At 64.9% G+C, this 57171-nt stretch carries 49 protein-coding genes (1 of these 49 only partly in view); 20 read left to right on the forward strand and 29 right to left on the reverse strand.

Translation table 11 applies throughout. The features are described 5' to 3' along the window. The 3 genes in view from soxZ to soxX are tightly spaced (at most 25 nt apart) and all read right to left on the reverse strand, a layout consistent with a single transcriptional unit that may run on beyond the window. Nucleotides 1–261, reverse strand: partial view of a thiosulfate oxidation carrier complex protein SoxZ gene (soxZ, locus tag A3M7_RS0101005; RefSeq protein WP_027542238.1) — the 5' portion only. It extends 51 nt beyond the left edge of the window; only the first 261 of its 312 coding nucleotides appear in the window; its start codon is at nt 259–261; its stop codon lies beyond the left edge, outside the window. Nucleotides 262–271: 10 nt separating this feature from the next. After that, a complete protein-coding gene (soxY, locus tag A3M7_RS0101010; RefSeq protein ID WP_027542239.1) occupies nt 272–763 on the reverse strand; it encodes a thiosulfate oxidation carrier protein SoxY in 492 nt (163 codons plus the stop codon). A gap of 25 nt (nt 764–788) precedes the next feature. Next, nucleotides 789–1142 (reverse strand): sulfur oxidation c-type cytochrome SoxX, encoded by a 354-nt coding sequence (gene soxX / locus A3M7_RS0101015; protein ID WP_027542240.1) that lies wholly within the window; start codon nt 1140–1142, stop codon nt 789–791. A 261-nt stretch (nt 1143–1403) separates the two neighbouring features. On the opposite strand from soxX, the gene A3M7_RS0101020 reads away from it, so the two are divergent. After that, a complete protein-coding gene (locus A3M7_RS0101020; RefSeq protein ID WP_027542241.1) occupies nt 1404–2075 on the forward strand; it encodes a DUF938 domain-containing protein in 672 nt (223 codons plus the stop codon). 246 nt (nt 2076–2321) lie between these two features. Here the strand turns inward: A3M7_RS0101020 and A3M7_RS0101025 are convergent, their stop codons facing one another. Further along, complete coding sequence (locus tag A3M7_RS0101025; protein ID WP_027542242.1) at nt 2322–4391, reverse strand: prolyl oligopeptidase family protein; 2070 nt, start codon at nt 4389–4391, stop codon at nt 2322–2324. A gap of 198 nt (nt 4392–4589) precedes the next feature. On the opposite strand from A3M7_RS0101025, the gene A3M7_RS0101030 reads away from it, so the two are divergent. Next, nucleotides 4590–5837, forward strand: coding sequence for an MFS transporter (locus tag A3M7_RS0101030; RefSeq protein ID WP_027542243.1), 1248 nt, complete (start codon nt 4590–4592; stop codon nt 5835–5837). 216 nt (nt 5838–6053) lie between these two features. Next, nucleotides 6054–7292, forward strand: coding sequence for an MFS transporter (locus A3M7_RS0101035; protein WP_027542244.1), 1239 nt, complete (start codon nt 6054–6056; stop codon nt 7290–7292). A gap of 129 nt (nt 7293–7421) precedes the next feature. Here A3M7_RS0101035 and A3M7_RS0101040 read toward each other — a convergent pair whose 3' ends face one another. After that, the gene (locus A3M7_RS0101040) at nt 7422–7916 is read right to left on the reverse strand and encodes a VOC family protein (RefSeq protein ID WP_027542245.1); all 495 of its coding nucleotides are present in this window, start codon (nt 7914–7916) and stop codon (nt 7422–7424) included. Nucleotides 7917–8006: 90 nt separating this feature from the next. Beyond that, on the reverse strand, nt 8007–8552 hold the full coding sequence (locus A3M7_RS0101045) for a carboxymuconolactone decarboxylase family protein (RefSeq protein ID WP_027542246.1): 546 nt from the start codon (nt 8550–8552) through the stop codon (nt 8007–8009). A 137-nt stretch (nt 8553–8689) separates the two neighbouring features. Here A3M7_RS0101045 and A3M7_RS0101050 point away from each other — a divergent pair, with 137 nt between their 5' ends. Beyond that, on the forward strand, nt 8690–9889 hold the full coding sequence (locus A3M7_RS0101050) for an acyl-CoA dehydrogenase family protein (RefSeq protein WP_027542247.1): 1200 nt from the start codon (nt 8690–8692) through the stop codon (nt 9887–9889). Between the two features lie 150 nt (nt 9890–10039). Then, nucleotides 10040–11179 (forward strand): acyl-CoA dehydrogenase family protein, encoded by a 1140-nt coding sequence (locus A3M7_RS0101055; protein WP_027542248.1) that lies wholly within the window; start codon nt 10040–10042, stop codon nt 11177–11179. Between the two features lie 189 nt (nt 11180–11368). Here A3M7_RS0101055 and A3M7_RS0101060 read toward each other — a convergent pair whose 3' ends face one another. The 11 genes from A3M7_RS0101060 to A3M7_RS0101110 all read right to left on the reverse strand — a co-directional run bounded on the left by A3M7_RS0101060 (nt 11369) and on the right by A3M7_RS0101110 (nt 23996). After that, the gene (locus tag A3M7_RS0101060; protein ID WP_027542249.1) at nt 11369–12406 is read right to left on the reverse strand and encodes an amino acid ABC transporter substrate-binding protein; all 1038 of its coding nucleotides are present in this window, start codon (nt 12404–12406) and stop codon (nt 11369–11371) included. A 90-nt stretch (nt 12407–12496) separates the two neighbouring features. Next, nucleotides 12497–13090, reverse strand: coding sequence for a L,D-transpeptidase (locus A3M7_RS0101065; protein WP_027542250.1), 594 nt, complete (start codon nt 13088–13090; stop codon nt 12497–12499). Between the two features lie 373 nt (nt 13091–13463). Beyond that, nucleotides 13464–14438 carry a hypothetical protein gene (locus tag A3M7_RS0101070; protein ID WP_027542251.1) on the reverse strand — a complete coding sequence of 325 codons (975 nt, stop codon included), beginning with the start codon at nt 14436–14438 and terminating at the stop codon, nt 13464–13466. Nucleotides 14439–14506: 68 nt separating this feature from the next. After that, complete coding sequence (locus tag A3M7_RS0101075) at nt 14507–15496, reverse strand: hypothetical protein (protein WP_027542252.1); 990 nt, start codon at nt 15494–15496, stop codon at nt 14507–14509. 108 nt (nt 15497–15604) lie between these two features. Further along, nucleotides 15605–16165 carry a thioredoxin family protein gene (locus tag A3M7_RS0101080; RefSeq protein WP_027542253.1) on the reverse strand — a complete coding sequence of 187 codons (561 nt, stop codon included), beginning with the start codon at nt 16163–16165 and terminating at the stop codon, nt 15605–15607. A gap of 30 nt (nt 16166–16195) precedes the next feature. Beyond that, nucleotides 16196–16894: a cytochrome c biogenesis CcdA family protein gene (locus A3M7_RS0101085; protein ID WP_027542254.1), complete on the reverse strand. Its 699-nt coding sequence runs from the start codon at nt 16892–16894 to the stop codon at nt 16196–16198. A 526-nt stretch (nt 16895–17420) separates the two neighbouring features. Next, on the reverse strand, nt 17421–18032 hold the full coding sequence (locus tag A3M7_RS0101090) for a sigma-70 family RNA polymerase sigma factor (protein WP_027542255.1): 612 nt from the start codon (nt 18030–18032) through the stop codon (nt 17421–17423). 420 nt (nt 18033–18452) lie between these two features. Then, complete coding sequence (locus A3M7_RS0101095; RefSeq protein ID WP_027542256.1) at nt 18453–19190, reverse strand: response regulator; 738 nt, start codon at nt 19188–19190, stop codon at nt 18453–18455. Between the two features lie 10 nt (nt 19191–19200). After that, nucleotides 19201–20946 carry a DUF3369 domain-containing protein gene (locus tag A3M7_RS0101100; protein WP_027542257.1) on the reverse strand — a complete coding sequence of 582 codons (1746 nt, stop codon included), beginning with the start codon at nt 20944–20946 and terminating at the stop codon, nt 19201–19203. Continuing rightward, nucleotides 20916–22994, reverse strand: a complete 2079-nt coding sequence (locus tag A3M7_RS0101105) for a HAMP domain-containing sensor histidine kinase (protein ID WP_027542258.1) — start codon at nt 22992–22994, stop codon at nt 20916–20918. The genes A3M7_RS0101100 and A3M7_RS0101105 overlap by 31 nt, the downstream gene beginning before the upstream one ends. A gap of 6 nt (nt 22995–23000) precedes the next feature. Continuing rightward, nucleotides 23001–23996: a TRAP transporter substrate-binding protein gene (locus A3M7_RS0101110; protein ID WP_025576603.1), complete on the reverse strand. Its 996-nt coding sequence runs from the start codon at nt 23994–23996 to the stop codon at nt 23001–23003. A 187-nt stretch (nt 23997–24183) separates the two neighbouring features. Here A3M7_RS0101110 and ugpB point away from each other — a divergent pair, with 187 nt between their 5' ends. From ugpB to A3M7_RS0101170, 12 genes are all read left to right on the forward strand, one after another. Beyond that, nucleotides 24184–25524, forward strand: coding sequence for a sn-glycerol-3-phosphate ABC transporter substrate-binding protein UgpB (gene ugpB / locus A3M7_RS0101115; RefSeq protein WP_027542259.1), 1341 nt, complete (start codon nt 24184–24186; stop codon nt 25522–25524). Nucleotides 25525–25855: 331 nt separating this feature from the next. Continuing rightward, nucleotides 25856–26887, forward strand: coding sequence for a M4 family metallopeptidase (locus A3M7_RS0101120; RefSeq protein ID WP_027542260.1), 1032 nt, complete (start codon nt 25856–25858; stop codon nt 26885–26887). A gap of 26 nt (nt 26888–26913) precedes the next feature. Next, nucleotides 26914–27189 (forward strand): protealysin inhibitor emfourin, encoded by a 276-nt coding sequence (locus A3M7_RS0101125; RefSeq protein WP_156936803.1) that lies wholly within the window; start codon nt 26914–26916, stop codon nt 27187–27189. Nucleotides 27190–27285: 96 nt separating this feature from the next. Then, nucleotides 27286–28221 (forward strand): phosphotransferase, encoded by a 936-nt coding sequence (locus tag A3M7_RS0101130; RefSeq protein WP_027542262.1) that lies wholly within the window; start codon nt 27286–27288, stop codon nt 28219–28221. A gap of 504 nt (nt 28222–28725) precedes the next feature. Further along, on the forward strand, nt 28726–30348 hold the full coding sequence (locus A3M7_RS0101135) for an ABC transporter substrate-binding protein (RefSeq protein WP_027542263.1): 1623 nt from the start codon (nt 28726–28728) through the stop codon (nt 30346–30348). A 245-nt stretch (nt 30349–30593) separates the two neighbouring features. Then, nucleotides 30594–31607, forward strand: a complete 1014-nt coding sequence (locus tag A3M7_RS0101140; protein WP_027542264.1) for an ABC transporter permease — start codon at nt 30594–30596, stop codon at nt 31605–31607. 62 nt (nt 31608–31669) lie between these two features. Further along, nucleotides 31670–32569, forward strand: coding sequence for an ABC transporter permease (locus A3M7_RS0101145; protein WP_027542265.1), 900 nt, complete (start codon nt 31670–31672; stop codon nt 32567–32569). Nucleotides 32570–32699: 130 nt separating this feature from the next. Further along, on the forward strand, nt 32700–34481 hold the full coding sequence (locus A3M7_RS0101150) for an ABC transporter ATP-binding protein (protein WP_027542266.1): 1782 nt from the start codon (nt 32700–32702) through the stop codon (nt 34479–34481). A gap of 15 nt (nt 34482–34496) precedes the next feature. Continuing rightward, nucleotides 34497–34676, forward strand: coding sequence for a DUF4089 domain-containing protein (locus A3M7_RS0101155; protein ID WP_008140250.1), 180 nt, complete (start codon nt 34497–34499; stop codon nt 34674–34676). A gap of 7 nt (nt 34677–34683) precedes the next feature. After that, nucleotides 34684–36078, forward strand: a complete 1395-nt coding sequence (locus tag A3M7_RS0101160; RefSeq protein WP_027542267.1) for an AtzE family amidohydrolase — start codon at nt 34684–34686, stop codon at nt 36076–36078. A gap of 1 nt (nt 36079) precedes the next feature. Continuing rightward, nucleotides 36080–36472: an oxalurate catabolism protein HpxZ gene (gene hpxZ / locus A3M7_RS0101165; protein WP_025576623.1), complete on the forward strand. Its 393-nt coding sequence runs from the start codon at nt 36080–36082 to the stop codon at nt 36470–36472. A gap of 4 nt (nt 36473–36476) precedes the next feature. Further along, a complete protein-coding gene (locus A3M7_RS0101170) occupies nt 36477–37199 on the forward strand; it encodes a GntR family transcriptional regulator (RefSeq protein WP_025576621.1) in 723 nt (240 codons plus the stop codon). 503 nt (nt 37200–37702) lie between these two features. On the opposite strand, the gene atzF is transcribed toward A3M7_RS0101170, so the two are convergent. Continuing rightward, nucleotides 37703–39532: an allophanate hydrolase gene (gene atzF / locus A3M7_RS0101175; RefSeq protein ID WP_027542268.1), complete on the reverse strand. Its 1830-nt coding sequence runs from the start codon at nt 39530–39532 to the stop codon at nt 37703–37705. A gap of 194 nt (nt 39533–39726) precedes the next feature. After that, the gene (locus A3M7_RS0101180) at nt 39727–40242 is read right to left on the reverse strand and encodes a MarR family winged helix-turn-helix transcriptional regulator (RefSeq protein ID WP_084301467.1); all 516 of its coding nucleotides are present in this window, start codon (nt 40240–40242) and stop codon (nt 39727–39729) included. A gap of 131 nt (nt 40243–40373) precedes the next feature. On the opposite strand from A3M7_RS0101180, the gene A3M7_RS0101185 reads away from it, so the two are divergent. Further along, complete coding sequence (locus A3M7_RS0101185; RefSeq protein ID WP_027542270.1) at nt 40374–42227, forward strand: feruloyl-CoA synthase; 1854 nt, start codon at nt 40374–40376, stop codon at nt 42225–42227. A 183-nt stretch (nt 42228–42410) separates the two neighbouring features. After that, nucleotides 42411–44093, forward strand: coding sequence for a tannase/feruloyl esterase family alpha/beta hydrolase (locus tag A3M7_RS0101190; RefSeq protein WP_049823158.1), 1683 nt, complete (start codon nt 42411–42413; stop codon nt 44091–44093). Between the two features lie 255 nt (nt 44094–44348). Here the strand turns inward: A3M7_RS0101190 and A3M7_RS0101195 are convergent, their stop codons facing one another. Continuing rightward, complete coding sequence (locus A3M7_RS0101195) at nt 44349–45146, reverse strand: slipin family protein (RefSeq protein ID WP_245284184.1); 798 nt, start codon at nt 45144–45146, stop codon at nt 44349–44351. Between the two features lie 177 nt (nt 45147–45323). After that, nucleotides 45324–46589: an NAD(P)/FAD-dependent oxidoreductase gene (locus tag A3M7_RS0101200; protein WP_027542273.1), complete on the reverse strand. Its 1266-nt coding sequence runs from the start codon at nt 46587–46589 to the stop codon at nt 45324–45326. Between the two features lie 299 nt (nt 46590–46888). On the opposite strand from A3M7_RS0101200, the gene A3M7_RS0101205 reads away from it, so the two are divergent. Further along, entirely contained in the window at nt 46889–48061 is a 1173-nt protein-coding gene (locus A3M7_RS0101205) for an ABC transporter substrate-binding protein (protein ID WP_027542274.1), read from the forward strand. A 308-nt stretch (nt 48062–48369) separates the two neighbouring features. Here the strand turns inward: A3M7_RS0101205 and A3M7_RS0101210 are convergent, their stop codons facing one another. From A3M7_RS0101210 to A3M7_RS0101245, 8 genes are all read right to left on the reverse strand, one after another. Further along, a complete protein-coding gene (locus tag A3M7_RS0101210) occupies nt 48370–50241 on the reverse strand; it encodes a bifunctional sugar phosphate isomerase/epimerase/4-hydroxyphenylpyruvate dioxygenase family protein (RefSeq protein ID WP_027542275.1) in 1872 nt (623 codons plus the stop codon). Next, nucleotides 50238–50975 (reverse strand): ABC transporter ATP-binding protein, encoded by a 738-nt coding sequence (locus A3M7_RS0101215; protein WP_027542276.1) that lies wholly within the window; start codon nt 50973–50975, stop codon nt 50238–50240. Before A3M7_RS0101215 ends, A3M7_RS0101210 begins: the two co-directional genes overlap by 4 nt. An 11-nt stretch (nt 50976–50986) precedes the next feature. Next, nucleotides 50987–51730 (reverse strand): ABC transporter ATP-binding protein, encoded by a 744-nt coding sequence (locus A3M7_RS0101220; protein WP_025576614.1) that lies wholly within the window; start codon nt 51728–51730, stop codon nt 50987–50989. Next, on the reverse strand, nt 51727–52725 hold the full coding sequence (locus A3M7_RS0101225; protein WP_025576615.1) for a branched-chain amino acid ABC transporter permease: 999 nt from the start codon (nt 52723–52725) through the stop codon (nt 51727–51729). Before A3M7_RS0101225 ends, A3M7_RS0101220 begins: the two co-directional genes overlap by 4 nt. Continuing rightward, the gene (locus tag A3M7_RS0101230) at nt 52722–53597 is read right to left on the reverse strand and encodes a branched-chain amino acid ABC transporter permease (protein ID WP_027542277.1); all 876 of its coding nucleotides are present in this window, start codon (nt 53595–53597) and stop codon (nt 52722–52724) included. The genes A3M7_RS0101225 and A3M7_RS0101230 overlap by 4 nt, the downstream gene beginning before the upstream one ends. Nucleotides 53598–53780: 183 nt before the next feature. Continuing rightward, nucleotides 53781–54911: an ABC transporter substrate-binding protein gene (locus A3M7_RS0101235; protein WP_027542278.1), complete on the reverse strand. Its 1131-nt coding sequence runs from the start codon at nt 54909–54911 to the stop codon at nt 53781–53783. 60 nt (nt 54912–54971) lie between these two features. Next, nucleotides 54972–55850, reverse strand: coding sequence for a shikimate dehydrogenase (locus tag A3M7_RS0101240; protein ID WP_027542279.1), 879 nt, complete (start codon nt 55848–55850; stop codon nt 54972–54974). A 155-nt stretch (nt 55851–56005) separates the two neighbouring features. Then, on the reverse strand, nt 56006–56944 hold the full coding sequence (locus tag A3M7_RS0101245) for a LysR family transcriptional regulator (RefSeq protein ID WP_025575592.1): 939 nt from the start codon (nt 56942–56944) through the stop codon (nt 56006–56008). Nucleotides 56945–57171: the final 227 nt, after the last annotated feature.

The following is a 57171-nucleotide window of genomic DNA, read 5'->3' on the forward strand; positions in this document are numbered from 1 at the left end:
GGAGATCTTGAGGTCGTCGCCCTTCTTGGCGCCCTTGAAGCTGAACTTGACGTAGGGGTCCTTGGAGACCGCGGTGCCCCAATCGGCGACGAAGACGTCCTTGCCGTTACATTCGAACTTCAACTGCTGGATGAAATGCGCGGGGATCACCTCGCCCTTGGCGTCCTTGACCAGGCCGGTGTCCATGGGGTGCTGGATCAGCGCCTGCACCTCGGTGATGTCGCCGTTGGATGTTGCGCGGACGCGAATGCTGGATGCCATGTCGATCTCCCTAGCCGCCGCAGCCGCCGACGGTGACTTTGACTTCCTTGGTCGCGCTGTAGAGCTTGCCGTCGGCTTCCACGATCGCGGTCACGTTGGTGGTCTTGGCCATCTTCAGCCGGTTGGCGACAGCAGGCAGCGTGCCATCGGGAATCCTGTAGGACGCCGCGAGCGCGTTCGGGTTCTCGGCCACGAAGAACGAGATCGAGGTCACCTTGTCCAGCGTCGTCGTCACCGAGATCGGCACCACGCCGCCATTCTCGGCGATCTCCGGCGCATCCAGCTTGACCTTGTCGGAGGGCTCGGCGGTTTTGCCGTAGAGCGCCTTGATCGCGTCCGCTTCGTTCTTCAGCTTGAACGCCTCTTCCGGATATTTGTCGTTGGCCGCGGCGTGCGCGGGCGCCGCGCCGAACGGCAGGTTGCCGAGGCCGAGCAGCGCGACGCCGGCCGCGCCCTGAAGGATCAGGCGCCGCGTCGGATGAGGGCCGGTGGTCGTGGTCATCTGAGCTCTCCTGGCGTGCCTGAAGTCACAGGGTTTGCAGGAAATCAACGATCGCGCTGATCTCCTGGTCGGTCAAAATCCGGTTCCGGCCGAACGGCGGCATCATGGTCTGTGGATTGCGCTTGGTCTCGTCGAAGATGATCGCGACCAGCTCGTTGCGATCGGGGTATTTTGCCTTGAGGTCCTTCAGCTCCGGGCCGATCGTTCCCGGCAGGTCGCCGCCCTTGATGACGTGGCAGGTCAGGCAATTGCCCTTGCCGCGGTCGAAGGCGAGCTTCCGGCCCTCGGCCACGGCGGATTGCGCCTGCGCCGGGCTGGCGAGGCCGGCGGCGAAGGCCAGCAGGAAGAGCAGGGCAGGCGTCCGGGAAAAGGCGGTCAAGGCGTCATTCCGAGGCGTTGTGGCGATGGTCTCGATCGCGGAAATAGCAGCGTTCCAAAGCACAAAGGGCATCGCCTGACAATCAAGACTATGCACGCGGCAAAATGGAGTTAATATCTTCCGCATTGCAACCAAAGAGATTATTTGTTCGGCCGATTTGGCCCCGAGAGTAAGGTCTGTGGGTGCGGGCCGGCTGTTTCGAGGGCGTTTGGGCGCTCATCCCGTTTTCATCGTGTTCTCGTTTTTTCAAGGGGACCTCATTTGGCTGAATATGTCGTCGAATTTGGCAAGGACGGCGGACGGGTCGAGTCCGATGGGCGGCTCGATGCGCCGGCATTCCATCGCAATCACGAGCCGCTCTGGGCGGCCCTGGAAAAGCATCTTGCCGGGTGTTCCGGCAACGTGGTCGAGGTCGGCAGCGGAACCGGCCAGCACGTGGTCCATTTCGCCCGCCATACGCCCGATCTCGTCTGGTGGCCGAGCGACCTCAACCAGCGGCACGTGAAGAGCATCGAGGCCTGGCGCGTCCATTCGGGCCTGCCAAACATCCGCTCGCCGTTGCGGATCGATCTCTCCGATCCCGGCTGGTGTCCGGAGATGCGAAGCGGGCGGGGGCCGACCAACCTCGCCGCCGTGTTCTGCGCCAACGTCATCCATATCGCGCCATGGACCGTGGCCGAGGGTCTGTTCGCCGGCGCCGGCCGCTATCTGCGCGGCGACGGCAAGCTGTTCCTCTACGGCCCGTTCAAGCGCGACGGCAAGCACACCGCGCTCAGCAACGCCGTGTTCGACACCTCCTTGCGCGAAGGCAATCCCGACTGGGGCGTGCGCGACATCGGCGATGTCGAGACGCTGGCGAAAGGCGCAGGCCTTGGCCTGATCGATACGATCGAGATGCCTGCGAACAATCTCACGCTGGTGTTTTCGCGCTAAGTTGAGCTCGATGAGATCCGGACTATAGCCGGGAAAAAGGTGCGCTCCCTCCCCCCTTGCGGGGGAGGGCGGGGGAGAGGGGTAGCCCAGGAAACGGTCTATCCATCTGCAACTGTACTGCGCGCGCAAATCGAGAGAGTCCCCGTGTGAAACCCCTCTCCCTGCCCCTCCCCCGCAAGGGGGAGGGAATGAGAGAGCGGTGCCCGCCTCACGTGGTGATGGTGAGAGTTCGAAGAAGCAGCGCAATCACGCCTCGCCGTCCCGCCACCCGATCTTCTCCTGCAAGAACCGGAAGCCCAGCACCTCGAAGCCGGCGCGCTCCTTGTTGTCCTTGCCGTAGCCGTGGCCGCCAGCCGCCGGCTCATAGAACCAGGCCTCGTAGCCCATCGCCTGGAGTTTTGCCGCCATCTTGCGGGCGTGGCCGGGATGGACGCGGTCGTCGCGCCGCGTGGTGGCGATCAGGATCGGCGGATAGGGCTGGCCGGGTTTTGCGGTGTGATAGGCGGAGTAGGTCTTCAGCCACTCCCACTCCTCGGGCTTGTCAGGGTCGCCATACTCCGCGATCCAGCTCGCGCCCGCGAGCAGCTTGGTGTAGCGGCGCATGTCGATCAGCGGGATGGTGCAGAACAGCGCGCCGAAGCGCTCGGGGTATCGCACCAGCATGTTGGTGATGAGGATGCCGCCGTTCGAGCCGCCTTGCGCGGCGATGCGCTTCGCGCGTGTCACGCCGCGGCGGACGAGATCGGCGGCAACGGCGGCGAAATCGTCATGCGACAGCTTCTTGCCGGCGAGCCGGCCGGCATCGTGCCAGCGCGTGCCGAACTCGCCGCCGCCGCGCAAATTCGCCTGCACCGTGGTGCCGCCGCGCTCCAGCCAAAGCTTGCCGAGCGAGGCGTTGTAATACGGCTTCACCGCGACGGCGAAGCCGCCATAGGCGCTCATATAGACCGGTGCATCGCCGGTCTCTTTGGCCGGACCGGTCTGCACATAGGGGATGCGTTCGCCGTCGATCGAGATCGCCTCGTGCTGGGTGACCACGAGGCCGTCGGCGGTGAACGTCTTCGGCGCCTGCTTCAGCACGGTCGGGCTTGCGACGCCACGTTCGATGAGCAGCAGCGAGGGCGGGGTGAGCGGATCCTGCACGTTGGCGAGCAGGTCGCCATTGCTCTCGGAGGGATGTCGGTCGAGCGGCCAGATGTCGACGACGCCGATCTGCGGAAGGCCGCCGAGTGTGGCGGAGCTCCAGCCCGCGGCGGACGGCGTGCAGATCTCGAATTGCGGCTTGAGCTCGTCGAGGATCGACAGCACCAGCTTGCCGCCCGCCCAGAACAGGCCCTGCAATGCGCGCCGCGGGCCGGGCTCGAACAGGACCACGAAATCGCGGCTGCCGGCGATGAACGCCGAGAGCGAGATGCCGAGCACGGTGTCCGTGGCAAAGCTTCGGCCTCCGGCCGACCAGTCCTTGCGCAGCTTCATCGCGAACCAGTCGCCATGCGCCTGCATCCAGACGCCGGTCGGCAGGTCGAGCTTCGTCGTCGTGCCGGCCGCATCGCGCAGCCAGATCGCGTGATTGAAAAAGTCGATCTGATCGACGATCCAGACGCGTGGCGCTGATCCGGTGTCGTCGGCCATGCCGGAGACCGCCATGTGATCGGCTGTGGTCTCGATGATCACTTGGGCCTGATCGACAGGCTGGCCGCGACGCCACAGCCGCACCGTCCGCGCATATCCGGAGCTTGTGGCCATGCCCTCGCCATGGGCGCTTGACAGCAGCAGCGTGTCCTGATCGAGCCAGTCGACGCCGCCCTTGGCTTCCGGCAGCGTAAAGCCGTCCGCCACGAAGGCCTTCGTAGCGAGGTCGAATTCCCGCAAGGTGACGGCGTCGCTGCCGCCGCGCGACAGGCTCAGAATCGCCCGCGAGTGTCCCGGCATCGTGGCGATCCCGCTCAGCAGCCAGTCCTCGCTTTCACTCGCCGCGAGCTGGTCGATATCAAGCATGGTTTCCCATGCCGGGCTCGCTTTTCGAAACTCCGCCAGCGTCGTTCGCCGCCACAGGCCGCGCGGGTTGGTGGCGTCCTTCCAGAGATTGTGCAGGTCGTCGCCGCGCCGGCTGACATAGGGGATGTTGTCCTTCCGGTCGTAGATCGCAGCGAGGATATCGCGATCGCGCGCGAAGGCCGCTCCGCCGAACGCAGCGAGCGTCAGGCTGTTCTGCCGCTCCACGAAATCGAGCGCCTGCTTGCCTTCGATCTCCTCCAGCCACAGCCAGGGATCGTCGTCGGGAGCGCTGGGCGTGGGCCTGTCGTCGACCGTCATGAACGAAACTCCCAAAAATCGCGGCGGATAGGATTTGATCGAGCGCAAGCCGTCAAGAGCACAGCCCGCTATCATCTGCCCGATTGCGTCAGAGGCATGGCCTGCGCCCGTTTGCGCCGGTTGCCCGCCCTCCCGCGCCCCTCCATAGTGCCGGGAATCAACAAGGCTCCTCGAAGGCCCGTTGGGGCGGAAATGCCGATGCTAGACGTGACTTCAGCCAATGAGATCGCCGCCGACGCCCGCGTGCGTGCCAATGTGGTGCGCCTTGCAGCCGCGCAGGCGCTGACCGGCGCCAACTCGGCGGTCATCTTCGCCACCGGTGCGATCGTCGGCGCCACGCTCGCGCCCGACATGTCGTTCGCGACCGTGCCGATCTCGATGTATGTGGTGGGCCTTGCCGCCGGCACGCTGCCGACCGGCGCGATCTCGCGCCGCTTCGGCCGCCGCGCCGCCTTCGTCATCGGCACCGGGTTGGGCACACTCACCGGCCTGCTCGGCTCGTTCGCCATCCTGCACGGCTCGTTCGCGCTGTTTTGTGCTGCGACCTTCCTCGGCGGCCTTTACGGCGCGGTGGCGCAGTCCTATCGCTTCGCCGCCGCCGACGGTGCCAGCGCGGCCTACCGGCCGAAAGCGGTGTCCTGGGTGATGGCCGGCGGCGTGTTCGCCGGCGTGCTCGGTCCGCAGCTCGTGCAATGGACCATGGATGTCTGGCAGCCCTATCTGTTCGCCTTCAGCTTCCTGGTGCAGGCTGCGGTGGCGCTGATCGCCATGGGCATCGTCGCCGGCGTCGACATGCCGAAGCCGGCACCGGCCGATCTGCATGGCGGCCGGCCTCTGATGACGATCGTGACCCAGCCGCGCTTCATCGCGGCGGCGCTGTGCGGCGTCATCTCCTATCCCATGATGAATCTGGTGATGACCTCGGCGCCGCTCGCGATGAAGATGTGCGGCCTCAGCGTCAGCGATTCCAATTTCGGCATTCAATGGCACATCGTCGCCATGTATGGCCCGAGCTTCTTCACGGGTGCGCTGATCGCGCGTTTCGGCGCGCCGAAGATCGTCGCCGCCGGCCTGCTGCTCGAGGCCGGCGCGGCCACCATCGGTCTCTCCGGCATCACCGCCATGCACTTCTGGGCCACGCTGATCGTGCTCGGTGTCGGCTGGAATTTCTCCTTCATCGGCGCGTCCGCCCTGGTGCTGGAGACGCACCGGCCGCAGGAGCGCAACAAGGTGCAGGCCTTCAACGATTTCCTGGTGTTCGGCATGATGGCGATCGGCTCGTTCTCGTCAGGGCAATTGCTCGCCAATTACGGCTGGTCCGCGGTGAACATGGTGGTGTTTCCGCCGGTCGTGCTGGGGCTTGCCGTGCTCTCGCTGGTCTCCTGGGCGCGCCGCCGCAAGGCGCAGCTGGACGCGGCCATGGGCGAGTTCCCGGACGCGGTCTGATGGCGGGAGGCTGTCAGCAGTCTCGATACTTCGATCACCATCGAAGTGATTTTCGGGTGAGGGCTATTTAGATGTCGTCATGGCCGGGCTTGTCCCGGCCATCCACGTCTTTCAATTTCTGCCGTCATTCCGGGGCACCCGAAGGGTGAGCCCGGAATCTCGAGATTCCGGGTTCGATGCTTCGCACCGCCCCGGAATGACGGCGAGGAGCGAAGCATGCTCGACAATCCCCGCCACGCAGCTCCGATCGACGAATCCTCGCTTCGCTACGAAGGCTGGCGCATCGTCGCGGTGTGCTTCCTGCTCGCGACCTTCGGCTGGGGACTAGGCTTCTACGGCCAGAGCGTCTATGTCGCCGAGCTCCAGCGCGCGCGGGGCTGGCCGGCCTCGCTGATTTCTTCGGGCACGACGTTCTTCTATCTGTTCGGCGCACTGCTCGTCGTCTTCGTCGGCGAGGCCGTCAGAAAATACGGCCCGCGCCTCTGCCTGATCGCGGGCACGCTGGCGATGGCCGCCGCGGCAGTCGCGATCGGCGCCGTGCGCGAGCCCTGGCAGCTTTATCTCGCCAACGCCGTGCTCGCCTTCGGCTGGGCCGGCACCAGTCTCGCCATGATCACCAACACGATCAGCCTGTGGTTCGACCACAGGCGCGGCATGGCGATCAGCCTCGCGCTGAACGGCGCCAGCTTCGGCGGTATCGTCGGCGTGCCGCTGCTGGTGACCATGATCAGTCATGTCGGCTTCGCGACCGCGATGTTCGCCACATCAGGCGCCATGCTGGTGCTGCTCGTGCCGGTGATCCTGCTCGCCGTCGGCCGCCCGCCCGACCTCCATGGCTGGCATGCGGCGGCGAAAGCGAAGCCGCAATCGTCGGCACAGATCCGCGCGCATGCGCTGCGCGACGTCGGCTTCCTCACGGTGACGATCGCCTTCGCGCTCGTGCTGTTTGCGCAAGTCGGCTTCATCGTCCACCTGATCTCGTTCCTCGATCCCGTGATCGGCCGCGAGCGCGCCGCCGTGGCGGTTGCGGTGCTGACGGCAATGGCGGTGGTCGGCCGCGTGCTGTTCTCGATGGTGATTGACCGTCTCAACCAGCGCCTCGCCTCGGCGCTGTCATTCCTGAGCCAGGCGGCGGCGTTGTGCGTCGTCATCAACCTGCACAACGACTATGTGCTGATCGCGGCCTGCGCGGTGTTCGGCTTCTCGGTCGGCAACCTCATCACGCTGCCGTCGCTGATCGTGCAGCAGGAGTTCGATTCCGCCTCGTTCGGGGTGCTGATCAGCCTCAACACCGCGATCAACCAGGTGACCTACGCGTTCGGCCCCGGTGTCGTCGGCTTCCTGCGCGATTTCTCCGGCGGGTACGCGATGCCGTTCTATCTGTGCATTGCGCTGGAGGTGGTGGCTGCCGCGCTGATCATGGTGCGGGGGAAGCGCCACGCGAAGACGGCATAAAGGCGCGAAGGCGCCTCAACACACTCCGTCATTGCGAGGAGCTCTTGCGACGAAGCAATCCAGACTGTCGCCGCGGCACCAGTCTGGATTGCTTCGCTGCGCTCGCAATGACGTGGGAGAGAGCGGAGTTCACGCCTCGCGCTGCCGTAACAACGCCTCGACATCCAGCCGCTTCGTAATCATCGCAAGCTTGCCGTCCGGCCCGAACGGCCAGTGCTCCTTGGGTCGGTCCCAGTACAGCTCGACGCCGTTCTGATCGGGATCGCGCAGGTAGAGCGCCTCGCTGACGCCGTGGTCGCTGGCGCCGTCCAGCGCAATGCCGGCGGAGAGCACCCGGTGCAGCGCATCCGCCAGCGCCGGCCGCGTCGAATAGAGGATCGCGGTGTGGAAGAGCCCGGTCGTGCCGGGCGGCGGCGGCGAGCCGCCCTTGCTCTCCCAGGTGTTGAGCCCGATGTGGTGATGATAGCCGCCGGCCGAGATGAAGGCCGCGCCCGAGCCCATGCGCTGCATCAGCTCGAAGCCGAGCACGCCGCAATAGAAGCCGAGCGCGCGATCGAGGTCGGCGACCTTGAGATGGACGTGGCCGATCCGGGTGCCGGCATGGACGGCTGGGTTCTGCGACATGGGTATGCTCCGTTGATCAGCTCCACATAGGCTGCGCCCCGGGACAGTGCCACTGGCCTATCCCGAAACCCATCGTTTCCGAATAGGAAACTAAGCCAGCTCCGACACCTCGCCCTCGGGTAGCCCGAACTCGAACGTGTTCAGCGTCATCGACACCAGCGTGTAGTAGCCGCACAGCCCGATCACCTCGACGACGCCGCGCTCGCCGAGCAGCTTCACTGCCTCATCATAGAGGCCCTTCTCGACACCGTGGCCTTCATGCAGCGACTTCGCGACGTCATAGATCATCTTTCCTTTGGGATCGTCGAACTCGGGCGTGCGGCGGTCGCGGATCGCGTCGATGATCTCCGGCTTCATGCCGCCGGCAAGCGCCAGGCGCTTATGCGCATACCATTCGTAATGCGCGGTCCAGTGCCGCGCCGTCACCAGGATCGCGATCTCCGAAAGCTTGGCGGGGAATATCGTGTCGAAGCGCAGGACCTCGCCGAGCCGCGTGGCGTGGCGGGCCATGTCGGGGCTGTTGAGCCAGGCCATCATCGGCGCCGGCGGCTTGCCACGCTTGCCGGCAATCGACTCGTCATAGGTCTGCCGCTGGCTCTCGTTCATTTCGCCAGGCGAAAGAAGTGTCAGGCGCATTCTCTTTTCCTCTTTGTTTTCAAGCACCGCCGTGGCGGCGACTATAGCCGAATGCGGCTCGCGGAAGTGGTTGAATTCCACGAGGCGATGGCCCAGAGTCGCCGCCAACAAGTCGATTTTGATTGATGGAAACGACCATGAGCGACACTGAAACCGCCGATCTCGAAACATTCCGCAACGAGACGCGCGCCTGGCTGGAAGCCAATTGCCCGCCGGAGATGCGCAAGCCCGCGACCTCGGACGCTGACGTGTTCTGGGGCGGGCGCAATGCAAAATTCTCGTCCGAGCCGCAGCGCATCTGGTTCGAGCGCATGCGCGACAAGGGCTGGACCGTGCCGGACTGGCCGAAGGAATATGGCGGCGGCGGATTGAGCGCGGCCGAGCACAAGGTGCTGCGCGCGGAGATGGGACGAATCGGCGCGCGGCCACCGCTGTCCAGCTTCGGCATCTGGATGCTCGGCCCGGCGCTGCTCAAATATGGCAATGAGGCGCAGAAGAAGGAGCATCTGCCAAATATCGCAGCTGGCCTGATCCGCTGGTGCCAGGGCTATTCCGAGCCGAACGCCGGCTCGGACCTCGCTTCGCTGCAGACCCGCGCGGAGAGCGACGGCGATGATTTCGTCATCACCGGCTCGAAGATCTGGACGTCCTACGCCAACTATGCCGACTGGATCTTCTGCCTCGTCCGTACCGATCCCGCGGCGAAGAAGCACGACGGCATCAGCTTCATCCTGTTCGACATGACCTCGAAGGGCGTGACGACCAAGCCGATCCTTCTGATCTCCGGCTATTCGCCGTTCTGCGAGACCTTCTTCGACGGCGTCCGCGTGCCGAAATCGCATGTGGTCGGTACCGTCAACCGCGGCTGGGACGTCGCGAAATATCTGCTCCAGCACGAGCGCGCGATGATCTCGGGCATGGGCGAGCGCGGCGTTGGCCGTCCGCTCGGCCAGATCGCAGCCGATTCCGTCGGCACCGACGCGCAAGGCAAGCTCGATGATTCCATGCTGCGCGGGAAGATCGCGAGCTTCGATGTCGATGAGGCCGCGCTCGCCGCCTGCGCCGAGCGCGCGGTCGATCTCGCCAAGGCGGGGCAGGCGCATCCGGCGTTCTCCTCCGCGATGAAATATTACGGCACCGAGCTCAACAAGCGCCGCTACGAGATCCTGATGTCGGCCGGCGGCGTCGATGCGCTGGAATGGGAGAGCGAGCGCTCGAAGCAGGGCGCCCGCCCGCGCGCCTGGCTGCGCACCAAGGCCAACTCGATCGAAGGCGGCACCACGGAGGTGATGCTCGGCATCGTCGCCAAGCGCATCCTCGATCTGCCGGGGGCGTGAGGCGCACTCTCACCACCCGTCATTCCGGGGCGCGCAACGCGCGAGCCCGGAATCCATACTCCCGATCGTGGTTATGGATTCCGGGCCTGGCCCCTTCGGGCCATCCCGGAATGACGACGACAAGATAGATTTCGAATCGGAAGCAAGCACATGCCCCTCGTCCTCACCGAAGAACAATCGATGCTTCGCGACTCTGCGCGCGGGCTGATCAGCGACAAGGCGCCGGTGTCGCATCTGCGCCAGTTGCGCGATAGCAAGGATCCCACCGGCTTCTCCAAGGAGTTCTGGCATTCCTTCGCCGAGATGGGCTTTGCCGGCCTGCTGGTGCCGGAAGAGTTCGGCGGCTCAGGTCTCGGCTTCGTCGAGGCCGGGATCGTGATGGAGGAGATCGGCCGCACCTTGATGCCCTCGCCCTTCCTCGCCACCAGCGTGGTCGCGGCCTCGGCGCTGAACCGCGGCGGCAATGCCGCGCAGAAGTCGGAGTTCCTGCCGAAGATTTCGAACGGCTCGCTGCTGGCGACGCTCGCGATCGACGAGGGCGCCAAGCATCGTCCGCTCCAGACCAGCCTCCAGGCCGTGCGCGCCGGCAACGGCTTCAAGCTCTCCGGTGCCAAGGCCCTGGTCGTCGACGGCCACGTTGCCGATCTCCTCATCGTCGCCGCGCGCACCGCGGGCTCAGCCGGCGAGCGTGACGGCTTGACGCTGTTCCTGGTCAACCCCAAAGCCAAGGGTGTCGCGGTCGAGCGCACCATCATGGTCGATGCGCACAACGCGGCGCGGATCGAGCTTGCCAATGTCGAGGTCAATGCCGACAGCGTGCTCGGCGAGGTCGATCAGGCCGCCGGCCTGCTCGACGGCGTGCTCGACATCGGCCGCGGCGCGGTCGCCGCCGAAATGGTGGGCCTGAGCGACGAGGTGTTCGGCCGCACCGTCGAGTATCTGAAGAGCCGCAAGCAGTTCGGCAAGCTGATCGGCGAATTCCAGGCGCTCCAGCACCGCGCCGCCGAGCTCTATGTCGACATCGAGATCACCCGCGCCGCGGTGATGAAGGCGCTCCAGGCGCTGGATGCGGACGTTGCCAAAGCCGCCTCAGCCGTCGCAGTGGCCAAGGCCCGCGCCGGCACCACCGCCACGCGCGCGGTGCAGGAGGGCGTGCAGATGCATGGCGGCATGGGCATGACCGACCAGTTCGACATCGGCTTCTTCATGAAGCGCGCGCGGGTGTGCGAGGAATTGTTCGGGGATGCGAACTACCACACCGAGCAGCTGGCGCGGGCGCGGGGGTATTGAGGCGAGGGCACAGTGGTGCCTCAATAGCAGGTGCCGTCCCGGCCTAGTGCGCAATTGCGCACGGGGGGCCGGGACCCATAACCACCGGCAGAAGTTGTAGCGGGAGCTAGCAACTCCGAGTCTTCGTCAAACTGCTCCCTGTGGCTATGGGTCCCGGCCTTCGCCGGGACGACATAGGAGAGAGACTCGTTACCGCATCGGCGGCGCGTACTGCACCCCACCCGCGTTCCACAGCTGGTTCATTCCGCGCGGGATCTTCAGCTTCGACTTCTCGCCGATGTTGCGCTCGTACATCTCGCCGTAATTGCCGACGTTGCGGATGATGCGGACGACCCAGTCCTTGGTGAGGCCGAGCTGTTCGCCGTAATTGCCTTCGGTGCCGACCAGCCGCATCACTTCCGGCTTCTTCGACTTCAGGGCCTCGTCGATGTTCTCCGAGGAGACGCCGAGCTCTTCGGCGTTGATCATCGCGTAGAGCGTCCACTTCACGATCATCATCCAGTCGTCGTCGCGCTGGCGCACGACGGGCGCGAGCGGCTCCTTGGAGATCATGTCCGGCAGGATCATGTGGTCGCCGGGCTTGCCGAGGTTCAGCCTGAGCGCATAGAGCTGGGAGACGTCGGCGGAGAGCGTGTCGCACTTGCCGGTGTCGTAGGCCTTCACCACGTCGTCCAGCTTGTCGAACTTCACCTCTTCATACTTCATGTTGTTGGCGCGGAAGTAATCGGCGACGTTGAGCGCCGTCGTGGTCCCGGACTGCACGCAGACCTTGCTGCCGGTCAGGTCCAGTGACGTCTCCTTGTTCCGCGCACGCGGCAGCATGAAGCCCGCGCCGTCGTAATAGGCGACGGCGGGGAAATAGAGGTCGTAGTCGAGCTCACGCGCCATGCTCCAGGTCGAGTTGCGCGAGAGGATGTCGACCTTCCGGCTCTGCAATTCCTTGAAGCGCTCGCTGGCGTCGAGCGCGACGAACTTCGCCTTGGCCGGATCGTTGAAGATCGCCGCCGCCACCGCGCGGCAGAAATCCACGTCGAAGCCGGTCCAGTTGCCCTTGTCGTCGGGGATCGAGAAGCCCGGCAGGCCCTTGTTGACGCCGCACAGCACTTCGCCGCGGCGAACCGTGCGCTTCAGGGTGCGGGTGTCGTAGAACTCGTAGATGACGGCGAGCACGCCGACCAGCACGGCGACCGCGAGCCCGATCAGCAGGCCGCCTCGAAATGTGCGCATGATGTCTCTCTCTCGAAATAATCGGGAAGAAAAGGAAGTGTTGCGAAGGCGGGAGGCATGATCCGGAGAGATCATGCTCGAATGAGAACCTTAGAGTTCGGGCTTCTGCCGGATAACCACCTTGGTGCCGACAGGGACGCGATCGTAGAGATCGGCGACGTCATTGTTGACGAGACGGAAGCAGCCCGAGGACACCTTGGTGCCGATCGTGTCAGGACGGTTGGTGCCATGGATGCGGTAGACGGTGGTGCCGAGATACATGGCGCGGGCGCCGAGCGGATTGCCGGGGCCGCCGGCCATGAAGCGCGGCAGATAGGGCTGGCGCTGGATCATCTCCGGCGGCGGCGTCCAGTCCGGCCACTCCTTCTTGTTGGTGATGTTCACCAGCCCCTGCCACTGGAAGCCGTCGCGGCCGACGCCGATGCCGTAGCGGATCGCGCGCCCGCCCGGCTGCACCAGGTACAGGTGACGCTCGGCGGTCGAGATGATGATGGTGCCCGGCGTCTCGGTGGTGCGGAAATAGACCACCTGCTTCTGCCATTCCGGCTCGAGCTGGTAGGCGTCGTCGGCGACCAGCCCCGGCTCGTCGCCGCGGTCGGGCTGCTGGGCGAAGGCCTGGGGCATGGACAGGGCGAGGCCGATCGCAGCCGCAATTATCCCGGTCAGGCGACGAAAATCCGTCATCTCAAGCTCTCCCAGCTGCCACAGCGCAAATCATTCAAAGACATCAAATCTCAGGGGCATGTTCATGGCAAGTTGATGGCGCGCCCGGCTGGTATGTCGCGAGAATGCTTTGCTTTTTTGACGGGGCGGGGCAATGCCACAAACAGGGGATGGCGCGAAAAGCAGTGACAGTGACATCCCTTGCCGGGTGGTGGGTCTGTCAAATCTGCATCCGTCATGCCCGGGCTTGTCCCGGGCATCCACGTTCTTCGCGCGGCGTGGCAAGACGTGAATGGCCGGGACATAGGCGAGCGGAAGCGACGCCGTCCTTCGGACGGCTATGCCCGGCCATGACGATGTGGAAGCTTCAATGCCCCAATCTTCCACACCGATGTCAGATCTTGCTGCTCTCCGCGGCGATCCCGAGCCGCCGCACGATCTCGGCTGCCACGGCGCGGGCCTCGAGCCGCGAGCCGATGCGGGGGCTGCGAAACCTCCGTCCGGAGCGCAACCGGATCACCACGATGCAATGCTCGTCCTCGGACCGGCCGCGGCGCTCAACGGTGATCGTCTTCACGTCGCGCCCCTCGATGTGGTCGGCGCGCAAGCTGCCGTCGCCCCACAGGCGCTCGACGCGGATATCCGCTTGCCGGACGACCCAGAAGGCACCGGTCACGAGGTTGGCGTATCGGTAGACGGCGAACGCGGCGAGCGCGCCGATCGGCAGCAGCAGGATATCGACGTGGCTGGGCGACAGCCCGCGCCAGAGCTTGTAGGCATAGGGAACGGCAGACAGTGCAACGGCGATCAGTGCAACGATCCGGATGTCCCGTGCGGCAAACGGCTCGAGGGGCTCGCCGAGACGCATCTCGGGATTGCTGGCATCGAGCGGATTGCTTGGCGCCTCGACGTCGGGAACGTCGAATTGCGCGGCGATCCGGGCCACGGTGTCGCGAACATGCGTGACGTCGGAGATCGGTGGGGACGTCAGGCGTTCCCCCGAGGCCAGCGCGAACGCGAGCTGGAAGCGGGCCTTGGCGGCCTTGTTGCCCAGAACCTGCAATCCCGTGATGTCGTCTTTCGCGACGATTCGCGTGCGGAGTTTACCGAAGGGGCGCTGTTGCCCGATCAGGATCTCGTCGGGTGTGATGATCCACACCACCGCCGGCGCCAGCATGACGCCGCCGATGAACGCCGCTCCCAGCAGCAGTGCGATCACGGAGATGGTCACTTCCAGGGTGTCGTGCGTGAACAGGCCGGGCGTGAAGCAGAGCGCAACGGCCGCCGCAGAGCCGGCCACGACCAGCCGCTGCGCGATCGAGGAGCCTTCACGAAGGCGAATGTCGTTGCTGGTGGTCGCGTCGTCCATTGCGGGCGGCTGATTGCGTCGATTGCGAACCTCCACGGACGGGTCCGTGGAGTCAAGCAACAAGGGTGTTAGCGGCTTAGGCGCACGCGCTCGGAGGCAACCCCGAGACGCAAGGCAATTTCCGCAGCCACTGCGCGCGTTTCGTCGAGTGTCCCGATGCCCGGGCTGAGGAATTTCTGTCTACTGAGGAGGTCGATCCTGACGACGTAGCGTTCGTCCTCGGTTTTGCTATCGCGCTCGATCGCAATCGTATCAACATCGCTGCCCGTGATCGTATCCACACATGGCCCCCCGTCGCGGGACAGCCGTTCGACGCGCAGTTCACCCTGGTGCACGATCCAGAACGAACCGGCAGATGTGTGCGCGTATCGGAAAAAGAGGAAGGCCACGACGGGGCCGACGAGCAGGAAGATGATCTCGCCGGTAGCCAGCGGCAAGTCGTTCCAGAACTTGTACGTGTAGGGAATCGTGCACAGGCCGGCGATGGCCAGCGTGATGATCCGGATGTCGCGGCCGATGGCCGGCCTGACGGGCTCGCCAAGCTGCATCTCTGCATTGGTCGCATCAAGCGGGTTCGCCGGAGGATCGATATCGACGACGCCAAGCTGCTCGGCGATCTGCGCGGTGGTTTCGCTGACGCGCGTGACCTCGGGAAGTGGCGGCGAGGTCAGACGATCTCCCGAAGTGAGCCGTAGAGCGAGGCGGAAGCACGTTGGGTTGGCCTTGTCACGATCGATCCGAATTTCCGATATCTCCTCTCTTCGGATGAATCGGACGTTCGGCTGGCCGAACGGCCGCGACTTTTTGACGACGACCATGTCCATGGCGATGGTCCAAAGCTCATCGGCGCCGAAGGCCGCCTCGGAGAGCATCAGAACGCCGACCACCAGACCAATTAGCGCTGCAAGGTCCTGCGCATATCCGCTTTCGGCCCCGGTCGCGAGGCCGCAAACAGACAAAACCAGTACGAAGGCTGCAAAGCCAGCCAGGACAAGACGGTCTTGGGGAGGTGTATTCTTGTGGAGACGAATTTCGCTTCCGGTTGTCGCGTTGTTCATTGCTCGCGCCAGACTCCCCCGCCGCGACGGAAGCTCCGCGAACGGCGCGGGGGAGTCAAGCAAGAAGAGCATCGTGTGTCATCAGCAACCTGAGGATTGGTTGCCGCGTCAGCTGCTGGCGTTCAGCAGCTTTGCCACCGTGCGGTCGATCTCGTCGTAGCGGCCTTCGCCTGCATGCTGGAACACGATCTTGCCTGTCTGGTCGATGATGTATTGCGCCGGCCAATACTGGTTGCTGTAGGCGTTCCAGGTCTTCGAATCGTTGTCCTGCGCCACCGGATAGGTGATGCCGTGGCGCTTCAGGGCGGCCTGCACATTGGAGGCCGAGCGCTCGAACGGGAATTCCGGCGTGTGCACGCCGACCACGACCAGGCCCTTGTCCTTGTATTTTGCGTAGAGGTCGGTGACGTGCGGCAGCGTGTTGACGCAGTTGACGCAGCCATAGGTCCAGAAGTCGACCAGCACGACCTTGCCGCGGAGATCGGCGATGCTGAGCGGTTTCGAGTTGAACCAGGTGCTGATGCCCGTGAAGTCGGGCGCGGTCTGCTGGCTTGCGGCGGCGACGACAGGCGTTGCGCGCGCGGCCTCGTCGCAGATGCCGGGGATGACGGCGCCTGATACGGCCATGCCGATCAGGGCGGCGGATACGGCGAGCAGTTTCAAGGTCATGGAAGCGTCCTCCGTTGCGATGCGAAGCGGTCACAGGCCGATCTGGCCGGTGGGATAGAATCCGGTGAGCCACGCCACGATCAGCGTGTCGTATTGGAAATAGGCGGCGAGGGCGAAGCCGATCACGACGACGCCAAAACCCTGCTGCAGCCGCGGCGAGATGCGCGCGAGGCTGCGCACGCGCGTCGTCGCGGCCTGTCCGCCATAGGCGATCGCGAGCATCGGGATCGCCGCGCCGATGGCGTAGGCGATCAGCAGCGTGCTGGCCCAGGCAAGATTCTTCGACGTCGCCACCAGCGTCAGGATCGAGCCGAGCACGGGCCCTGCGCAGGGCGTCCAGACCAGGCCGAGCGTGGTGCCGAGAATGAGCCCGCCAAGCGCGCCCTCGCGTTGCACGGCGCTGGAAGCCCCGAGATCGAGCCAGCCATTGAGCCGGATCGACAGCCATTCGAACGGCGCCGGCCACAGCATCAGGAGGCCGAAGCCGAGCAGCAGGATCGACGCGGCCTCGCGCAGCACGTTCGGATCGAAATCGAACAGCCGCGTGATCGCGCCGAGCAGCAGCGCGGTTGCGGAGAACGACATGACGAAGCCGAGCGCGATCATCGCAGGGCGCAAATGTCCCGCGCGCCCGATCGAGGCGCCGAGCAGGATCGGCAGCATCGGCAGCGTGCACGGCGCGGCGATGGTGAGGATGCCGGCAAGGACGGCGAAGATCAGGTCGAACATGGGGCACTCGTGAAGGCGGTCACGAGAGCAGTTCGGGATGGGAGGGGCAGTCGTTACGCGGAGTCACACGTTCGTGACGGGCAACGCTGCCGGCCCCGATGTCGGTGCGCTCCCTCCCCCCTTGCGGGGGAGGGCCGGGGAGGGGGGTAGCCCAGCAAATGGTCTATCCGCCTGCGAGCGTGCCGCACGCACAAATCGAAGGAGTCCCCGTGTGGCACCCCCCTCCCTGCCCCTCCCCCGCAAGGGGGGAGGGAATGAGGGAGTGGTGCCTGCCTCACTCAGTTGCAGCCACAGAAATGGGTGCCGTGGCGCTCCTAAGCCCAAACACAAAACGACCCGGAGGGGGGCATCCCGTCCGGGTCGTTAGAGGTCTTGGGAGGTTAAGCAAATCGTATGAGAGCTTTATAGGAGGGAAGTTTTTCCGCCTGATGTTGTGCTTTGTTTCAATTGTTTCGTCCGCGGTAACACTTCCGTGTCCGGGAATAGGGCCGATAAACCGGTCCTATCCCTTTGAAATTATGAGCTTTCAGGCGGCGAAGCGGTCGACGCCGCAGCCCTTAAGCAAATCGGCCAGCTGCTTGCGGGCGTAGAACATCCGCGTCTTCACCGTGCTCTGGGGGATGCCGATGATCTGACCGACCTCCTCCACCGACTTCTCATGGTAGTAGACGAGGGTGATGATCTCGCGATGCGCGGGCGACAGTTTCTGCACGCAGGCGCGCAGGATGGCGCTGGTGTCGCTGCGGTCGAGCGAGGTCTCCGGCGTATCGCAATCGTCGGGAATCTGGCGCACGTCTTCCTGGTCGATGTCCTCGAAGCGGCGCTGGCGCATCGCGGTCAGCGCCTTGAAGCGGGCGATCGACAGCAGCCAGGTCGAGACCTGCGAGCGGCCCTGGAACTGGCCGGCGGTCCGCCACACGTCCAAGAACACCTGGCTGACCAGATCTTCCGCCGTGGTGGCATCACGCACGATACGCAGGATGAAACGGTAAACCCGCACATTGTGCCGGCAATAAAGGATGTGCATCGACGTCCGGTTGCCGTCGGCAATGCTCTCCAGAAGCATATCGTCCGAAGTCGCCTGAGCGGCGATGATGCTCTGGCTGGCCTGGGCGTTGATGGCGATGACGTTCCGCATAGACTTGGCTCCCCGTAGCGCCGCAACCGAGCGGCGTTTCCTTGGACCAAAGTGTTAATGAGCCAACGTTTCGGGACGTCTGCACGAAAAGCGGAAAATGGTTTCGTGCGCCGTCAAATTGTTTCGTCGGCCAGGGCGCGACGAAACATTCGGGGCAAAAAAGCGTGTAATTTCAATGTACGGAAAATACGGGGGTGGGGATTTGGAGACGGACGGACGCGCCGGGAACGTATTTCGGGCTGTTGCGTTCGGTGCCGCCGCAAACCAAGCCCGTCGTCCTGGGCCAGCGAGCAAAGCGAGCGCCGATCCAGGACCCATTACCCCAGGGAGAAGTTTGGCGAAGACTCGTGGTTGTCAGCCTGCCCCCAACCGCTCCCTGGGGTAATGGGTCCTGGCTTTCGCCAGGACGACAACTGAAAGCTACGCCTTCTCGCCAGCCGGCGAGAACAGATAGCCGCCGCCGCGGATGGTGCGGATCACGGCGGGTTTTGTCGGGTCGGGCTCGATCTTGCGGCGGATGCGCATGATGCGCAGATCGACGGCGCGGTCGAACGCCTCGGCGTCGCGCGCATTGGCGAGTTCGAGCAGACGCTCGCGCGACAGCACGCGCTTCGGATTGGCCGCGAACACCTTGAGCAGCCCGAACTCGGATGCGGTCAGCGGATGCTCGTTGCCCTCGTCGTCGCGCAGCGCCTGGGCCTCGAGGTCGAGCCATTTGGTGCCGAAGCGGACGAGCTGGTCCTTGTCCGATTTCGCTGCCGCAGCTTCCGGCGCCGCGGCCTTGGCCGGCACGCTTCTGCGCAGCACCGAGCGGATGCGCGCCATCAGCTCGCGCAGCTCGCAGGGCTTGGCGACGTAATCGTCGGCGCCGAGCTCGAGCCCGACGACGCGGTCGATCGGGCTCGCGGTCGCCGTCAGCATGATCACGGGCACGTTGATGCGGCTCTTGAGGTCGCGGATGATCGACAGCCCGTCTTCCTCGGGCATGTTGAGGTCGAGCACGACGAGATCGGGCATGCCGCCGTCGATCGCGGCGCGCAACGACTTGCCGCCGTCGCACAGCGTCACGGTGAAGCCGTGCATCTTGAGGTAATCGCCGACCATCTCCCGGGCCGGGGCCTCGTCGTCGACGATCATGATGTGCTGGCTTTGTGTCATGGTCTCTAAGTCACGGCAGTTCGGTCGCAGGAAGGGTGATGGTGAAGGTCGAGCCCTTGCCGGGGCCGTCGCTTTCGGCGGTCACCTCGCCGCCATGCATGTCGATAATACGCTTCACGATGGAAAGCCCAAGCCCCGTCGAGCTCTCGCCGGCGGTCGGTTTTGCCGACAGCCGCTGGAACCGGCCGAACAGGCGGCCGAGATCCTCCGGCGACAGGCCGGCGCCCTCGTCGCTGACGCGGACCATGGTGTCGCTCCCCTCGTGGGTGACGGCCACGCTGATCCTCCCGCCGATCGGCGAGTATTTGATGGCGTTGCTGATGAGGTTGTCGATCGCCTCGCGGATGCGGTCGGTGTCGCACATGGTGACGATGTTGGACGGCGCGGCGACGCTGATTGCCTGCTGCTTGTTGACGGCGAGCGGATGGTTGGCGTCGGCGACCTCCTTGACCAGGGCGGCGACGTCGACCGGCTCGCGGCGAATGGTGATGTCGAAGGCATCGGCCATCGCGTCCGAGATCAGATGGTCGACCATCGTGGTCAGGCGCTTGGTGGCGTCGCGGATGTGATCGACCTGGGCGACCACGCCGCTGGACGAGGCGCCGGTCGAGATCAGCTCCTTCAGCATCTCGGTGCGGCCGAGGATGACGCCGAGCGGATTCTTCAGATCGTGCGCGACGGTCCCCAGAATCTCGTTCTTGAAGCCGTTGGCGCGCTGCAGCCGCAGCCATTGCGCCGAGAGGCGGCGGTTGGCCTGCATCAGGGCGCGGGTGCGCTGGGCGACGCGGTCTTCCAGCTGCGTGTTGGCGTCCTGGAGCTGCTGATAGAGGATGACGTTGTCGAAGGCGATCGAGAGCCGGCTGGAGAAGATCTCGACCAGCGAGCGGTCGGTCTCGGACAGCTCGCGCTCGGCCTGGAGCAGTACCACGACCTCGCGGCCGCTTCCGGTGCGCAGATAGATCACGCTGCGGTGGTCGGCGAATTCGTTCTTGCGGCGCTGGAAGGCGGCCTCCACCATCTCGCGCAGATCGGGGTCGAGCGCCTTCGACGTCGTGGTGCCGATGAAGCGGCTGTAGCAGCCGCTGCCGGCGAGCACCGAAAGCTCGGGGTCGATGCCGCCATTGTCGCGCAGGACCAGTATGCCGGCGCAATCGACATTGAGCAGGGAGGCGAGCTGGGTCAGTACGCCCTCGGCGAGCCGCTGCATCGACTTGAAGTCGTACAGCGTCGAGGCCGCGTCGATGATGATCTCGAGCCCGCGGCGCGTCTGCACCATGCGCTCGAGCTGCTGATAGGAGCGCAGCGCCGCGGTCAGCGAGGTGAACAGCTTGTCGGCGGTGAGCTCGGTCTTGGCCTTGTAGTCGTTGATGTCGTACTGCACGATCACGCGCCGCTCGGGCGCCTGGCCGGGCTGGCCGGTGCGCAGGATGATGCGCACGGTCTCGTTCCTGATCTCGTTGCGGATGAACTCGACCAGCTCGAGGCCGGCGACGTCGGTCTCCATGATGACGTCGAGCAGCACCGCGGCGATGTCGCTGTGCGCGGCCATCAGCTTGCGACCTTCGGCCGCGGAATAGGCGGAGAGGATCTCCAGGCCCTGGCCGTTGAGGCTGTAATCGGACAGCGCGAAGCGGGTGCCGTCATGCACGGCCGGATCGTCGTCGATGACGGCGATCTTCCATTTCCGGGCGTCCGTGTCCTCCGACGCGGTACCGGTGTCGTCGATCAGGTGGAGGACATCGTCCTGTTCGGCCATTGAGAAGTCCCGTCAGTCTCTGTGCTTTGCGCGCCGCCCTTGGCGACCCGGGGCATGATAATGCGAAAAGTGGTGCCTTGTCCCAGCTTGGATTCCAGCATCATCCGTCCGCCGAGCTGCTGGGTGACGAGGTTATAGACGATATGGAGGCCAAGTCCCGTACCACCTTCATTGCGCCGGGTGGTAAAGAATGGGTCAAAGGCCTGGCGCTGCACGTCCGGGGTCATGCCGGCCCCGTCATCGGTGAAGATGATCTCGATATCGTCGGTCCCGCGCGGCCGCGCCGAGATCGTGATCGTGCCGGCGCGCCCGTCGGCGAAGGCGTGGTTGGCTGCGTTAAGGAAGAGATTGGTCAGGATCTGGCCGTAGGAGCCGGGATAGCCGTCGAGCAGCAGCCCCTCGGGCACGTCGACCTGGAGCGTGATCGGCGAGCGCTTCAGCACCGGGCGCAGGCTGGCGATGATCTGGTCGGTGGCTTCGCTCAAGCTGAACTGCCGCCGCTCGGCATGCGAGCGGTCCACCGCGACCTGCTTGAACGACTGGATCAGCTCGCCGGCGCGCTGGAGGTTGGCGACCAGCTGCTGCGAGGCATCGCGCGAGGCCTGCACGAACTCCTCGAGCTGCGAGCGGCGCAGGCCGCCCTCGCCCTTGAGCTGGGCCTCGAAGATATCGCTGCGCCGGGCAAAGCTGGACGCGACGGTGAGGCTGATACCGATCGGGTTGTTGACCTCGTGCGCGACGCCGGCGACGAGGCCGCCGAGCGCTGCGAGCCGCTCGGCGTCGATCAGATTCTGCTGTGCGGCGTTGAGCTCGAGCAGCGCGCTCTCGGCCTTTTCCTTGGAGGCACGCAGCTCGTCCTCGGTCTCGCGCTTCGCGATCGCGTTCTCGCGGAACACCTCGACCGCGCGCGCCATGGCTCCGACCTCGTCTCGCGCGCGCGTGCCCTGCACCTCGCGGTCGAGGTCGCCGAGCATGATCGCGCGCATCGCCGTCATGATCTGCTGCAGCGGCAGGCGGATCGACAATGCGATCAGCACGCCGGCGGTGAGGATGATGCCAAGGAAGATCACCGCGATCGACAGCACGCGCCGTGAAATATCCGCCAGCGTGCGGTCGAACGTCTCCTGCGCCTTCTGCTCGCGCTGGCGCATCTTGGTGGAGAGGTCGTCGATGGCGCCGATCGCCTCGGCCTGGCTGGCGTCGATGGTGTTGCGCAGCAGCTCGGTGCGGTTCGTCAGCTGCTCGGAGAGTTTTGCAAAACCCTCGCGCAGCGCCATGGTGCGGGCCGCAAGCTTTTGCAGCGCCATCCGCTGAAGGTCGTTGTCGGCGAGGTCGATCATCACGGGGATGGTCTTCTCGATCGTCTCGGTGTTGCGGCGCGCGTCGTCGGCCGCGCCTGACGACAGCGACAGATAGTAGGAATTGGCCGCGACCAGCATCGCGGTGAAGGCCTCGCGCGACTTGCCGAGCGAGGGCCAGATCAGCGCGTCGCGATGGCCGGTGGCGCCTTCGATGATGGAATAGAGGCCCGCCATGTCCCTGGCCGGGCCCTGCACCTGGTCCTCATAGGTCTTGGCGATGGTGGCCTGGACGCTGCGCAGCTCGCCGAAGCCGTTGAGGAAGCGGTCGGTGGTGCGCTCCAGCTCCTCGACCGAGCCTGACAGCATCGGGTCCTTGGCTGCGCGGTTGGTCAGGGTGCCCAGCACCGCCTCGCGCAGCAGCAGGATCTCGGCGAACAGGTCCGGGCTCGGCTGGTTGATGTAGCGGTGAATCAGATTATGCAGCCGCCCGGTCTCGCTTTCGAGCAGCGCCAGGATCCGGTCGGATTCGCGCACCTGGCGAACGTCGTCCCAGGCCGAGCCCAGCACCTGCGATCCGTTCCAGATCAGCGCCACCAGCACCACCACCACGGCGGAGTTCAGCGCCGCGATCGACAGGATGCGCCAGCGGATCGGCACCGCGCGGAGCGCGCCGACCAGGCGCACGCGCAGCCGCCCGAGCGGGCCCGGCGGCCTGTCTGCGTGCTCGCTGTGTCCAGGCGCGGCCAAGAGGGCTCACTCCACCTTGCGAATGCGTTCGATCAGTGCGGCCGCCGCGGGATCGCGCCCGGCCTTGGCGTAGATCGCCGCCATCGCGTCCTCGAACGGCTTGCGGTCGATATCCCTGACGATACGGACGCCCGCTTCTTCGGCCTTGCGCTGCGACTGCTCCTCGAGGTCGCGCCACTTCTCGCGCATGAAGCGGCTGGAGCGCTGCGCGGCCTCCCTGAAGATGGTCTGGTCGTCCGCCGAGAGGCTGCGCCAGGCCTTGAGCGAGATCACCAGCACTTCGGGGCTCATCGTGTGCTCGGTGAGTGCGAGGTAGCCGGCATGTTTGTAATGGTCCGTCGTCACGAAAGATGGCCAGTTGTTTTCGGCGCCGTCGATCAGATGGTTGGCAAGCCCGGCGAGCACCTGCCCATAGGGCATCTCGACCGGCTCGGCGCCGAGCGAGCGAATCATCTCGCTCATCAACTCCGACTGCTGCACCCGGATCCGCAGGCCCCGGAGGTCTGCGACGTTCGTCACCGGGCGGACGCCGTTGTAGATCGACCGCGCGCCGGAATCGTAGAAGGCGAGCCCGACGAAACCGTAGGGCTCGAAGCTGTTCAGGATCTCGCTGCCGATCGGCCCGTCCAGCACCTTCTGCATGTGCTCGATGGACCGGAACAGGAACGGCATGGCGAGCACGTTCATCGCCGGAACGAAATTGCCGATCAGGGCCACATTGGTCCGGTTGAGGTCGATCGCGCCGGCCCGGGTCTGCTCGATGGTCTCCTTTTCCTCACCGAGCTGGCGGGAGTGGAACACCTTGATCTCGTGCCGGCCGCCGGTGCGCTCGGCGATCAGCGCGCCCATGTAGCGCAGCGCCTGGACGGTCGGGTAATTCTCGGTCTGGGTGTCGGCGGCGCGAAATTCGCGCGCAACGGCGCTCGTCGCGCAGATGGCGATCAAAAGCGCAACGAAACCCACCCCGGTCCGTGAGAGTTCGGCACGGTTCAACACTGGCACACTCAACCCCTCAGTGGTGGAGTCTATGGCAGGACCAAAAGGTTCAATGCAATCTAGCAGATGGTTGAGGGAAGGCCATCCCGCCCGGCCCCGCGGGGTGATTGTGCGGCGCGGCCGGCCCTCATTCCCGGTTGAAACTGGAAATGCCGCGCCGTAAGCAGGATAGGGTCGCCTTTTGCCGCGCGACATGGAAAGGGCCATCGTGATTTCAGCATTGCGCTGTTTGCAGGTCGTTGCCGCCGCCGCGGCCTTCACGTTCACCGCGCAGGCAAACGCCGCCACCGACATCGCGTGGTGGCACGCCATGTCCGGCGAGCTCGGCCGGCAACTGGAAAAGCTCGCCGCCGACTTCAACGCCTCGCAGTCCGATTACCGGATCGTGCCCGCTTACAAGGGCAATTACACCGAGACGGTGACGGCCGCGATCTTCGCCTTCCGCTCGCGCAGCCAGCCCGCGATCGTCCAGGTCAACGAGGTCGCCACCGCGACCATGACCGCTGCCAAGGGCGCGATCTATCCGGTGTTCAGCCTGATGCGGGACCAGGGCGAGCCGTTCTCGCTCAACGACTACCTTCCCGCCGTCTCCGGCTACTACACCGATGCGGCCGGCAATCTGCTGTCGTTCCCGTTCAATTCGTCGACGCCGATCCTCTACTACAACAAGACCATGTTCCGTGACGCGGGCCTCGATCCGGAGACGCCGCCGAAGACCTGGCCCGAGCTTGGCGCGATCGCAAAGCGCCTGCGCGACCGTGGCGCTCCTTGCGGCTTCACCACGTCCTGGCCGTCCTGGATCCACATCGAGAATCTCTCGGCCTTCCACAATCTGCCGCTCGCGACCCGCACCAACGGTTTTGCCGGGCTCGATGCCGAGCTGACCATCAACAATCCGGTCGTCGTCAAGCACGTCGCCCAGCTGGCTGAGTGGCAGAAGACCAAGCTGTTCGACTATGGCGGCCGCGGCCAGTCGGCCGAGCCGCGCTTCCAGAGCGGCGAATGCGGCGTCTTCATCGGCTCCTCGGCGACGCGCGCCGACATCAAGGCGAATTCCAAATTCGAGATCGGCTACGGCATGATGCCGTACTGGCCGGAGGTGAAGGACGCGCCGCAGAACTCGATCATCGGCGGCGCCACGCTGTGGGTGCTGCGCGACCGGCCGCGCGCGGAATACAAGGGCGTGGCACGGTTCTTCGCCTATCTGTCGCAGCCCGGCGTGCAGGCCGCCTGGCACCAGAACACCGGATATCTGCCGATCACCCGCGCCGCCTACGAGCTGACGCGCGCGCAAGGCTTCTACGAGCGCAATCCGGGCTCGGCGATCTCGTTCGAGGAGATCACGCTGCATCAGCCGACGGAGAATTCGAAGGGCATCCGGCTCGGCTCCTTCGTGCTGATCCGCGGTGCGATCGAGGACGAGCTGGAGCAGGCCTTTGCCGGCCACAAGAGCGCGCAGGGAGCGCTGGATTCCGCGGTCGAGCGCGGCAACAAGCTGCTTCGCCAGTTCGAGCGCGCCAGCCCGGAGCGATAGAGCATGATCCGGAAAAGTGCGAAGCGGTTTTCCGGAAAGATCATGCTCAGGTAATAACCTGAAGCGCGACTACGATTCATCCCAATCTCATCGCGCTTTAGGCGCGGCGCTGTTCGCGCATTGGGCGTGACGTTCGCTGCACCCGCGAACGCAATCGACATCTTGCAACCGGAAGGACCGTGCGAATCTGCGGCGCAACGGGCCGCGGCTCCACGCTCTCGAAACAGTGACGCTCGTGTGAGCCACATCACTTGTGGCGCGGGCGCGCAGCGATAATCTTGAGGTTGTTTTACCTATCATTTTTTCGGAAAAGTTGTGATGGAGATCGTCTATGACTTGCTCATGTTGCATCATCCCGAATGACGTTCTGACCAAGCTCTCCCAGGACAAGAAGCTGTCCGCTGTGCTTCGCAAGCAGCTGGTCGACACCGTCCAGGTCAGTCATGAACTGCGCGAATTGCGGACACAGACGGCGAAATTGACCAACGTCGTGGCGGCGCGCGCCGCAGGTCTGGTCACGCTGGCCGCGGCGCCGTCGGTCACGGTCTACGACTGCAAGCACACGCAGACGCTCCCGGGGACGCCCGTGCCGAAGCCGAAGACGTCCTCCGACGGCTCCGTCAAGCGCACCTTCAACCAGACCACCAAGGTGGCCAAGTTCTACCAGCAGGTCTTCAACCGGAATTCGATCGACGATCACGGCATGACCATGATGTCGTCGGTGCATTTCGGCGAGAAGTACAACAACGCGATGTGGAACGGGTCGCAGATGATCTATGGCGACGGCGACGGCAGCATCTTCGTCGACTTCACCCGGGGCAACGACGTCATCGGCCACGAGCTGACCCATGGCGTCACCCAGCACAGCCTCCAGCTCGTCTATAGCGGCGATGCTGGCGGCCTGAACGAGAGCATCTCCGACTGTTTCGGCTCGATGTTCCGGCAGTGGGAGGCCAAGCAGGATGTCAAGAAGGCCGACTGGCTGATCGGGCGCGACATCATGGGGCCGGGGGCCAAGAAAAGGGGGTTCACCTGCCTGCGCGACATGGCCGATCCCGCCGCCAAGCACTGCCTGGCGCCGCAGCCGACCAAATATTCGCAAGTGACGCCCGGCATGGACCCGCATTACGCGAGCGGGCCGCCGAACCTCGCCTTCTACACGGCCTGCGCGACGCTTGGCGGATACAGTTGGGCCAAGATCGGGCAGGTGTGGTACCATTCGCTCACCGGTTTCGGGCCGATGCCGAACATGACGATGAAGACCTTCGCGGCGCGGACCCGGCAGGGTGCCCACACGTTGTATCCCGGCGATGTCGCGATCTTCGCCGCCGTCGATACCGGATGGAAGAAGGTCGGGCTATAAAGCGTGCGTTACGAAAGGAAGGAAGCGTGGATCGCTTGAAGATCGAGCGCGTCGGAGGGTTCGCCGGCTTCGGCGGCCCTCACCTTAGGAGTCGCGGTGAAGTGGCGTTGTCGGATCTGTCGGCCGCCGATCAGAAGACGGTGGAGCAGCTGTTTGCCGATCCGAAGAAGATCACTCCCGCGCATCCGGGCCAGGCCGACGCGTTCAGTTACCGGATCACGCGCGGTGCGCAGACGATCGAAGTCCCCGAGCATGCGGTCCCCTCGACCATCAGGAACAGCGTCAAGGATGTCCTGGAATAACACCGGGCGGAGCCGGGCGCTGTGATGGAGGAGACGCTGCCGCCGGATTCCGCCGGTGCTTGTTCAGCCGAGGCTTGTTCAGCCGGTACTTGGGGCATGTCCGCGTCGACGAGCCTCGAGGCCTACCGCGCCTTGCGCGCCGACCTGTCCCGATGGCTGCCGATCGCGCTCGACATCGCGCGCAGCCACGGCCTCGATGTCGGCTCGCCGCAGGTGTTTGTAACAGGCACCAATCTCGTGGTCGGCCTCGGTGCGCACCTGATCCTGAAGATTTTTCCGCCGCAGCTCCACGCGCAATTCATCTCCGAGCGCGGTTCGCTGACGCAGCTCGCAGGCCGGCTTCAGGTGCCGATTCCCGAGATCGTCGCAGAAGGCGCGCGCGACGGCTGGCCCTATCTCGTCATCACGCGCCTTGCCGGGACGCTCGGCTCGGAAGTGTGGCCGTCTTTGCCGGAAGACCAGAAGGAGCGCCTGCTGCGCCGGATCGGCGAGACCATCGCGTCCGTGCAGCGCGCGCCTCTTGGTCCTCTCGCAGCAATCGAGCCGCGCTGGGATGAGTTCATGCGCGCCCAGATGCAGGGCTGCCGCGCCAGGCACCAGCGACTCGGGCTTGCGCCCAAATTCCTTGGAGGCCTCGACGATCTCCTGCGCGATGCAGCCCGCCTCATTCCGATGGACGCACCGCCGGTGATCCTGACCGGCGAATACATCCCGGAGAACTTTCTGCTTGCCTGCAATGACGGGCAATGGTCGCTCGCCGGCCTGTTCGACTTCGGCGACGTGCGGGCGGGATGGCGCGACTACGACCTGCTCGGCCCCAGCGCCTTCATGGCGGCAGGCCGGCCCGGCCGGGTGCGCAGCCTGCTCGAAGGCTTCGGCTATGCGAAGCTGGATGCTGCGCTCAAGCGGCGCCTGATGGCTCTGATGCTGCTGCACCACGCCAGCGATCTCAACAGCCACATCTGCATCGAGGGCTGGCAGGACAAGGCGAAGGATCTCGTCGAGCTGCAGGAGTTGATCTGGGCGGAATAACCCACCGCCGCCGACCTCATCAAAGCTGTCGTCCTGGACAAGCGCAGCAGGCCTCCTCCAGGACGGCAGCGAGTGAGTTGCGACGAGGCTTACCCAGTAATCAGCGTCGTCCCGGCGAAGGCCGGGACCCATAGCCACAGGGGGCCGTTTGGCGAAGACTCACGGTTACGGATTCTTCCAGTTACGTTTTCTTCGCTGGTACTGTGACCTGAATCTTACCGATAGATCGCGCGGTATGGGTCCCGGCCTTCGCCGGGACGACGGCAATCGAACGGCGGCACGGTCGCCTACCAAATAAGCCGTGGCCTCGCGTAGCTCATTTCGTAAGCAAATGAGTCTCTTTGTATGCAATACCCAAGGTCCGCGCGTCAGCGCCGCGCCCCTCTCTCGTTCAGTTTCCAACATGATATCAATAGATTAACCGCGGAGTAAGCTTCCGTTAAGCTCTGGCACGAACCTTGCGAATCCAGTTCCAACCAGAAACTTTTGTGTTGGAGCGATTTCATGAAGCGCCGCGATTTCCTCAAGTCCGTTTCCGGATTGGCCGCTGGCGCGGCGCTTCCGGCCATGCCGCAGGTCGTCTCCTCGGCCAAGGCCGATGCGCGTTCGGAGACGCTGCTGATCGTCTCGGAGGGCGGCCCCAACAATCTCGACATCCATGGCGTCGGCACCAACGTGCCCGGCTATGAGGTGTCCTGGAATTGCTACGACCGGCTGATCAGCCACGAGATGAAGAGCGGCCCCGGCGGCGTGCCCTATTACGACCGCGACAAGTTCAAGGGCGAGCTCGCCGAGGACATGAAGATCGACGACATGTCGGTCACCTTCAAGCTGAAGAAGAACGCCAAATTCCACGACGGCGCGCCCGTCACCGCCAAGGACGTGAAGTGGTCGCTCGACCGCGCCGTCAGCGTCGGCGGCTTTCCGACCTTCCAGATGAGCGCGGGCTCGCTCACAAAACCCGAACAGTTCGTGGTGGTCGACGACGGCACCGTGCGCGTCGACTTCGCCAAGAAGGACAGGCTGACGATTCCCGACCTCGCCGTCATCGTGCCGTGCATCGTCAATTCCGAGCTGGTGAAGAAGAACGCCAGCGAGAAAGACCCGTGGGGTCTCGAGTATACGAAGCAGCAGACCGCGGGCTCCGGCGCCTACAAGGTGACGAAGTGGACCGCCGGCACCGAAGTGATCATGGAGCGCAACGAGGACTGGGTCGGCGGCCCGCTGCCGAAGATCAAGCGCGTGATCTGGCGCATGGTGCCGCAGGCCGGCAACCGCCGTGCGCTGCTGGAGCGCGGCGACGCCGACATCTCCTACGAGCTGCCGTTCAAGGATTTCCAGGAGATGAAGGCCAGCGGCAAGCTCAACGTGGTGTCGCTGCCGTTCTCCAACGGCATCCAGTATATCGGTATGAACGTCACCAAGCCGCCGTTCGACAACGTCAAGGTGCGGCAGGCGATCGCCTATGCGCTGCCCTACCAGAAGATCATGGATGCGGTGCTGTTCGGGCTCGGCAATCCCATGTTCGGCGCCGCCAAGGACAAGCCGACGGAAGTCGCCTGGCCGCAGCAGCACAAATACAACACCGACATGGAGAAGGCGAAGGCGTTGCTGGCCGAGGCCGGCTACGCCAACGGCTTCGAGACCACGATCTCCTTCGATCTCAACTTCGCCGGCGTCAACGAGCCGCTCTGCGTGCTGGTGCAGGAATCACTCGCGCAGCTCGGCATCAAGACCACCATCAACAAGGTGCCCGGCGCCAACTGGCGCACCGAATTGAACAAGAAGGAGATGCCGCTCTTCACCAACGTGTTCTCGGGCTGGCTCGATTACCCCGAGTACTTCTTCTACTGGTGCTATCACGGCAACAATTCCGTCTTCAACACCATGAGCTACAAGTCGGCGGAGATGGACAAGCTGATCGACGGCGCGCGCGTTGCGGCCGCGAGCGGCGATACCGCGACCTACGACACCGACGTGAAAGGCTTCGTCGATCTCGCCTACGCCGACGTCCCGCGCATCCCGCTGTACCAGCCCTTCGTCAACGTCGCGATGCAGAAGAACATCAGCGGTTACCAATACTGGTTCCACCGCCGCCTCGATTACCGCGCGATGGCGAAGGGGTGAGGCGTCATGCTGATCGTCGGCGACGCATCGGCATGTGTTGGCCTTCCAGACTCGAGTGAGGTGGCCACCGCCCTCTCATTCCCTCCCCCCTTGCGGGGGAGGGGCAGGGAGAGGGGTAGCCACAAACTCAGACCTCTCCCGGAGCCACCCCCCTCCCTAGCCCTCCCCCGCAAGGGGGGAGGGAACGCAGCGGCGAACGCCGCGCAAGTCTGCTCCCAATTGCCAAGCAGAAGGAGAGCGCTTCCATGCTGACCATGATCGGCAAGCGCCTGATGTTCGCGATCCCATCGCTCATCGGCGTCGTCATCGTCACCTTCCTGCTGACGCGCGCGCTGCCGGGCGATCCCGCCGCGTATTTCGCCGGTCCCGCGGCGACGAAGGAGGCCGTCGAGCAGATCCGCAAGAAGCTCGGTCTCGATAGGCCGCTGATCGAGCAGTTCTTCCGCTACACCAACGACCTCGCCCATGGCGATTTCGGCAACTCGCTCACCACAGGCCAGCCGGTCGCGGCCGAGATCCGCAACCGCCTGCCCGCTTCCGCTGAACTCACGCTGCTCGGCCTCATCGTCTCGATCGTCATCGCCATTCCGCTCGGCGTGCTGGCGGCAACGCGGCCGGGGTCATGGGTCGATCACCTCTGTCGGGTCACGACGACGGCCGGCGTGTCGCTGCCGGTGTTCTTCACCGGCCTCGTTCTCGTTTACGTCTTCTATTTCCGGCTCGGCTGGTCGCCGGCGCCGCTCGGCCGCCTCGATGTGTTCTACAGCGCGCCGCCGACGGTGACCGGCTTCTATCTGATCGACACGCTGATCGCGCGCGACTTCGAGGCGTTCCGCTCGGCGCTGAGCCAGCTCATCTTGCCGGCGACGACGCTTGCGATCTTCTCGCTGGCGCCGATCGCGCGCATGACCCGTGCCTCGATGCTCGCGGTGCTCGCCTCCGAGTTCGTTCGCACCGCGCGCGCCAGCGGGCTGTCGCCGGCAACCGTGATCGTCACCTACGCCTTCCGCAACGCGATGCTGCCTGTGATCACCACGCTGAGCATGGTGTTCTCGTTCCTGCTCGGTGCGAACGTGCTGGTGGAAAAAGTGTTCGCCTGGCCCGGCATCGGCTCCTACGCGGTGGAAGCGCTGATCTCGTCGGACTTCGCGCCGGTGCAGGGTTTCGTGCTGACCATGGCGGTCATGTACGTGCTGCTCAATCTCGTGATCGACATTTTGTACGGCGTGATCGATCCGCGCGTCAGGTTGGAGGGTTAGCGCATGATCCGGAAAAGTGGAGGCCGGTTTTCCGATCAGATCATGCGCAAAAGGAGAGTCACATGAGCTCCGTTGCGCCTGCTGCTGAACCCGTCGGCCCTGCGCGAACCTCGGGCCTCGTCGCGATTCTCGAACAGACCCGCTACGTTCTCGGCGAGAACAAGGTCACGGGCTTTGCCTTCGCGCTGCTGATCGTGATCCTCGCTGCCGCGATCTTCGGTCCCTATGTGGTGCCGTATGATCCGTTGGCGTCCGACACCGCCGCGTCGTTGAAGCCGCCGTCAGCGGCACACTGGTTCGGCACCGATCAATTGGGCCGCGACATCTTCAGCCGCGTCGTCGTGGCGACGCGGCTCGATACGTTCATCGCGGTCGCCTCCGTCGTGCTGGTGTTCCTGATGGGCGGCCTCGCCGGCATCGCCGCCGGTTATTTCGGCGGCTGGACCGATCGCATCGTCGGTCGCATCGCCGACACCATCATGGCTTTCCCGCTGTTCGTGCTGGCCATGGGCATCGTCGCAGCGCTCGGCAACACCGTGCAGAACATCATCCTGGCGACCGCCATCGTGAACTTCCCGCTTTATGCGCGCGTTGCGCGTGCCGAGGCGAACGTCCGCCGTAACGCCGGCTTCGTGCAGGCGGCTCGGCTATCGGGCAACGGCGAATTCCGCATCCTGCTGGTGCATATTCTCCCCAACATCATGCCGATCATGATCGTGCAGATGTCGCTGACCATGGGCTACGCCATCCTCAACGCCGCCGGCCTGTCCTTCATCGGCCTCGGCGTCCGCCCGCCGACCGCCGAATGGGGCATCATGGTCGCGGAAGGCGCCGGCTTCATGGTGTCAGGGGAATGGTGGATCGCGCTGTTCCCGGGCCTTGCTTTGATGATCGCCGTGTTCTGCTTCAACCTCCTCGGCGACGGCCTGCGCGACATCGTCGACCCGCAGCGGAGGACGTGATGGCTGCTTTCCAGCGCGAGAGAGCCGGGCCCGCCCCAGCTGCAAATGTCCGGCCGAAATTCGTCAATGAAATCAACCTCGTTCTACTGTGCATGGGGTTGTTTTCGCCATTTTTGATCGGGAGGCCCTCATGACCGCCCAGCCCCTGCTCGACGTCCAGGACCTCACGGTCGAATTCACCACCCGCCGCGGCATCGTGAAAGCGGTGCAGCACGTCAACATCTCCGTCGCCAAGGGCGAGACACTCGCCATCGTCGGCGAGTCCGGCTCCGGCAAGTCGGTGACGTCATACGCGGTGATGCGCATCCTCGACCGGGCGGGGCGGATCGCCGAGGGCTCGGTGATGTTCTCGGGTATCGACGTGAAGGCGGCATCGGAAGACCAGATGCGCGATCTGCGCGGCCGCGAAGTGTCGATGATCTTCCAGAACCCGCGCGCGGCGCTGAACCCGATCCGCAAGGTCGGCGACCAGATCGAGGACGTGCTGCGCACCCATGTGCAGCAGGCCCAGGTCGCTGATCACGGCGAAAAGGCGATCGAGGCGCTGGAGCAGGTCAAGATCGCCCGTCCGCGCGAACGCTACCACGCCTATCCGTTCGAACTGTCCGGCGGCATGTGCCAGCGCGTCGTCATCGCGCTTGCGCTGGCCTGCAATCCGCAGCTGCTGATCGCGGACGAGCCGACCACCGGCCTCGACGTCACCACGCAGAAGGCGGTGATGGACCTGATCGTCGAGCTGACCAAGCGCCGCGCGATGTCGACCATCCTGATCACCCACGATCTCGGTCTCGCGGCGGCCTATTGCGACCGCGTCGTGGTGATGGAGAAGGGCCGGGTGGTCGAGACCGCGAAAGCCGCCGACATCTTCGCCAATCCGCAGCATCCCTACACCAAGAAGCTGATGCGCGCGACGCCGCGGCTCGGCGTGAGCTTGCGGGATCTGCTGCCGGAGGAGGAGGGGGCATCCCAATCCGCATCCGTCATGGCCGGGCCTGACCCGGCCATCCATCACGCTTCGCAAGACTCGTCCCAATCGATGGACCCCCGGGTCAAGCCCGGGGGTGACGAGACTTCAAAGCCCCTCCTCCTCATCGAAAAGCTGGTCAAGGAATATCCCCGCCAGGGCGCCACTGCCGTGCTCGGGAAACTGTTCGGCCGCAAGCCGGCGCCGGAGCCGGATGTGTTCCGCGCCGTTGACGGCATCAGCTTCTCCATCGGCCATGGCGAGAGCGTCGGCCTCGTCGGCGAATCCGGCTGCGGCAAATCGACCACCTCGATGATGGTGATGCGCCTCCTGGACCAGACCTCCGGCCTGATCCAGTTCGACGGCGAGGACATCGGCGGCATCGCGCCGGCCTCGTTTGCCCGGCTGCCCCAGCGCAGCCGCATCCAGATGGTGTTCCAGGACCCGACCGACAGCCTCAACCCGCGCTTCACCGCCGCGCGCGCCATCGCCGACCCGATCATGCAGCTCGGCGACATCAGGGGCCGTGACGCGCTCCGCGCCCGCTGCGAGGAACTGGCGACCATGGTCGGCCTGCCGCATAATCTGCTGGATCGGTTTCCGCACCAATTGTCCGGGGGGCAGAAGGCCCGCGTCGGCATCGCCCGTGCCATTGCCCTGCATCCGAAACTCGTCATCCTCGACGAGCCGACCGCTGCGCTCGACGTCTCGGTCCAGGCCGTGGTCCTCAACCTGCTCCAGGACCTCAAGGCGCGGCTAGGTATGAGCTATCTGTTCGTCTCGCATGATTTGAACGTAGTGCGCTTGTTGTGCGATCGTGTCATTGTGATGCGGACGGGTCGAATCGTCGAGGAAGGCCCTTCCGAGAGGGTTTTGAGCGATCCGCAGGACGACTACACCAAGGAGCTGCTGACGGCGATCCCGCATCCGCCGTTGCCGGTACACTGATTGTTTGGGAGCGTGATGGCCGAGCCGCTGGACGATTATATCGACGCCGTATCGAAAGCGCTGGCATTGCCGATCGAGGAGGCCTGGAGGCCGGCGGTTCGCGCCAATCTCGAAGTGTCGCTGCGGCTCGGCCGCCTCGTTGACGAATTCGCGCTGCCGGACGAGACCGAGCCGGCGCCGATCTTCACCGTCTGACGCCGCCATGACCACCAAGCCAGAGATAAGTGCTGCCGACATCGCCAAAGCGGTGGCTGGCGGCAAGATGTCCGCCCTCGCTGCCACCGAAGCCGCGCTTGCGCGCATCAAGCAGCACGACACCATCCTCAACTCCTTCACCGACGTCACTGCCGATCGCGCTCGCGCCAAGGCGCGTGCGATCGATGCCGACATTGCCGCGGGCAAGACGGTTGGTCCGCTCGCAGGTGTCCCCTTCGCGGTGAAGAACCTGTTCGACGTTGCCGGCTTGCCGACGCGTGCCGGCTCGAAGATCAACCGCGATCTCGCACCCGCCAAGCGCGACGCCACCTTGATCGAGCGCATGGAAGCCGCCGGTGCCGTGCTGGTCGGCGCGCTCAACATGGGCGAATACGCTTACGATTTCACTGGCGAGAACGTCCACGACGGTCCCTCGCGCAATCCGCACGACACGACGCGGATGAGCGGCGGCTCGTCCGGCGGTTCGGGGAGCGCCGTCGGCGGCGCGCTGGTGCCGATCGCGCTGGGCTCGGACACCAACGGCTCGATTCGCGTGCCGTCCTCCTTCTGCGGCATTTTTGGCTTGAAGCCGACCTATGGCCGGCTGTCGCGCGCGCGGTCGTTTCCGTTCGTCGCGAGCTTCGATCATCTCGGTCCGTTCGCGCGCTCCGTCACCGATCTCGCGCTCGCCTACGACGCGATGCAGGGGCCGGATGCCGACGATGCCGCCTGCACCACACGCGGTCTGGAGCCGACGGTGCCGCTGCTCGCCAATCCGGTTTCGGACCTGCGCATCGCGATCGCCGGCGGCTACTTCCAGAAGAACGTGTTTCCCGAGGCGGTCGAAGCCGTGAGCCGCGTCGCCAAGGCGCTCGGCACGACGCAAATCGTCGATGTGCCCGAAGCCGCGCGTGCCCGCGCGGCGGCTTACGTCATCTCCACCACGGAGGGCGCCTCGCTGCATCTCGATCGCCTGCGCAAGCGTCCGAACGATTTCGATCCCGCCGTGCGCGACCGGCTGATCGCGGGCGCCATGGTGCCCGCGCCGCTGGTCGATCGCGCGCAGAAATTCCGCCGCTGGTATCGCGCGCAGTTTTCCGAGATCTTCAGGTCGGTCGACGTGCTGCTCGCACCGGCAACGCCCTGCACCGCGCCGAAGCTGGGACAGGTGAATTTCAAGCTCGACGGCGTCGAATTGCCGGTGCGCGCCAATATCGGCATCCACACCCAGCCGATCTCCTTCATCGGGCTGCCCGTCGTTGCCGTGCCGGTTCCGCTCGAGCCGCTGCCGATCGGCGTGCAGATCGTCGCCGCGCCCTGGCGCGAGGACATCGCGCTGCGCGTCGCGCATGCATTGGAACGGATGGGCGTCGTATCCGCGCCATCGCCGAGAGGACTTTGAGATGGAGATCGACCTCCCCGACGTGATCGCGGAAGTGAAAGCCGCGTTCGATCGCTATGAGCAGGCCCTCGTCACCAACGATGTCGCCGTGCTCGGCGAGCTGTTCCGCAACGATCCCCGCACGCTGCGCTACGGCATCGGCGAGAACCTCTACGGCTATGAGGCGATCTCCGGCTTCCGCGCCGGCCGCTCGCCGGTCGGCCTCAACCGTCGCACCGCGAAGACCGTCATCAGCAGCTATGGCCGCGACACGGCCGTGGCCTCCACCCTGTTCTATCGCGACACGGCGCCCGGCAAGGTCGGCCGGCAGATGCAGACCTGGATTCGCTTCCCGGAGGGCTGGCGCGTCGTCGCCGCCCATGTCAGCATCATCGACGAGTCGAAAGAGACCTGATCGAATGACGCTTGACGATCTTCCGCAGGGAACACTGCCGGCCGAGCCGGTGGTGCCGCGCGTCGACCGGGCACTGCCGTCGCTGCAGAAGGTCACGCGCGCCGAGGAGCTGCGTCTTCAGCTTGCCGACGAGATCGTGCGCGGAGCCCTGGCCCCCGGCGCGCCGCTGGACGAGACCGACATCGCGCGACGTTTCAACGTCTCGCGCACGCCGGTGCGCGAGGCGCTGCGCCAGCTGGTGGCGAGCGGCCTCGTCGAGGCACGGCCTCATCGCGGCGCGGTGGTGGCGCAGCCGTCGATCGAACGGCTGAAGAGCATGTTCGAGGCGATGGCGGAGCTGGAGGCGCTGTGCGCCGGCCTTGCCGCCGAGCGCATGTCCGCCGCCGAGCGCCACGGCCTGGAGGCCATCCACGAAGAGCTGCGTGTCCTCAGCTATACCGGCAATCCCGATCGCTTCCACGAGGTCAACGAGCGCTTCCACAACGCGATCTATGCCGGCTCGCAGAACGGCTATATCGCCGAGATCACGCTGGCGACCCGCGTGCGCGTGCAGCCGTTCCGCCGCGCCCAGTTCCGCAACCTCGGCCGTCTCGCCAAATCGCAAGCCGAGCATGACCGCGTCGTCGTCGCCATCATGCGCGGCGACAAGCAGGGTGCCGCCGCCGCCATGCGCGCGCATATCGAGCTGGTGCGCGGGGAGTACGAGATCTACGCGGTGTCGGTGTAGGCGCGACTGCTAAAATTCCTGCGCGGCTCGCAATGTCCCTGCTACAAGCGACCAAATTATCCTGGCTTCCCAGAGGCACACAGCGATCTGGGCGAAAAATGACCAGCTCTTCGCCGATGGATATGCATTAGCGCTTCGTAGCACTCCGACGGTCGAAACAATGTTGTAAGGTATAATCAGGGTAAGAACGCTCAGAAGCCGCCATGGCTGGACATGAACAAGCGGGCTGATCATCGAGCTAAGACCGACCGAGATCAGATATCCCAGCACGTAAAAAATCCAGAAGCTGACACGTAGCGAAAATTGTCCGCGCCAAAGACGTTGTAAGATGATCACCTGTTCGCCTTTCCGCGCATTCTGATCTGTTGCCAGAAACTGCAGAGAAAGAAAAGGCACGCTCGTGTTGTGCTCGCAGTGCCGTAGGGTGGGCAAAGGCGCAAAGCGCCGTGCCCACCATCTATTCTAGCTAATGGTAATGGTGGGCACGCTACGCTTTGCCCACCCTACGAGACCTTCGCTGTCGCAGCCTCCGCCATATACTTCCGCCAGCCGCCATAGGCGGTGATGTCTCGCGCTTCGCCCAGCACTGCTGGCTCGACGAGAAAGCCCTTCACGCTGCGGCCGTCGGCGAGCCTGATGGTGCCGATCGCCATCGGCGCCGGAATTGCGTTGACGAACTTGCCGAACGCAGCCGCAGACAGCGACCAGATTTCCAGCTCGATCGCCGCGCCCTTGCCGGTCTCGACGCGCAGCATGCCGGGTTTCGGCGGCGTGGTCGGAAGCGCATAGAGCTTGTAGTCCGCCGCCGTCCTGGTCGCCTCGACCAGCTTTCCGTTCAGCGCCTTCAACTCGCCGTTCAGTGCCATGCCGGACAGATGCGCGCCGACGACGGCGATCGGAATCTCGTCGATGCCGCCTGCAGCAGGCGGGGTGAGAGCAGGTTGCGCCACGCCCTTCGCGCCGACGCTCAGCTTGGTATCCGCATGGAACACGCGGCCGATGCTCGCAAGCAGCGCATCGCGTCCTGCCGGCGCCAGCAGCGTGATCCCGAACGGGACGCCGTCGGCGCGCATCGATGCCGGCACGGCAAGGCCGCAGAGGTCGAGCAGGTTCACGAAATTGGTATAGGTGCCGAGCCGGCTGTTGAGCTCGATCGGGTTGGCCAGCACCTGCGCGGTCGTATAGGCCGTCGGCGCCGTCGGCAGCACCAGCGCGTCGATATTGGCAAAGGTGCGCTCCGCGATCTTGCGCAGGCCCTGCAGGCGATAGAGCGCGGAGAAGGTGTCCGCCGCCGTCAGCCGCGCACCGGCGGCGGTGATCTCGCGCGTTACCGGATGGATCGAGTCGGGTGCAGAGGCGAGCAGATTCTTGATCACGAGATAGCGCTCGGCGACCCAGGGCCCTTCATAGAGCAGCCGCGCCGTCTCGTAGAACGGCTCGAGGTCGAATTCGACCAGCGTTGCGCCGAGCGCGGTCCAGCGCTTCAGCGCCTCGCCGTAAGCTGCTTCCGCCTTCCTGTCGCCGAAGAAGATCAGCTGCCCGTTGCGCGGCACGCCGAGGCGCAGGTTTGCGGGGAACGGCGTGAGCGCGCCGAGCGGCCGGTCGCGCGAGAACGGATCGGCCTGGTCAGGTCCCGCCATCACGGAGAGTGCGAGTGCGGCATCGTCCACCGTCAAGGCGAATACCGAGATGCAGTCGAGCGTGCGGCAGGCCGGCACGAGTCCCGCGGTCGAGATCATGCCGAGGCTCGGCTTCAGCCCGACGATGTTGTTGAGCATCGCCGGAACGCGCCCGCTGCCGGCCGTGTCGGTGCCGAGCGTCAGCGGCACCAGGCCGGCACCGACGGCGGTGGCCGATCCCGAGCTCGACCCGCCGGGAATCAGATCTTCGCGAATCGAATTTTTGGGAATGCCGTAGGGCGAGCGCACGCCGACGAGGCCGGTCGCGAACTGGTCGAGATTGGTCTTGCCGATGATGATGGCGCCGGCCGCGCGCAGGCGCTCCACCGCGGTCGAGTCATGGGTCGGTGTGTAGGAAAAGGCCGGGCAGGCTGCCGTGGTCGGAAATCCCAGCGCGTCGATATTGTCCTTCACCGCAACCGGGACGCCGTAGAGCGGCAGGCTGGCGGCATCCGCGCGCGCGGCAAGCTTTTCGGCCTCTGCGATTGCGTCCTTCTCGTCGCGCAGGCTGATGAAGACGGCGGGATCGTTGTGGTCGCGGATGCGCTGGTAGCTGCGCGCGAGCGTCTGTGCCGGCGTGTGCGTGCCCGCGCGATGCGCGGCCACAATCGCGGCGATCGTTTCAGGCTGCTCAGCCTCCATTTCAGCCCCCATGGCGACAAAACTCCGGCAACATGTCCTCACCCGGATCGAAGCAAGCGATGTGCCATTGTGTACAGAATCCGGGCAACGCGGTTGCTCCGGATATTATCGGGAGATCAGTAGGTTGGGGGATATTTCGGTAGCCGGGCGGGCGGTCGCGCCAACGCCTTGTTCCGGGCATTTGCGTAAATTTTGGGCAGGCTGGATCAGGTGAAGCCAGCGAGGATCTGGAGCAGTCGCTCCCGGTTCTCCTTGCCGATCTTCGCCTCGACATGGCGCTCGTGCTCGGCAGCGAGCCGTTTGAATTTCGCCAGCGCGGTCTCGCCCTGGGCGGTGAGATGCAGGGCGTGCGAGCGCCGGTCCGCCTTCGACTTGATCCGTTTCACGTATTTGCGCTGTTCGAGGCTGTCGAGCAGATGCACCAGCCGGGCGCGCTCGATGCCGAGGCGCTTGGCCACCGCCATCTGCGACAGGCCCGGATTGGCCCCGATCACCGTCAGCACCGAATATTGCGTCGGCCGGATGTCGACGTCGCCAAGCGTCTTGATGAAGTCCTGAAAGATCCAGATCTGGAAGCGACGCACCGCGTAACCGGCGTGCCCGACCAGTGCGTCGAGGCCGATCTCGTCCGCGTCGTTCGGCCGCGCCGCGCCGTTGCCGGCGCGTTTGCGTGGGGAAGTTTGGGCTACGGTGGCTGTCACGTCGCGTCTCCTGCCATGCATCCCTTGTAGCGTCTCGGACGGCCGTGCGGAAGATTGTTGTTGACGACAACAATTGTCGTGCCCAACATTATGGCCAAAGCAGCCCGGAACGAGGCTGCGGCTGATCCCGGTCCGGGCGGAGGAGGAAACACATGACAGCCGCCTTACGCGGTGACGCGTCAAGTCTGTTCGCAGCGCCAAAGACGATCGCCGAGTATCGCGCCGACGGCAGCATCGTGCTCCGCTCGCCGGAACCGTTGCGCGACAGTGCGCGCTGCATCGGCGACTGGCTGGAGCAATGGGCGCGGCAGACGCCCGATGCGATCTTCCTTGCCGAGCGCGGCAATGTCGAAGCGCCATGGACCACCGTCACCTATGCGCAGGCGTTGCGCCAGGTGCGTGGCGCGGCGTCGTGGATTCTGGCGCAAGGCCTCAGCGCCGAACGCCCGCTCGTGATCCTCTCCGACAACAGCATCGACCATGCGCTGCTCGCGCTTGCCGCGCAGCATGTCGGCGTGCCCTCCGCCGCGATCTCGCCGGCCTATTCGCTGATGTCCAGGGATTTCGACAAGCTCAAGAGCATGATCGCGCTGCTGGAGCCGGGCGCGATCTACGTCGCCGCGACGAAGCCGTTCGCGGCGGCGCTGGCCGCGATCAAGCCGCTGCACAAGGCGCAGGTCATCAGCGGCAACGGCGATGACGCCGACGCACTCGCCTTCAGCATCGTTGCGGCAACGCCCGAAATTGCCGACGTCGCCAAAGCCTTTGCCGCGGTGACGCCGGACACGATCGCAAAATTCCTGTTCACCTCCGGCTCGACCGGCACGCCGAAAGCGGTCATCAACACCCAGCGCATGCTGACCTCCAGCCAGCAGGCCAAGGCGCAGACCTGGACCTTCCTCGAACAGGCTGGCAGCGATCTCGTCATTCTCGATTGGCTGCCCTGGAGCCACACCTTCGGTGCCAACCACAATTTCAACCTCGTGCTGCGCAACGGCGGCTCGCTCTATATCGACGGCGGCAAGCCTGCGCCCGGTCTGTTTGCGACGTCGCTCGCCAACCTGAAAAGCGTGATGCCGACGGTCTATTTCAACGTGCCGCGCGGCTTCGACATGCTGATCGCGGCATTGCGCGGCGACGAAGCTTTGCGCCGCCGCTTCTTCAGCGAGGTGAAGTTCGCCTTCTATGCCGGCGCCGCGCTGCCGCAGAATCTCTGGGACGCGCTCGAACAACTGTCCATCCAGACGGTCGGCCGCCCGCTGCCGATGGTCTCGGCCTGGGGCTCGACGGAAACCTCGCCGCTGGCGACCGACTGCCATTTCCTCGCCGAGCGATCCGGCAATATCGGCGTGCCGATCCCCGGCACCGAGCTGAAGCTCGTTACGTCAGGCGACAAGTTGGAGGTGCGCGTGCGCGGCCCCAACGTCACGCCGGGTTACTGGAAGGCGCCCGAGCTGACCAGGCAGGCGTTTGACGACGAGGGCTTCTATCTCATCGGGGATGCAGTGAAGCTTGCTGATAGCGCGCGGCCGGAGCGCGGCCTGTTCTTCGACGGCCGTGTCGCGGAGGACTTCAAGCTCAATTCCGGCACCTGGGTCAGCGTCGGCACGCTGCGCCTCGCCGGCATCGCCGCGCTGGCGCCGCTCGCGCAGGATATCGTCGTCGCCGGTCACGGTGGCGACGAGGTGCGCTTCCTGGTATTCCCGAACATCGCGGCGTGCCGCACGCATGCCGGTTTGCCGGAGACGGCTGATGTGAATGATGTGCTGGCCCATGGCAAGGTCAGGGCCGCGATCGCAGAGGGCCTTGCAAAGCTGAAGCAGCACGGCGCCAATTCCTCCGGCCACGCCACGCGCGCCCTGCTGCTCGCCGAGCCGCCATCGGTGGACGGCGGCGAGATCACCGACAAGGGCTACATCAACCAGCGCGCCGTGCTGACGCGGCGTGCGGAGGCGGTGGCGCGGCTCAACGACGATGCATCGACCGAATGGATTGGCATCGGCTGAACCGTCCGCACTCGATCGTCTCGTGCCCCGGACGCAGCGCGTCACGAAGTGATGCTCTGCGTCGCGTCATACGGGACGATGCTTCGCATCGCCCGGATGCCGCACCGCGTCCGGGACACGGCTTGCCAACGAAAGAGAGCAAGTGTAATAGTTATAAGATATAATCAAATAAGGGAGGCCGCCGTGAGGTCTGGCTTGGTATCGGCAGTCACGCTGGCTGCGCTTCTGGGGTCGGCGGCACTGGTCCGCGCGGATGGCGAGGCCTGCTCGCCGGTCACATCAGCATCGCTTGCCATCTCCGGCATCGAGATCACGGGATCAAAGGCGCAGGACGCGGCCTCCGGCCTGCCCAAGCATTGCATCGTGACGGGGATCGCCAACCAGCGCACCGGTGCGGATGGAAAATCCTACGCCATCCAGTTTGAGCTCCGCCTGCCGGCGGAGTGGAACGGACGCTTCCTGCACCAAGTCAACGGCGGCAATGATGGCGTCGTGGTGCCTGCGCTCGGCGACAAGCCGGACGGCTTTGCCTCGGGCGGGACGGTGCCGTTGGCGCGCGGCTTTGCCGTGCTGTCGTCCGACAGCGGGCATTCCGGCTCCGATCCCGCGAACAAATCGCTCGGTCTGACTGCGGGCGCTGCCTTCGGTCTCGATCCGCAGGCGCGGCGCGACTATGGCTACGCGGCCGATATGACGTTGTCGCCCGTGGGCAAGGCGATCATCGCCCTGCATTACGGCCGCAAGCCGGATCGCTCCTACATGGCCGGCTGCTCGAACGGCGGACGCCACGCGATGGTCGCGGCCTCGCGCATGCCCGAGAACTATGATGGCTTCCTCGTCGGCAATCCCGGCTTCGATCTGCCGCGCGCGGCGATCCAGCATGCCTGGGACGTGCAGGCCTTTCTCAAGGCCGATCCCGATTTGCGCAAATCGATCACCAGGGAGGACGCGCAAGTCATCGCCTCCCGCATCACGGAGGCCTGCGATGCGCTCGACGGCGTCAAGGACGGCTTGACCGCCAATCTCGCGGCTTGTCAGAAGGCGTTCGATCTCAAGAGCCTTGCTTGCGCGCCAGGTCAGACCAATGCGTGCCTGCCGCAAGCCAAGGTGGACGCGCTGAAGACGAGCCTGGCCGGGCCGAAGAATTCGAAAGGCGAGGCGCTCTATTCCGACTGGCCGCTCGATGGCGGCATCGGCACCGGCAACTGGCGCGCCTGGAAGGTCGAGAGTCCGGTCGCGCCCTGGAACAACTATCCGATCATCGCAACCATGGGCGCGGCGTCGCTGAATTACATCTTCTCGACACCGCCGGTCGCGGTGGAGGGCAGCAGCGACAAGCTGATCGATGCCCTGAAGGCGTATGATTTCGACAAGGACGCGCCAAAAATCTTCGCCAAGGACGGCACATTCACCGAATCGGCCATGGACTTCATGACCCCGCCCGACGTCGATGATCCCAAGCTTGCGGGGTTGCAGAAGTCCGGCGGAAAGATGCTGATCTATCACGGCCAGGCCGACCCGGTGTTCTCGGTGAATGACAGCATCCGCTGGTACGATCGGCTGGACAAGAACCTGCAGGGACGTGCGGACGGCATCGCGCGTCTGTTCACCATCCCCGGCGAAACCCATTGCGGCGGTGGCGTCGCGCTCGACAAGTTCGATGCACTCAGCGCGCTGACCGATTGGGTGGAGATGGGCAAGGCGCCCGAGCGCATCATCGTCTCCGCCAATCCGGCGAACAAGGAAGTCCCGGCTTCGTGGAGCCCGAACCGCACGCGGCCGCTGTGTCCATACCCGTCTTATGCCGCCTATTCGGGGCAGGGCGATAGCGAGAACGCCGCGAATTTCGTTTGCAAGGCGCCGTAGTAACATCGCGGCCGCGAGCGCTACCGCACCCTCTCCCTTGTGGGAGAGGGTGGATTTGCGAAGCAAAGCCGGGTGAGGGGTTTCTTCCGCGCGTGAATCTCTCGCCTTTTTACTCGCGGACGCAAACCGCTCATCCGGCGCCATAGCCGATGCGAAGCATCGGCGTTCTAAGTGAACGGCGGCCGGAGGCCGCCTATGCCACCTTCTCCCACAAGGGGAGAAGGAAGAGTTGCACGCGGGAGAGAGGGAGAGGAATCACCTCTTCTCCACCACCGCCTTCGCGACGTCCGCAATCCCCCTTGCCATCGACACGAACTCGCTCGGCATCATCACCAGCGTCATGGTGTTCTGCTCGGCGCCGACTTCGGTGATCATCTGCATGCGGCGCAGCTCGAGGCCGGCCGGATTCTGCATGATCACTTCGGCGGCCTGACGCAGCTGCTCGGCGGCATCGAGCTCGGCCTCGGCCTTGATCAGGCGGGCGCGCTTTTCGCGCAACGCTTCCGCTTCCTGCGCCAGCGCGCGCTGCATGCTCGGAGGTATCTCGACGCTTTTCATCTGCACCAGCTCGACCTTCACGCCCCACGGTTCGGTGGTGGCGTCGATCGACTTCTGCATGACATCGGCAATGGTGTCCTGCGCCTTCAGGATCTCATCCAGCGTATGTTGGCCGAGCACCGCGCGCAGCGTCGTCAGCGAGACCTGCACGACCGCGTTCGAGACCGCCTTGACCTCGATCACGGCGAGCTCGGGATCGACGATGCGATACCAGACCACGGCATCGACCTTGATCGGCACGTTGTCGCGCGTGATGCCTTCCTGCTGCTCGACATTGGCGGTGATGGTGCGCAAATCGAGCTTGGTCTGCCATTCGATGATCGGCCAGACGAGATAGAGGCCGGGGCCGGCGGTGCGATTGAACTTGCCGAGCCGGAACACGACGCTGCGTTCATACTGATTGGTGACGCGGATGCTGCCGATAAAATACGCGATCGCCGCGACGGCAACGATGGTGAAATACGGATGCGCGGCGACAAACTCCATGACGAACATGGTTGCCTCCTGAAGCAAAAATCAGTGCGCGGCGGATTAAGTGACGGAGTGTGCTGCTTTCAAGGACGCTGGCGGAGCGCCGTCAGGCATATTTTTTCGTGTTAACCACTTGACGCCCGTTGCTTAACGTTTGCGCGGACTTCGCCTCGCCCCGCTTGCGGGGAGAGGGAGAAGCCGTCACCCCACCACCTTGCTCGATCCCTGCGTGATCAGCCGCGCGGCGCGCTGGTCGCGGGCGTAGATCCAGAGCCAGCTGAGGGCGACGCTGAGGCGGTGGCGGAGGCCGATCAGGAAGTAGATGTGGGCGATGCCCCAGATCCACCACGCGATGGTGCCGCGCAGCTTGATGCGGCCGAAGTCGATCACGGCGAGGCGCTTGCCGATCTGCGCGAGGCTGCCGGCGTGCTTGTAGCGGAATGGGCCCGTCGCAGCGCCGCGTAGCCGCGCCTTGATGGTCTCGGCGACATGCTTTCCCTGCTGCTTGGCGGCCGGGGCGATGCCGGGCACGGGCTTGCCCTCCCAGGCGTTGATGCTGACGGTATCGCCGATCGCAAAGATTTCGGGATGGCCTGGAATCGTCAGGTCGTCTTCGACCTGCACGCGTCCGGCGCGATCGGCCGGCGCGCCGAGCCATTCGGCGGCTGGCGAAGCGCGCACGCCGGCGGCCCAGATTCTTGTCTTTGCCTCGAGCAGCTTGCCGCCGAACACCACGCCTTCACGATTGATCTCGGTGACGGGCTGTCCCAGCACGACCTCGACGCCGATCTTTTCCAGCGAGGCCTGCGCGTAAGCCGAGAGGTCGTCGGCGAAGCCGGCGAGCACGCGCGGCCCGGCCTCGATCAGCACCACGCGCGCCTTGGTCGTGTCGATGTTGCGAAAGTCGCCGGGCAGGGTGTGGTGCGCCATCTCGGCAATTGTGCCGGCGAGTTCGACGCCGGTGGGGCCGGCGCCGACGATGACGAAGGTCAGCCGCGCTGCGCGCCGCGCCGGATCGGTCTCGCGTTCGGCGCGCTCGAACGCCACCAGGATGTGACGGCGCAGCGTGGTCCCGTCCTCCAGCGTCTTCAGGCCGGGCGCGAACTGCTCCCACTCGTCATGGCCGAAATAGGCGTGACGCGCGCCGGTTGCGAGCACCAGCGTGTCGTAAGGCACCTCGCTGCCGTCGTCGATCAGCACGCAGCGCCTGGTCGCATCGACGCCGCTCACGGTCGCGAACAGTGTCGTCACCTCGCGCCGGTCGCGCATCAGATGGCGGATCGGCCAGGCGATCTCGCTGGTGGCAAGCGAGGCGGTGGCGACCTGGTAGAGCAGCGGCTGGAACAGATGATGGTTGCGGCGGTCGATCAGCGTGATGTCGACCGGGGCGCCCGCGAGCCGGTAGGTCGCCTCCAGCCCGCCGAAGCCGGCACCGACAATGACGACGCGATGGGGTGTGGTGGTCATGATGCGCCCTCGACTCTCGCTGCTTCTCTGCTTCATTTAAGTGCGGAAAGTGGCCCGCGGTCCAATAGCCGTCATCAATCGCGGAATAGGCTCGGCGTATCGTCATGCCGCGAAAAAGCGCCGCAGGCTTGGTCGAAGTGAGTAGAATTATATTTCTTGCCATCGCTGATGGGGGCGAAATATGGTGCAGGGGCACGCGCTGAGCCATTGGCGGCGCGACAGATTTTGCGTTCAATAGAGACAGGCCCGGGGCGGCGATCACCCCGTTTCCGGGAGCAATAATAAGGAGGGGAGTGGTTATGAGGACGGCATTCTGGCTGGCGGGCGCAGCGGCGCTGGTGCTGGCGAGCCCGGCATTCGCCGGCGACACCATCAAGATCGGTTTCGTCTCGACCTTCAGCGGCCCGACCGCCGTGATCGGCAACGACATGCGCAACTCGTTCGAGCTGGCGCTGGATCATCTCGGGCGCAAGATGGACGGCAAGCCGGTCGAGGTGATCTACGAGGACGACGGGCAGAAGCCTGACGTCGGCAAGCAGAAGACCGAGAAGCTGGTGCAGTCCGATAAGGTCGATTTCATCGTCGGCTACATCTGGTCGAACGTGCTGCTGGCTTCGCTGAAGACCGCGGTCGACTCGCAGACCTTCCTGATCTCGGCCAATGCCGGCCCGTCGCAGCTCGCCGGCGAGCTCTGCTCGCCTTACGTGTTCTCGACCTCCTGGCAGAACGACCAGACGCCGCAGGCCATGGGCCTCTACATGAACCAGAAGGGCGTCAAGAGCGTCTTTCTGATCGGGCCGAACTATGCGGCCGGCAAGGACATGCTCGCCGGGCTCAAGAACACCTTCAAGGGTGAGGTCAAGGGCGAGGAATACACGGTCTGGCCGAGCCAGCTCGACTTCTCCGCCGAGCTCTCCAAGGCCCGCGCCTCGGGCGCCGAGTCGATCTTCGTGTTCTACCCCGGCGCCGCCGGCGTGCAGTTCCTCAATCAATATACCCAGGCCGGCCTGAAGAGCACGATGCCGCTCTACACCGCCTTCACCGTCGACGAACTGTCGCTGCCGCTCCAGAAGGAGAACGCGCTTGGCGTTCCCGGCGCGCAGCAGTGGGTGAATGACCTGCCCAACGAGCAGAACAAGCGCTTCGTCGCCGACTACCGCAAGAAGTACCCCAATCTGCGTCCGACCTATTACGGCGCCCAGACCTATGACGCCGCCCAGCTCATCAACAGCGCGGTGGTCGCGGTGAAGGGCGACACCAGCAAGAAGGACGCGATGAAGGCCGAGATGGAGAAGGCCAACTTCAAGTCGCTGCGCGGTGCGTTCAAATACGGCAACAACCACATCCCGGTGCAGAGCTTCTATCTCCAGGACGTGGTCAAGGATGCCGACGGCCAGCTCGCGCTGAAGACGGTCGCCACCATCGTCGAGAACGACCAGGATCGCTTCCATCAGAAGTGCCAGATGAAGTGAGCTGGTTGGGCGAGCTCTCTCCTCTCCCTCTCCCCGTTCTTACGGGGAGAGGGGTCGGGGTGAGGGGCATTCTCCACGGGAGATCCCGTTACCATATTCCCGCGGACTCTCCTCGTCATTGCGAGCGCAGCGAAGCAATCCAGAGTCTTTCCGCGCAAGGATTCTGGATTGCTTCGCTGCGCTCGCAATGACGTGTTGAGAGGGCGTTGCTCCTGAGTGTCACGTGACTCGCGGTGACTCCCCCTCACCCGGAATTCAAGCTGCGCTCGAATTCCGGCCTCTCCCCGCAAGCGGGGAGAGGCGAAGGCCTACACCCGCGGCATGCTCACCGGCCGCACTTCGCGTGATTGCGCCGCGAGCCTGATCCCGGCATTGGCCGCGCCAAAGCCCTGATAATTCCTTCGCTCGACGATCTCGAAGAAGAAGCGCTCGTCGAAGATGTGGGTGTAGACCTGGAAGAACTCGCCGTCGCCCTCGCGGTCGTAGAGGATGTGGTTGGCGCGTAGCTGCGCCATCAGGTCGGGCGCGAGGTCGTATTTGGCTTCGATGTCGTCGTAGTAATTGTCGGGAATATCCAGAAAGCCCGCGCCGCGGGCGCGCATCGCGGCGACCGCTGCAAAGATGTCTTGGCACGCAAACGCGACGTGCTGCACGCCGGAGCCGAAGAACTCCGAGATGAAGCGGGCGGGCAGGGTGCGATTGGCGGAGGAGCCGTTGAGCACGAAGCGCAGGCTCTGGTCGCCGTTGATGATGGCCTGGCTCTGCACAAGGCCCCTGGGATCGGCGATCTCCATCTGCGGCAGGCGCTTGAGGTCGAGGATGCCGGTGTAGAACAGCAGCCAGGACAGCATCTCGTCATAGGGCATCGACTGCGCGATGTGGTCGACGGCGAGCAGCGCGTCCGCGCTCGCCTTGCTCGCAACAGGTTCGAAATCGGTGTCCCAGTTCTTGCCGGCCTGATCGAGGAAATAAAGCAGGCTGCCGCCGACGCCGTGGATCGCGGGAATCTCCAGCTCGCCCGGCCCGACCGGCTGATAGAAGGTGCGCGCCCTCAAGGCCTCGGCGCGCTGCATGGCAAGGCCCGCATTGTCGACGTCGAGCGCGATGGCGCAGACGCCGGGGCCATGCGTGACGTAGTGCGAATGCGCGAAGCCGTCGGTCTCGCAATTGATGACGAGCTCGACCTTGCCTTGCGACCAGCGCTCCACCGCCTTGCTGCGATGCTTGCCGGTTTGGCGGAATCCGAGCTGCGACAACAGGCGGGCGAGTTCGCCGGCCTTGGTCTCGTTGACGGCAAACTCGATGAAGCCGGTGCCGTGACTTTTGGCCTTCGGCGCCAGCGGTTCGGCGACAAGCTTCGGCCAATCCGGTGCAAGCTGGTCCTCCAGCAGGATCAGCGAGCGCAGGCCGTCGATGGCGGTCTGCGCCGCCGAGCCGGCGCGGAACTGGTCGTTGAAGATCTCCAGCGACAGCGGCCCGGCATAGCCGGTCGCGGCGACCGCCGCCATGAATTCGCTGACCGGCAGATCGCCCTGGCCGGGAAACGACCGGAAGTGCCGGCTCCAGGAGAGGATGTCGAGTTCGAGCTTCGGCGCGTCGGCAAGCTGCACCAGAAAGATCTTGTCGCCGGGGATCGAGGCCATCGCGCGCACTGGAAAGCCCGGGGCGAGTGCATGAAAACTGTCGAGGATGACGCCGATCGCGGGATGATCGGCGCGCCGCACGATCTCCCAGGCGTCGCGGTAGTCGTTGACGTGCCGTCCCCAGGCCAGCGCCTCGTAGCCGACGCGCAAGCCGCGCTTGGCCGCGCGATCGCCGAGCTCGCGAAAATCATCCGCGGCGCGGTCGATGCCGCCGAGCGAGCTGGGGGAGACGTTGGAGCAGATCAGCAGCAGGTCGGTGCCGAGCTCCTGCATCAAGTCGAACTTGCGCTCGGCGCGGGCAAAGTTGCGCGCGCGCTGCGGCTCCGGCATGCCCTCGAAATCGCGGAACGGCTGGAATGCGCAGATCTTGAGGTTGAGATCGTGGCAGAGCTTGGCGATGTCGCGCGGGCCTGCGCCGAACGACAGCAGGTCGTTCTCGAAGATCTCGACTTCGTCGAAGCCGGCGGCTGCGATGGCACGCAGCTTTTCATCCAGCGCCCCCGAGAGAGAGACGGTCGCAATCGAGCGCTTGTTCATGCTGCTGTCTCCTCCATGGCTCCCCCGAGGAAGAGCTGGCCGATGCGGGGATCGTTCAGGATGCGCTTCGCGCCGTCGACCATGCGGGTCTGGCCGAGCTCGAGCACGATGCCGATATCGGAGATCTCCAGCGCCGAGCGCGCGTTCTGCTCGATCATCAGGATGGTGACGCCGCGGTCGCGCAGGCTCTTGAGGATGTCGAAGGTCTGCTGCACCATCAGCGGCGACAGGCCGATCGAGGGCTCGTCGATCAGCACCAGCTTTGGCTCGAGCAGCAGCGAGCGGGCGATCTCGAGCTGCTTCTGCTCGCCGCCGGAGAGCGTCGAGGCCTGCTGTGTCGACTTGCGGCGCAGCGCCGGAAACAGGTCGAGTGCCGCCTCGATCCGCTTGGGCAGGTCGAGACCCTTCCCGGCGGCGACGCCGCCGAGCTCGATGTTGTGGCGCACCGACAGCTCGGGGAAGATGTTGCGGCCCTGCGGCACGTAGCAGATGCCGGCGTTGAGCAGCGCGCGCTGGCTCAAGTTCGTGACGTCGCGACCAGCAAAACTGATCTTGCCCTCGCGCAGCTTGAGCAGGCCGAAGATCGCCTTGAACACGGTCGACTTGCCGGCGCCGTTGGGGCCGATGATGGTGGTGATGGTGGCCTGCGGCACGGAAAACGTCGTGCCGTTCAAGATCGTCATCTTGCCGTAGCCGCCGACGAGATTGTGAACCGAGAGGATCGGGTCGCTCATGGCTCGTGCCCTCAATGTCCCAGATAAGCTTCGATCACGGCCGGGTTCTTGCGGACCTCGTCCGGGCGTCCCATCGCCAGCACCTTGCCTTCCGCCATCACCATCACGCGCGAGCACAGCGACATCACGAACTCCATGTTGTGCTCGATCACGACGAAGGTGGCGTTCTTCTCGCGGTTGATCGCCACCAGCCGGTCCTTCAGGTCCGCCAGCATCGACGGGTTGACGCCGCCGGCGGGCTCGTCGAGCAGCACCAGGCGCGGGCCGCCCATGAAGGCCATGGCGGCATCGAGCAGCTTCTGCTGGCCGTAGGACAGGCCGCCGGCAGGCTCAGCGGCGAGATGATCGAGCTTGAAGAAGCCGATCATCTGGTTGGCGGCCTCCGTCAGCCCGGCATCGGAGCGGCCGACCAGGCGCGAGGCCATGTTGCCCTGGTGCTCCTGTCCTGCGAGGATCAGGTTCTCGCGCACCGACAGTTTTGGAAACACCTGCAACAGCTGGAAGGTGCGGCTGACGCCGAGCTTGTTGAGCTCGGAGGGACGCAGGCCCGTGACCACCTTGCCGTCGAGCTTCACTTCGCCGCCTGATGGCGTGAGCTGGCCGAGGATGCAGTTGAACAGGGTGGACTTGCCGCAGCCGTTCGGCCCGATCAGGCCGAGGATCTCGCCCTCGCGGACGTCGAAGCTGACGTCGGCAACGGCGCTGATGCCGCCAAAATTCTTCTTGATGTTGGTGACTTCGAGGACCGCACTCATTGCACCGTCTCCAGCCGAGATTTCGCGACGGCGCGCAGCGCGGAGGCCGCCTTGGTGCGGCGCTCGGCGAGATAGCGGTCGAGGATTCCCAGAATGCCGGTCGGCGACCAGATCAGCAGCAGCATCACCGCGATCGCATAGAGCATCAGGTAATACCCTTCCGTGAAGCGCAGCCATTCCGGCAGCAGCACCGCGATCATCGCCCCCAGGAAGGGGCCGAAATAGAAGCCGGCGCCGCCGACGATCACCATCATCAGGAGATCGAGCGAGAGCGACAGGTTGAACGGCACGGGATCGATGTATTGCGTCAGCGGCGCATAGAGCGCGCCGGCGACACCGCCGAGCGCCGAGCCGATCGCGAACGCCATCAGCGTGTAGCGCCTCGTGTCGATGCCGAGCGATTGCGCGCGCAGCGGGTTTTCGCGCAGTGCCATGAAGGCGCGGCCCCAGGGCGAGCGGATCAGCCACCACACCGCGAGGGACACGATCGCGAGCGAGCCGAGGCAGACATAGTAGAAAGGCAGCGGCTTGTTGGTCGCGATGCCAAAGATGTGCGGGCGCGGAATGTTGGAGATGCCGTAGATGCCGCCGGTGAGCCAGCTCTCGTTGCGGAACACGAGGAAGGCGAGGGTGGAGAAGGCGAGTGTGACGAAGGCGAGGTAATGGTGCTGCACGCGCAGCGCGGGATAGCCGAGCACCCAGCCGACGCCGAAGCTCAAGAGAACCGCGACCACGATCGCGGCCGGCAGCGGCCAGCCATGCGTGGTCATGATCGCCGCCGCATAGGCGCCGATGCCGACGAAGGCGCCCTGTGCGAGCGACACCTGGCCAGCATAACCGAGCGTGAGGTTGAGGCCCATCGCGGCGATGGTCATCACCGCCCACTGGCTCAGGATGAACAGGCCGTAGCGGTTGAAGTTCATGGGGACGATGATCAGGCCGGCGATGACGATGAGGCCGAGCGCGATCTTCAGGGGTTTGCCGAATCCGTTCATACCGTGCGCTCCTCGGCGCGGCCCAGCAGTCCTTGCGGCCGGAACAGGATGACGACGATCAGGAAGATCAGCGGCACCGCCGCGCGATACTGCGTCGAGACGTAGCTTGCCGCGAGATTGTCGAGCACGCCGATCAGAAGGCCGCCGGCGATCGCGCCGCGCACCTGGTTGAAGCCGCCGACGATCGCCGCGATGAAGGCGGCCTGGCCCAGCACCTCGCCGGAGGAGAATTTCGCGAGGTAGATCGGCGTGATCAGCAGCGAGGCCAGCGCCACCAGGAAGGCGTTGATCAGGAAGGTCAGGAGGATCATGCGCTCCACCGGCACGCCGATGATGCGCGCCACCGTCGGGTTCTGCGCCGCCGCCTGCATCTGGTGGCCGAGCGAGGTGCGGTTGAGGAGCGAGGTCAGGCCGAAGACCGCAAGAATAGCGACGACGAGGACGCCGATGCTCTGCAGCGAGACGGCGTGGCCGAGGATGGAGATATCGCCGGTTGGCACGATCGACGGGAAGGGCGATGCCTCCGCGCTGAAGAACTGCTTCACGGATTCCTTGATACCGATCGCCAATGCCATGGTCGCGATCGCCAGCGGCAGCACGCCATGTCGCATCATCGGATCGACCAGGAGCATCTTGAAGGCGAGGCCGAGCAGGAGCATCGAGAGCAAAATGCCGAGGATGATCGCGAGCCAGAACGGCGCGCCGGCATGCATCGCTGCCAGCATCAGGAACGCCGGCAGCATCACGAACTCGCCTTGCGCGAAATTGATGGTCTGCGACGTCTGCCACAGCAGCGTGAAGCCGACCGCGACCAGTGCATAGATGGCGCCGGTGGCAAGTCCCGCGACCAGAAGATCGAACAGATTGGACATTTTTCCCCTCTCGTCGTTCCCTCGTCCCCCTCTTTCCTCTCCCACGCCCCGCTTGCGGGGAGAGGGTCGGGGTGAGGGGAGTCTCCGCAAGGACGGTGACGGCTCGATGCGCGGAGAGTCCCCCTCACCCGCCGCGCTTCGCGCGTCGGCCTCCCCCCGCGTGCGGGGAGAGGCGAAGAAGCCTCACTTCACCTTCGGCAGCACCTGCTTCACCACCTGCTTGCCTTCGACCACTTCGACCAGGAAGCTCTGGCGGTCGATGTCGCCGGTCTCGCTGAAGGTGACGTCCATCAGGATGCCCGGCTCGTCCGCGGCCTTGATGGTCAGGCCGTGCAGCGTGTCGGCAAACTTCTTCGGGTCGACCTTGCCCATCTTTTCGGTGGTGGCCTTCACCATGTAGACGGCGAGGTAGCCCTTCAGGCCGTTGTGGTCGGGCACGTAATTGTACTTCTTGGAAAACTTCTCGCGGAACGCCTTGATCAAATCGACCGGCGCATCCGTGGTGAGGCCGACATGGCCGCGCGCGCCGTTGGCGGCGTCGCCGGCAAGCTCGATCACCTTCTGGCCGATCAGCGTGGTCTCGCCCATCAGCGGCGCAGTGACGCCCTGGCGCTTCAGCTCTTTCAGGATGCGCGCGCTCTCTTCTTCGTTGAGATAGACGAACACGGCATCGGGATTGGCGGACTTGATCTTGCCGACGTCGGCGGCGAAGTCGGCCTGGCCCGCTTCGGTCGAGAGGTCGGCGACGACCTTGGAGCCGAGCCGGTCGAGCTCCTTTACGACGACGTCGCGTCCGCCGCGGCCGAAGTCGTTGTTGACCCAGACCACCGCGACCGACTTCGCCTTCATCTCGTCGTGGATGTATTTCGCGACCTTCGGCATCGAGGATTGCTGGCCGAACGAGGTGCGGAACAGGAACTTGTTTCCGGCTTGCGTCAGCTCGGCGGCTTCGCCGCCCATGATCTGCGCGATGCCGGCTTCGGCCGCGAGCGGTGCGGTGACCTTCACCGAGCCGGAATAGCCGGGTCCGAGCAGCACATAGGGCTCGGCATCGAGCGCCTTCTGCACCTGCGCGCGGGCAACGCCCGGGTTGGACTGCGAGTCGGCATGGGTGACCTCGAGCTTGCGGCCGAGCACGCCGCCCTTGGCGTTGATCTCCTCGATCGCGAGGTCGATACCGTTCTTCCAGTTGGTGCCGACGGTGGCGCCGCCACCCGACAGCTCGGCGACGTCGGCGAGCTTGATCGCCTGTGCGTGGACGCTGGTTGCAGTCGCGAAGGCAAGCAGGGCGCCTGCCAGAATAGCCGATCTCATGGTCTCTCCTCCCGTTTCCTGTGATGTTGTTGTCCGCGGCCTTGTGCCCGGCCGCTTCGGTTACGCTGCGTGATAGGCTGAGCTTCGCGCCGCCATCACCTCGTCAAAAGCCTCTCCCATGACTTCGGTCGATGGGGCAAGGCCGGTGAACAGTTCGAAAGCGTCGGCGGCCTGGTAGATCGCTAGCTCCCGCCCGGTCATGATCCGCGCGCCCTTGGCCTGAGCCGCGGCCAGCAGCGGCGTGATCAGCGGCGAATAGACGGCGTCGGCGACCCACAGGTTGTCGCGCAGCAGCGAGGGGGGGACCGGAGTGTCCCGGTTCGGCAGCATTCCCACCGGCGTGCCGTTGACGAGGCCGGTTGCGCCACGGAGCGCGTCTTCCACGCTCGTGGCCACCCGCGCGCCACCATGCTTGGCCAGTAGCGCGGCGAGCTTTTCGGCGCGCGCCGGCTCGCTGTCGAAGATTCGGAGGTCAGTCACCTTCAGGCTCGCCAGCGCAAAGGCAATTGCCTTGCCGACGCCGCCGGTGCCGATCACGGCCACCGCATTTCCGGACGACGCCAGCAGCGGTGCCACCGCGCGCGCAAAGCCCGTCGTGTCGGTGTTGTGGCCGATCAGCCGGCCGTCCCTAGCGACGACGGTGTTGACCGCCGCCATGGTCGCCGCAGCCGGCGCCAGCTCGTCGAGCAGCGGGACAACGGCCTCCTTGTAGGGAAAGGTGACGTTGACGCCGGCAAAGCCGAGCCGCCGCACGCCTTCCAGCATCATGGCGAGTCCGGCGGCGTCGGCGCCGGCGACCTCGATGAGCTGGTAATGGCCGCGCAGGCCGAGCGCCTCGGCGGCGCGCTCATGCATGGCAGGGGAAGCGGAATGCGCGATCGGCGCGCCGATCAGGCCGGTGAGGAGTTTCTTGCTGGCGGCGTATCCGCGCTTCGACATGGTTCGCTATCGTCTCGTTGGGAGCGTTCGGTCCCGGCCATTAGCGGGGAAACCTGCGCAATTGCTAGGGGCTTCCAAGGTGGCTTCCGTATGCGACGATAGCCTTTCCCTCGCCTAACACAATTACCCTTTTGTCCCGCTAACCTAACATCATGTTATTTCTTCCGTCCGCGTGCAGGCGCAGCCCTGCCGTTGCCGCGGGACGGCTCGACCGCGCGCATCTCGGCGCGCAGGGATTCGATGAAATACTCGACGTGAAGTGACAGCGGTGCGCCGCGCTTCACTGCGATGTAGGTCTCGAACCGCGTCGGCTCGGTGATCTTGAGCAGTTCGATCCCGGGATAGCCGCCATGGGCCACCGTGAACTGGTCGATGACGGCGATGCCGAGGCCCGCTTTCACCAGCGCGCAGACCGTGGTGCCGAAGCGCGCGCGAATGGTGATGTTGTACTCGAGCCGGTTGCGCGCAAAGATCCCGGCCATGATCCGGCCGTAGGGATCGTTCGGATCGATGCCGATCAGCGGATAGCGGGTGATCTCGGCGGCCGAGACCTGCTTGCGGCCGGCGAGCTCATGGCCGGGCGGCACCATGCAATAGAGCTCGCCCGAGGCGAGCGGCAGGAAATCGAGCCCGGAATGCTCGAGCCGGTAGCTCATCGCGACGCACTCGCCGCGGCCGAGCATCAGATAGTCGATGGCTTCCTCGATCTTGAGGACATTGATGTCGATGCCGAGATCGGGATAGCGGCGCCGGACGCGCTCGATCGCGCGCGGCACCATCACCTGCGAGATGCTCGGCACCGAGCCGATGCGCAATTCCGACAGGCCGCCGCGGCCGATCTTGGAGATGATCTCGGAGAGGTCGTCGACCTTCTTGTAGACCCCGTTGATCTGCTCGAAGATGTTCTCGGCCTCCGGCGTCGGGAAATAGCGCCCGTTCTGGCGCTGGAAGAAGCGGATGCCGAGCGAGCGCTCGGTGTATTTCACGAGGCGGCTGATCCCCGGCGCCGAGACGTTGAGCAGCTTCGCCGCACCGCCAATGGTGCCCGTCACCATCACGGCACGGATCACTTCCACCTGGCGCAGCGTCATCATGTTCTTGGCATCCCGAAGAGACCGTGGCGGCGATCATCTCACGAGAGCCGTGATGTCATCCAGCGGCAAGTGTCTGTCAATGTCAGCGGAAGAGCGGCGGGTTTCCTACCTTCTCCCACAGGAGAAGGGAGAGCCAACTTCGCGGTGGGAGTGTTTCGACTAAAATCTGCGCGTTCAAATGGAAGGACGTCGCATCCGCGCGAGCAGCTCTCGCGTCTGCCGCAACT

This window comes from Bradyrhizobium sp. WSM2254 (genome assembly GCF_000472645.1).
GTDB lineage: Bacteria > Pseudomonadota > Alphaproteobacteria > Rhizobiales > Xanthobacteraceae > Bradyrhizobium > Bradyrhizobium niftali.

Excerpts from the sequence above, each read along its gene's own strand:
- A3M7_RS0101180 (WP_084301467.1), bottom strand. The coding sequence starts at position 40,242 with ATGCATGGCAGGAGACGCGACGTGACAGCCACCGTAGCCCAAACTTCC.
- soxY (WP_027542239.1), bottom strand. The coding sequence starts at position 763 with ATGACCACGACCACCGGCCCTCATCCGACGCGGCGCCTGATCCTTCAG.
- A3M7_RS0101080 (WP_027542253.1), bottom strand. The coding sequence starts at position 16,165 with ATGACCTTGAAACTGCTCGCCGTATCCGCCGCCCTGATCGGCATGGCC.
- A3M7_RS0101205 (WP_027542274.1), top strand. The coding sequence starts at position 46,889 with ATGAGGACGGCATTCTGGCTGGCGGGCGCAGCGGCGCTGGTGCTGGCG.
- A3M7_RS0101185 (WP_027542270.1), top strand. The coding sequence starts at position 40,374 with ATGACAGCCGCCTTACGCGGTGACGCGTCAAGTCTGTTCGCAGCGCCA.
- A3M7_RS0101170 (WP_025576621.1), top strand. The coding sequence starts at position 36,477 with ATGACGCTTGACGATCTTCCGCAGGGAACACTGCCGGCCGAGCCGGTG.
- A3M7_RS0101200 (WP_027542273.1), bottom strand. The coding sequence starts at position 46,589 with ATGACCACCACACCCCATCGCGTCGTCATTGTCGGTGCCGGCTTCGGC.
- A3M7_RS0101065 (WP_027542250.1), bottom strand. The coding sequence starts at position 13,090 with ATGACGGATTTTCGTCGCCTGACCGGGATAATTGCGGCTGCGATCGGC.
- A3M7_RS0101220 (WP_025576614.1), bottom strand. The coding sequence starts at position 51,730 with ATGAGTGCGGTCCTCGAAGTCACCAACATCAAGAAGAATTTTGGCGGC.
- A3M7_RS0101145 (WP_027542265.1), top strand. The coding sequence starts at position 31,670 with ATGAGCTCCGTTGCGCCTGCTGCTGAACCCGTCGGCCCTGCGCGAACC.
- A3M7_RS0101075 (WP_027542252.1), bottom strand. The coding sequence starts at position 15,496 with ATGAACAACGCGACAACCGGAAGCGAAATTCGTCTCCACAAGAATACA.
- A3M7_RS0101070 (WP_027542251.1), bottom strand. The coding sequence starts at position 14,438 with ATGGACGACGCGACCACCAGCAACGACATTCGCCTTCGTGAAGGCTCC.
- A3M7_RS0101095 (WP_027542256.1), bottom strand. The coding sequence starts at position 19,190 with ATGACACAAAGCCAGCACATCATGATCGTCGACGACGAGGCCCCGGCC.
- A3M7_RS0101135 (WP_027542263.1), top strand. The coding sequence starts at position 28,726 with ATGAAGCGCCGCGATTTCCTCAAGTCCGTTTCCGGATTGGCCGCTGGC.
- ugpB (WP_027542259.1), top strand. The coding sequence starts at position 24,184 with ATGGAAAGGGCCATCGTGATTTCAGCATTGCGCTGTTTGCAGGTCGTT.
- A3M7_RS0101215 (WP_027542276.1), bottom strand. The coding sequence starts at position 50,975 with ATGAGCGACCCGATCCTCTCGGTTCACAATCTCGTCGGCGGCTACGGC.
- A3M7_RS0101090 (WP_027542255.1), bottom strand. The coding sequence starts at position 18,032 with ATGCGGAACGTCATCGCCATCAACGCCCAGGCCAGCCAGAGCATCATC.
- hpxZ (WP_025576623.1), top strand. The coding sequence starts at position 36,080 with ATGGAGATCGACCTCCCCGACGTGATCGCGGAAGTGAAAGCCGCGTTC.
- A3M7_RS0101045 (WP_027542246.1), bottom strand. The coding sequence starts at position 8,552 with ATGCGCCTGACACTTCTTTCGCCTGGCGAAATGAACGAGAGCCAGCGG.
- A3M7_RS0101025 (WP_027542242.1), bottom strand. The coding sequence starts at position 4,391 with ATGACGGTCGACGACAGGCCCACGCCCAGCGCTCCCGACGACGATCCC.
- A3M7_RS0101235 (WP_027542278.1), bottom strand. The coding sequence starts at position 54,911 with ATGAGATCGGCTATTCTGGCAGGCGCCCTGCTTGCCTTCGCGACTGCA.
- A3M7_RS0101130 (WP_027542262.1), top strand. The coding sequence starts at position 27,286 with ATGTCCGCGTCGACGAGCCTCGAGGCCTACCGCGCCTTGCGCGCCGAC.
- A3M7_RS0101030 (WP_027542243.1), top strand. The coding sequence starts at position 4,590 with ATGCTAGACGTGACTTCAGCCAATGAGATCGCCGCCGACGCCCGCGTG.
- A3M7_RS0101225 (WP_025576615.1), bottom strand. The coding sequence starts at position 52,725 with ATGAACGGATTCGGCAAACCCCTGAAGATCGCGCTCGGCCTCATCGTC.
- A3M7_RS0101060 (WP_027542249.1), bottom strand. The coding sequence starts at position 12,406 with ATGCGCACATTTCGAGGCGGCCTGCTGATCGGGCTCGCGGTCGCCGTG.
- A3M7_RS0101160 (WP_027542267.1), top strand. The coding sequence starts at position 34,684 with ATGACCACCAAGCCAGAGATAAGTGCTGCCGACATCGCCAAAGCGGTG.
- A3M7_RS0101245 (WP_025575592.1), bottom strand. The coding sequence starts at position 56,944 with ATGATGACGCTGCGCCAGGTGGAAGTGATCCGTGCCGTGATGGTGACG.
- A3M7_RS0101120 (WP_027542260.1), top strand. The coding sequence starts at position 25,856 with ATGACTTGCTCATGTTGCATCATCCCGAATGACGTTCTGACCAAGCTC.
- A3M7_RS0101055 (WP_027542248.1), top strand. The coding sequence starts at position 10,040 with ATGCCCCTCGTCCTCACCGAAGAACAATCGATGCTTCGCGACTCTGCG.
- A3M7_RS0101100 (WP_027542257.1), bottom strand. The coding sequence starts at position 20,946 with ATGGCCGAACAGGACGATGTCCTCCACCTGATCGACGACACCGGTACC.
- A3M7_RS0101140 (WP_027542264.1), top strand. The coding sequence starts at position 30,594 with ATGCTGACCATGATCGGCAAGCGCCTGATGTTCGCGATCCCATCGCTC.
- A3M7_RS0101210 (WP_027542275.1), bottom strand. The coding sequence starts at position 50,241 with ATGAACAAGCGCTCGATTGCGACCGTCTCTCTCTCGGGGGCGCTGGAT.
- A3M7_RS0101085 (WP_027542254.1), bottom strand. The coding sequence starts at position 16,894 with ATGTTCGACCTGATCTTCGCCGTCCTTGCCGGCATCCTCACCATCGCC.
- A3M7_RS0101230 (WP_027542277.1), bottom strand. The coding sequence starts at position 53,597 with ATGTCCAATCTGTTCGATCTTCTGGTCGCGGGACTTGCCACCGGCGCC.
- A3M7_RS0101240 (WP_027542279.1), bottom strand. The coding sequence starts at position 55,850 with ATGTCGAAGCGCGGATACGCCGCCAGCAAGAAACTCCTCACCGGCCTG.
- A3M7_RS0101150 (WP_027542266.1), top strand. The coding sequence starts at position 32,700 with ATGACCGCCCAGCCCCTGCTCGACGTCCAGGACCTCACGGTCGAATTC.
- A3M7_RS0101040 (WP_027542245.1), bottom strand. The coding sequence starts at position 7,916 with ATGTCGCAGAACCCAGCCGTCCATGCCGGCACCCGGATCGGCCACGTC.
- A3M7_RS0101155 (WP_008140250.1), top strand. The coding sequence starts at position 34,497 with ATGGCCGAGCCGCTGGACGATTATATCGACGCCGTATCGAAAGCGCTG.
- atzF (WP_027542268.1), bottom strand. The coding sequence starts at position 39,532 with ATGGGGGCTGAAATGGAGGCTGAGCAGCCTGAAACGATCGCCGCGATT.
- A3M7_RS0101035 (WP_027542244.1), top strand. The coding sequence starts at position 6,054 with ATGCTCGACAATCCCCGCCACGCAGCTCCGATCGACGAATCCTCGCTT.
- A3M7_RS0101050 (WP_027542247.1), top strand. The coding sequence starts at position 8,690 with ATGAGCGACACTGAAACCGCCGATCTCGAAACATTCCGCAACGAGACG.
- A3M7_RS0101195 (WP_245284184.1), bottom strand. The coding sequence starts at position 45,146 with ATGTTCGTCATGGAGTTTGTCGCCGCGCATCCGTATTTCACCATCGTT.